Origin of the sequence: Arthrobacter sp. GAS37 (assembly GCF_044908325.1) — a bacterium.
Taxonomy (GTDB): domain Bacteria; phylum Actinomycetota; class Actinomycetes; order Actinomycetales; family Micrococcaceae; genus Arthrobacter; species Arthrobacter ramosus.
The window spans coordinates 113,271-168,187 of record NZ_JBIYDB010000008.1; the positions used below are offsets into that span (position 1 = coordinate 113,271).

The following is a 54,917-nucleotide window of genomic DNA, read 5'->3' on the forward strand; positions in this document are numbered from 1 at the left end:
GGCATGTTTGCTCATTGATTCGGACTCGGAATGCATTGAGACTTGAACCGGATATTTACACGGAACCGCCTCGGATGCGCAGATGCTCGGGCGGTCGGAAAACAAAGGTGTTCCATGGTCGCAAACATCGCTCTTCCCCGAGTCATGAAGGTCGGAAGAGGTGCCGTTAATCAGCTCGGTCCCCTGCTTGAGGAACTGGGCGCAACCCGGCCGCTCATCGTTACGGATTCGTTCATGCTGACTACAGGCAGCGTTGATTCCATCATGAACTCGATCCAGCGGAGCGGTTTTGAGGCTGCGGTCTTCTCAGGCGTTGTCCCCGACCCTACGACTGCTTCCCTGACTGAGGGCGTCGCAGCTGTGCAGGACCACGAGGCTGACATCATCATCGGTCTTGGTGGTGGAAGCGCGATTGACACCGCCAAGGCCCTGGGGCTGCTCAGCCGCCAAGGCGGCCAGATGCGGGATTTCAAAGCGCCCCGGAACAACAACGGACCTTCTGTTCGAGTCGTTGCGATTCCCACAACCGCGGGCAGTGGCTCGGAAGCGACTCAGTTCTCGATCATCAGCGACTCTGAGACCCACGAGAAGATGCTCTGCGCAGGGATCTCGTTCCTTCCAGTGGCGGCAGTTATTGACTATGAGCTCACTCTCTCAATGCCGCCGCGGCTGACCGCAGATACCGGGATCGACGCCTTGACCCACGCGATAGAAGCCTACGTCAGCCGGAAAGCCAACTCCTTTTCCGATGCCTTCGCATTGTCTGCCATTCGGGCTATCGGCCCAAACCTGCGGCGAGTCTACGCTGACGGATCGAACGCGAAAGCCAGGGAAGCCATGATGCTGGCTTCCACACAGGCAGGAATCGCCTTTTCCAACTCCAGCGTGGCCCTTGTTCATGGAATGAGTCGGCCGATCGGTGCCCACTTCCACGTGGCCCACGGTCTGGCCAACGCAATGTTGTTTCCGTCTGTCACGGAATTCTCGGTCTCTGCTGCCGCGCCAAGATACGCAGACTGTGCCAGAGCGCTTGGAATTGTGAGTTCAAGCAGTTCGGACCAATATGCCGCGGAGTCTCTGGTGGCCGAATTGCACGCCCTCAACCGCGACCTTGAGGTCCCAACACCCAAAGCCTTCGGCATCGACCGCGCAGCCTGGGAGGAAAAGATACCGCTAATGGCCGAGCAGGCGCTCGCCTCCGGTTCCCCGGGCAACAATCCTCTCGTTCCGGACGCTGAGCAGATCCAAGCCATCTACAAGGAAATCTACGCGTAACTCCTCCGAAAAGACCGGACCAACGAACGACTGTCTGCCGGCGTGAACCCGGTACGGCCTCTCCTCACCTGAAGACTCTGAAAAGGATCCACCATGACCACCATCAAGCATTTCATCAACGGTGTTGAAACCGCCGGCTCCGGCGACCGCAGCCAGCCGGTCTACAACCCGGCCACGGGCGCCGTGTCCGCAACGCTGCGGCTCGCGAACCGGGCCGATCTGGACGCCACCGTCGCCGCGGCGAAGGCCGCGGCGGAAAAGTGGGGCGATTTCTCCCTGGCCAGGCGCACCGCTGTCCTGTTCAAGTTCCGTGAACTGGTCGCCGCGCACGTGGACGAACTCGCGGCCCTGGTCACCGCCGAGCACGGCAAGGTCATTTCCGACGCCAAGGGCGAGATCGGCCGCGGCCTGGAAGTCATCGAGTTCGCCTGCGGCATCCCGACCCTGCTCAAGGGCGACTATTCGGACCAGGTCTCCACCGGCATCGACGTGTTCTCCTTCCGGGAACCGCTCGGCGTCGTCGCCGGCATCACCCCGTTCAACTTCCCCGTCATGGTGCCGCTGTGGATGGCTCCGATGGCGATCGCCACCGGCAACGCGTTCATCCTCAAGCCCTCCGAACGCGACCCTTCCGCCTCGATGCTGCTGGCCAGGCTGTGGAAGCAGGCCGGCCTGCCCGACGGCGTGTTCCAGGTCCTGCACGGCGACAAGGAAACCGTCGACGGGCTCCTGACCCACCCGGATGTGGACGGCATCTCCTTCGTCGGCTCCACCCCGATCGCGCGGTACGTCCACGAGACCGCGACGGCGCACGGCAAGCGGGTCCAGGCCCTGGGCGGGGCGAAGAACCACGCGATCATCATGCCCGACGCCGACCTGGACAACGCCGCCGACCACCTGGCCGCCGCCGCGTTCGGTTCCGCCGGGGAGCGCTGCATGGCGATCTCGGTCGCGGTCGCGGTCGGGGAGGCCGCGGAGCTGCTGGTCAAGAAGGTCGAGGAACGCGCCCTCGCGGTGAAGGTCAAGAACGGCACCGAGCCCGACGCCGAAATGGGACCGGTCATCACCCCGGCCTCCAAGGAACGCATCGTGCGGATCGTCACCGAAGCCGAAGCCGCCGGTGCGGCGATGGTCGTGGACGGCCGCGACCTCGTGGTCCCCGGCCACGAGGACGGCTTCTGGGTCGGGCCCACCGTGATCGACCACGTCAAGACCGGAATGAGCGCCTACACCGAGGAAATCTTCGGACCCGTCCTCGTCGTCGTCCGCGTCGAGGACCTGGACGAAGGCATCAGGCTGATCAACGCCAACCCCTACGGCAACGGCACCGCGATCTTCACCTCCTCCGGCGCGAACGCCCGCAAGTTCCAGCGCTCCGTCACCGTCGGCATGGTGGGCATCAACGTGCCCCTGCCGGTCCCGGTGGCCTACCACTCCTTCGGCGGCTGGAAGGCCTCGCTCTTCGGCGACAAGCACATCTACGGCCCCGAAGGCGTCTCCTTCTACACCCGCGGCAAGGTCGTCACCTCCCGCTGGCCCGAACCCACCCACGCCTCCGGCGCCTCCTACAACTTCCCCTCCAACTAAGTCCCCGCCACCCAACTAGCTCGCAGTAGTTGTCGTTATGAGCCCTCATAACGACAACAAATGCGAGTCAGTTGGGCCAGCCGGGCGGCCGAGACCGGCAATCCCGGCCCTTGGGCACGATAAGCAGGCAGGATAATGACCAAACGACTGATCTGGGGGCTTGTGGGTGCCAGTGACATAGCTGCCACTCGAATGATCCCTGCAATTCGCCGTGTCGGCGATGTGGTGGCCAGCGTCGTCAGCGGCGATACCAACCATGCCAAGGCATACGCGGAACGCAACCGCATCGGAAGGCATCATGAGAGCCTTGACGCGCTCCTGGCGGATGCTTCCATCGATGCCGTCTACATTTCCAGCCGAAACCAGCATCACTACCGGCAAACAATCGCCGCGGCCAGCGCAGGAAAGCATGTCCTTTGTGAGAAACCCGTCGCAACGACCCTCGAAGAGGCACAAGCCATGGTGGAGGCCTGCCGCGTCCACAACGTGGTGCTGGCCGTCAATCACCATCTCCCAGCTGCCGGAACCCATCAAACTATTCGTGCGCTGGTCCTCTCAGGCGGCATTGGGCGACCGTTGAGCGTTAATGTCCGGCATTCGACCCTCCTCCCCGAACGCCTTCGCGGGTGGCGGCTTGAAAAGTCTCCGGGCGCCGGCGTCGTCATGGATTTGTCCTGTCACAATGCGTCAGTCGTCAATCCGCTACTAGGCACTCGCCCGCTCGATGTCGTTGCTTCAACCCTGTCGCAAAGTGATTGGTCTTCGGGTGTGGATGACGCTTCCAGCGCGTCCATCCGATACCACGCTGACACTTTGGTCGACTTCCAAGATTCATTCACCATGCCCTTCACGCCGTCCTTCATCCAGATCAACGGTGACCAAGGCAGCGTCCTTGGACATGACGTCATGACTCCCGAGCCGAAAGGCTCGATCGTACTCACGGATCACTCCGGCACGAGAGAGATTCCAGTTACCGAGCGTCGCCATACGTACGACATCACGCTCGAACGCTTCCGATCAGCAGTACGCGAGGGGGCACAGCCAGTTGTCGACGGCGTGGACGCCGCAAACGCATTGTCTGTCAGCCTCTCGATCCTGGAAGCAGGTAGAACGGGCGAGAGGCAACTGATTGAATTCATCACCCGATAGTTAGGGACCGTGTGCGGTGAAACTGGACATCCACGCCAGACCGACGGCAGCGATGACGGCAAACAACGCCGGCACGAGGAACACGAGGGGGAGCCCGATGGTGGCGACTCCGAGCCCACCGGCGAGCCCGCCCATCGCCGAGCTTACGGCGGCGGAGCTCATGAAGATCGCCGAAGCTGTGGCTACCGCTGTGGGCAGCAGCCGCTGCGCGACGACGATGCCCAATGCCGCGAACACTCCCCAAACCCCGCCCATGAGGATCTGGCCGGCGAACAGTCCGAGGGCGGTGCCCGTGGTGGCGAAGCAGATGTTCGCCGCGACGCCGAATCCTGCTGCCAGGATCATCAGCCGCATCATCCCTGTTCTCCTGGCAACAAAGACAGCCAACGGCATTAGAGCGAGTTCCACGAGTGGCTGGACGCCGATAATCGCCCCGCCGAGCGCAGGAGTCAGTCGGAGCTGTTCGTTCATGTAGATCGGAAGGTAGGCGTACTTGATCGATTCGCCGGCGTACACGCACATGTAGAGCGCAGTGAACATGAGCAAGGGGGTCATCTGCCGGAGCCCGGGCTTTGCGGCATGTACAGGTAGGCTCTCCGCCCCGATGTCGACGCGAGTGCCGCGAGGTGCCGATCCCCTCAATGTCAGGAGCGGCACAATTTGGGCGAGAGTGCATAAAGCGGTCGCGAAAAGCATCACGCGAGGGCCGGCATTTGCGGCCAGGAATGACCCCGCTGCCGGCCCGATCACCCAGCCGCCGGTCAACGCCATACGTACTATGGCGACCACGCCATCATTGCCCGCCTTTGGGCGCGCACTGATCTCGTCGTGAAGGGCGGCGAACACCTGCGACGTGGCGGCGCCTGCAAATCCGAGGACAATGGCACTTACGACGAACGGCATCCACAGCTGGGTCGAGAATGCGATTCCTGTCCAGCCCAGGAAACCGGCGACGGCGCACACGCGAAACAGGCCTAGGCGACGGCCCGTCCGGTCAGAGCGCGCGCCAACCAGGTATCCCGCTATCGGTGCCGTGAGGCTAGTCAGGTAGTAGAGCCCGGCAACAGTGAGTGATGCGTGGAGCTCATGGACCAGGAACGAGGCGATCTGGGGTGCCGCCGCAGAGAACCCGAGGCCTGACAGGAACATCGCAACTGTTGCCCCCCGGTAAAGGGGAGTTTCGAGGACGAGCCGGAGCGGAGTCCTCCGCTCCGCCGCCGAGCCAGCAAGGACAGGGTCGGAGTCTTCGACAGCCTTCGGTGCGGTCATTCGGGGATCACAGTGCTTTCTAAGCGGCCGGGTGCGCGGGTCCGTCGATCGATCAACCCGAATTCTTCCACTGTAAGAATATAGGACGCGGGCGCACAGGGAAACCCCGAACGGGCATGGGAATGCTCGGACATGGGGGGTGCAGATCGGGCGCATCGAGGCCCGTTTGCCGCGAGCTAACGCATCAGGGCTGGCCCAGCAGGCGGCAACAGCCGTTCCAGGATTGCCAACGAACGGTGCACGTCCACGTCGACCGGGCTGAGCAGCCATTGCAGTTGCAAACCATCGGAAGCGGCGGCAACCAGCGCTGCAGCATCGTCGGCATCGATGTCCGCCGCGATGGATCCGGATCGCTGACCGGCCCTGACCCTTTCGGCTAGATCGGCCCGAACGCGGCGGAAACGCTCCTGGATGAAGTCCCGCGTGATCGGGTGATGGTGCTCCTGTAGCGCGTCAGTGGTCAGCGTCGCGTACAGCTCAACCAGGCCAGGAATTGCGCGGTTACGTTCGGCACTCTTTTCCATCACGGACACGGCCGAGACGTCGGCCGCATCGGACGGCTCATGAACCATGCCTTCGTGTTCTCGGTAGACCGCGACCAGGAGCTCATCGCGCGACGCAAAGTAGTATCGCAGCGCGGCGTGCGAAACGCCGATCGCAGCTCCAATCGCGCGCAACGAAGAGCCAACTCCTTGTTCGGCGAACAGTTCGATAGCGCGTAAGAGAATCTGGGCTCGTCGTTCGGGGGCTTTCCGGTATGACCGCCCACGCTCCTCGGCTTGATCGTTGGCCATCCCACCATCGTACGTGAGGTGGCAGAAGCCATCCGCTTGGAGCACGGGTTAGAAGCTTGGCCGCCAGGTCTCGACGGCGTCATCGCTGACTGCGACGACCTCGCGCCAGCGGTCGAACAGCGAGCAGGGGTGGGAGATGCCCAGGTCCACGATGTCGCCGACCTGCAGGCCTTCGGCGTCGTCCACGATGGCGTGGTGGTCGAAGAGGCGGGTCAGTGTGGCGCCTGCGCCGGCAGGCAGGAGGGCCCCGTTACGGTACCGGGAGACGATCACCGGCAGGCCGGCGTCGTACGCCAGCTCGCGTTTGCCCGCGTTCAGGACCACGCGCCCGGCTTCCGGGGCGGAGATGACCAGTGCCCGCACCACGGCCGCGGCGGTGAGGCCGGGGACCGGGGATACCCGCTGGTAGGTGCCGTGATCGTGCACGACGTAGCAGCCTGAACGGAGCACGTTGATGGAGGCGTTGTGCGGCAGGAACGCGGCCGCGCGGTCCTGGAACGCGGAGCCGCCGTTGCTGAAGACGGGCAGCTCCACCTCGAAGGCGGGGTGCAGTTCATCGTAAATGTCGCGGGCGAGGCGGCAGTGTGAATCGATCCCGGCCAGGTTTTCATCCGTGCGGGTGTTCGGTGCCACACCCTCGTAGGCACTGACGCCGGCCAGCAGCAGGCCGCCGGCGGCACGGATCTGCTCGGCCAGGGGCCCGGCCTCGGCCTCGCTGCGGATCCCGGTGCGGCCGCCGGGGGTTCCGACGTCGATCAGTACGTTCAGCGGCCGGGGCGAGTCTTCGAATACCTCGGCCATGGCCCGGACGCCCGTCGCTGAATCGGCCAGGCAGTAGATCTCCAGTTCCGGTGCGGCCGCCAGCCAGGCACGCAGCTGCTCGAGGTGTCCGCGGAACAGCATCTCGTTCGCGATGAGGATCCGGGTGGCACCCCACTCGATGGCGTGGGCGGCCTGCGCGGTGGTCGCCACGGTCACGCCCCAAGAGCCTGGCAACTGCCGGCGGACGATCTCGCCTGTCATGGTGGTCTTGATGTGCGGGGCCAGCACCATGCCGTGCTCCCGTGTCCAGGCCTCTTTGATGCCGATATTGCGCTCGACGGCGGCAACGTCCAGGAGCATCTGCGGCAAGGTGTGGAGCGGGAGGGCGGCGTCAAGGTGCGGCATGCGGTGCGATTCTCTCGGGATTGTTCGGGAAGCTGGGTACTCGGAGATCCTATCCGGGTTCAGTAACTAGAGAACCCTGGACAGATCGCGGCGAATGACAAGTAGCCGCCACTCGGGCGGTTGCGACGCGGAGTGAGTATGGTCTTTCACGTGTCAGACCGTTCAGGCGCATCGTCGTGTGGTCGGCTGCCACGAGCCGAGCTCAGGCCATAGGAGGTCAAATCATGTCCGTCATCATTGCAACCAAGGTTTCCGGTGACACGAGCGTTTTCGCCAAGTCGCTCAGGGAACGCGCGGACGAGTACCGCCAGTGGGGCGAGCGCGGCCGGGCGGCGGGCGCGATCCACCATCAGTTCGCGGTCGGGGACGGGTTTGTCCTCGTGGTCGATGAATGGGAATCGACAGAGGCATTCCAGAAATTCTTCGGTGATCCAGAGATCCAGGCGTTCATCGGCTCGGTCGGCGGCGATCCCAAGGTGGCCCCTGAAGTCACCGTGGGGGAATCCGTCGACTCTGCGGACAAGTACTAGCTGACGATCCGGGCCGATCCTAGCATGACGGTCCCTGTCAACGTACAGACTGTTCGTCCGCGCATGCTGGCCGCCGTCCGGCGTGAGATCGCGCCGGACGAAATTGGCTCGGCCTGGGGGCCTGCGGTGGGCAAGGTCTGGGACTTCATTCGCAGTCAGCCGGGTCTGTGGACGGACGGCCACAACATCTTCGTTTACCACCACCCGAACAAGCCTGACGCGCCCCTTCAGTGCGACTTCGGCGTCGAAGTCACGCGCACTTTTGAAACGGTGGGCGAGGTATACGCGACTGAAACGCCCGCGGGCCAGGCTGCCGTAGCAGTCCATCATGGGCCATACCACCGCATGGACGAGGCATACACCGCGATCGAGGAGTGGATAGCGGCGAATCACAGGGAGTCTGCCGGGCACTCCTGGGAGATCTACGGAGATCCGACACCCGATTCGGCCGACACGGAAACGACGATCGTGCACCTTTTGAAGTAGGGCACCGCTTCACCGGGACCACAGTTCGTCGAGCAGCCGTAGCACTTGATCGGGCTGCTCGACGTGGGCAAAGTGGCCGCAGCGCGGAATTGTCGCCAGCCGGGTGTGGGGGACCATAACTGCCAACCGGGCCAGATCAGACTCGGGCGTGAACACATCGCTGTCGCCGCGGATTGCCAGCACCGGGCAGAGGATACCGCGCCACTGGCCGAAATCGTAGTGGGCGGCGGCCCTGGTGGCAGCGGAGAAGCTGGCCGGCCGGGCATCGTCGCCGAGCTCGCGGAACACCGCCGGTGGAACGGCTGCCGTATCTGCGAAGAACGGGGACATCAACGGTCGCATGAGGGGTGTGGCGGCGATCGTGCGTACCAGGGCCGTTCCTGCCGGACCGAGGACCGCCATGGAGCGCATGGCCAGCAGCATGCCGGTGAACGCCGCGAATCCGCGAAGACCGCGCAACGGCGTCCGGGATGCCTCGGACACGCCGAAGGTGGTGGCTGAAATGGCGGCTATGCTGGCGGTCTGTTCCGGCCAAGCCGCGGCCATGTGCAAGGCCAGGAAGCCGCCCATGGAGTGGCCCACCAGGTTCCACCGCCGGTAGCCGAGCGCGTTCAGCACCCCGGCGACGGCGAGTGCCATCGCCTCGATGCTGAACTCTTCGAACCGGGCACCCTTTGTGGATTCGCCCCAGCCCGGCAGGTCAATCAGGACCCGGTCTTGGGCAGGTGCCCCGGAAAGCAGAGCCTGGAAAGTGGTCCAGGATCCCGCGGCGCCGTGGATGTAGACCTCCGGGGTGCCGGACGCGCCACTCGGTCCCCGGCTACCCTCCTGGATACGCACCATGCAGGGACCCAGCTCCGTGGGAAGGACTTGCCGCCGCAACGCGGGGGCGCTTTTCTGCTGAACATTCATGGTCGCCTTCGCTCCTGCTCTCTAAGACGGGTTCGTAGCCGCAGAGGTGACGGACGGGAGCAACGACGACGGGCGGGTCCACGACGCGCATATGCCGGAACCTCGCGGTCAGGGGGTGAGGGGGCCTTGCAGAACGCGGACCGCGAGGTCTTTATCGCCTTCGATGATCGCCGTTTCCACGAGACTTGACCGGCCCCAGAGACCCAGGTACATCCCGTGTAGCGGGGCGGTAATCGAGGCCTCGGCGGACCCTTGGCCGACCTTCCATCTGCGGTCCCCGGGTACCTGGAAGGTCACTGCCCCTTCCGGTTGGGGCATCCGTCCCAGCCGAAGTTGTCGCGGCGTGAACATTGTCAGGATTTCGTCGATTCCGTCGAGCATGAAATCTTCTGCGAAAGAGGGGACCGCCAACCCTGATGCTTGGTACGCGTCGATGAGGTGGACGGCGTGTTCATGTGCCTGGCGCCGACGCCAGAACCCGGCTTTGCGCGGGGGTGGGCCAAAGTTCCAGCACGGTTTTTCGGGATCTAGCGCCGCCATTGTCCCGAGAAAGGCGTCCGTGCCTTCGAGGAACCACGTTACGGCTCCGGTAGCCGGTGGTGCCGATTCCTCGACGAACTTCCCCGAAAGGACTATTTCGGCTGCCCAACGTTCGATTGACCCCAGGTGCCCGAAGAGATCCTTGAGCGTCCAGTCAGGACAGGCCGGCACCGGACGAGTCAGAAGGTCCTCGGGCTGGCGTGCCAAGACGCCTAGGCGGTCCAGGCTGCTGGCCAGCTCAGTAAGATAGCGATCCGGTGACATATGCCGAGCATAATCTGCCAGCTGGTTTCCTTGAATTCCAGCAGCGGATCTTGGCTCGAAGACGGGGCGGACGGCCACACCAACCGTGCCTCGGGTCCACCCATTCCACACAGACAAGCTGCAGATATGAAGCAGGCTTACTATGGTGGGAGTATGCCGGACTTAAACGACTGGACAACTCCACGGTTGCTCTCGACTGCAGCGCGACTGGTCGAGCATGCCTGGAATGGAGAGCTTGCCGTCCTGGGCCTGACCCATGCGGGGGTCATTGCGCTGGAAGTGCTCGATACGGAAGGGTCCATGGTGCAGGCCCGGCTTTCAGCCAAAGTCCGGGTGCAGGCGCAGACCATGGGACAGACACTTTCGAGGCTGGAAGCGCACGGGCATATTACCCGGGAACGTAGCCGCCTGGATGGGCGCTCGCAGCGGGTGGCTGTTTCCGGGTTGGGCGGTCTTCTAGCGCCGGATCGACGCCCGACTACCCGATTGCATGCTGCCGTCGCCTCACTACCGTGGCAACCGCCAGGATCACGACGACGGCGCCCAGTCCCCATCGCGCCGCCAACTGGCCGTAGGGTTCGGCCCCGGTGAAATACATCAGGGCCAGCACGGGAGCGATGGCAGTGAACTCGTAGCGACGGCTCAGCACGACGAAGGGCAGAAGCAGCAGTGCGTACCAGGGGTAGCTGGGCGAGACGATCAGCAGCATTCCTCCGACCATCAAGACCTGCCCGTCCCAAGGCCGGACGGCGTCAGTGGACCGCCACACGTAAAAGCCCAGACCGAGCAGCAGCACCAGTGCGGCCGGCCCAGCCCAACTGGCCGGGAGCACCAGCTTCAACAGGGTGAAGCGCGGGCTGTCCTGCCCGTCGTATCCCTCCGATCGAAGGTATTCGGGCAGATAGCCCAGTACTGCCGAACCGCTGGCGAGGACATACGGTACGTACGCCATGGCAAATGTGGCAATGGCCGCGGCGACGAAGCGGACCGGCCGACGGTACAGCAGGGCCGGGGCGCTGACGGCTGGAATGAGCTTGGTGGCCACCGCCGCACCAAAGGCCACACCGGAACCCAGCGTGCGCCCGCCCACCAGAAGCAGCGCTGCCGCCAAGGCCAGAGCGGCGCCCGACGCATCCACGTGCGCACCGTTGATGGCTTCAAAGGCCACCAGCGGAGACCATGCCCACCACACGGCTTGGTGTGCGGGCCTTCCGGTGCGGCGCAGGAACGCCAGCAGCGCCACCGTGATGGCGAGGCTGAGCAGCAGCCCGGCCAGCTGGAAGGCGATGAAACCCACCTCGGAACCAGGGATGAGCCGCACTGCTAGAAAATACAACTCCGCCACCGCCGGATAGACGGTGGGCACGGCAGGCCTGTTGATGGCCGTGCACAGGGTGCTGCCGCCGGGAATGTTGGTGGTGGTCTCGGTACCAGTGGGGAAGGGATTGCTATGGCATGTTCCGTCCGGTCCGGCGTCCTGGAACAGCCAGGCCGGACGCAGCGGCCGCAACGCCTCGTCCGCCGGAACGTGGGCATAAGGGGAGATTCCGGCTTTCTGGACGATGCCGTCCCACGCATAGCGCGCGGAGTCGTTGCTCGTGGCCGGCGGTGCGGCGATAGCCGCGGCTCCCACCAGAAGGGAGCCCAGGAGCACGACGGCGGCCGCAAAGCGCGCCGGGATCCGGCGCGCCACCAGTGCCGCCGGGACGAAGACGGTCCAGGCCGCCAGCGTGCCAAGGGGGGACACCCACTCCGCGGACGGATCGGTAGTAACCGTCCACCAGACGACGACGGCGAGCAAAGCCACCAGGGCCAGCGCCACCACCGCAGCCGAAGTGCCGGCGTGCGAGGGCCGCTTTTCCGGCGAGCGGCTTCCGACCGGCCCGGATGCGTCGCTTCCGGACGCGCGCCGGGGTGTTGATTCGCTCACCCTTTGATCCTGCATCACTTGCAGGCCGGTGGGCCATGAATCCAAAGGACCGTTTGCCTTTCGTAAGGTCTGGACCGGGACGACGGGCGGGTCCAGGTGGTCTGATCAGGGTATGGACAGATTGACCACTTTCCTCCAACAGCGGATGGAAGCGGTGAGCGGACGGTTTTCCTCGCCCTTGCGCAGCAGGCGGCTGACGGTGGTGCTGGGCCGTTGGCTCGGCCTCGCCTTCACTGTGTGCTTCTTGACCGGGCTGTTCAGCCACCTTCTGCAGGATCCGCCAACCTGGATGCTTTTCCTTACCCGTCCCGTGTGGCTTTACGTGGCTACGCAGGGCATCCACATCACCACCGGGATAGCTTCCATCCCGCTCCTGGCGGCCAAGCTATGGTCCGTGTTCCCCGAACTCCTGCGCTGGCCGCCGCTAAAATCAGTGGTGCACGCACTCGAACGGGCCTCGATTGCGCTCTTTGTGGCCGCTTCGCTGGTGGAAGTCACCATCGGATTGCTCAACACTTTCCAGTGGTACCCCTGGCCGTTTTCCTTCAGGGATGTCCACTATTGGCTGGCCTGGGTCATCATCGGCTCTTTGGCGCTTCACATCGCTGTCAAGATGCCCCTCATCCTGGCCCATTGGAGCCGTCGATCGGACGCGGCTGCTATCGCTTCGGACACTGAAGGGGAAGGGCCGGCCGGCAAAACGGTTCCGGCTGCGGTGAAGCCTGGAACCGGTCACGGTTTGAGCCGCAGGGGGTTCCTGGCGGCAATCACCGCTGGCACCGGCGTCGTCGTTTTAACGACGGCGGGCCAGTCTTTTGCCTGGCTGTCGGGCCTGAACCTCTTCGCGCCGCGCCGAATGGATACCGGCCCGCAGGGAGTACCCATCAACAGGACCGCGGCCCAAGCCGGTGTGGCGGAGGCTGCGCTGGCCCCCGACTGGGTGCTGACCGTGTCCTCGGGATCGGTGCAGAAGACGTTCACTCTGGCACAGCTGGCGGCCTTGCCGCAGTACAGCTACGGATTGCCCATCGCCTGCGTGGAGGGCTGGAGCCAAGGGGCCCAATGGCGTGGTGTCCGGATCCGGGACCTCATGGCAACGGTGGGCGCCCCGGCGGATGCCGAGTTGCAGATTTCCAGCATGGAGAAGGGCGGCGTCTACGGGCGCTCCTTCATGCCCGCCGCATATAGCCAGGACGAGCAGACATTGCTGGCGCTCGAGCTCAACGGTGAACCCCTGGACCTCGACCACGGCTATCCGGCACGGATCATCGCACCCGGCCGGCCGGGAGTGCTGCAGACGAAATGGGTGCATAAAGTGGAGGTGATCTGATGCGACTTCCCTTGGTGCGTTCGTCGGCGCCGGCGGGACACAGGACCGTCTGGTGGGTGAGGGCGGCCTTGGGCGCCCTGGGCCTGGTGGCCCTCGGTTATGCGATCTTCGGTTTCCTGGCCAATGTGCCGCCCGCCCAGCTGATCGGTGTGGCGGCCTGGCTTGCCGTGGCGTTGTTGGTGCACGACGGCGTGCTGGTTCCGTTGACAACGTTGGCCGGCGGCGGATTGTCGCGGCTGACGTATGGCCTGAGCCCTGTCCAACAGGGGATAGTGCGCGGCGCCCTGCTGGTGGGGGCGGTGGTGACCTTGCTCGCAGCCCCACTGATCCGTGCCCAGCAGGTGCTTCAGCCAAGGGGGCCGGGCAGCGGCGCCAACGGCACCGTCCTGCAGGGGGACTATGCGCTGGCCTTGGGCGTTTTCTGGGTGGTCCTGGTGGTCGCCGCGGCTGCGGTTGTGGCCGCCGCCGGACTCTACGGCCGCCGTTCCAAGGTCAGAAACACCCGGTCCTGAACCGTCCGGGTACCAGCGGTATCCAGCCCCGCCCGGGCCGCGTGGAAGGCGAGCGCTTTCGCGCCGGCGCGGGCCCAGGGAAAGGCGGCGCTGGCGCGTCCGTCGGAATCCTCCAGCACCGCCAGATAGGCCACGTCGAGGGAATCCGGGGCTTCGGCCTCTGCCAGCACCTGCCCGCCCGGCGCCAGTACTGAGGCAACGCGCTCCAATAGCATGCGGATGTTTCCACCGATGCCGATGTTGCCATCCAGCAACAGGGCAGAACCCCAACCTCGCTCGTGCGGGACGGGGTCAAAGATGGAGCCAAGGATGGCCGCGCCCCCGCGGTCGGTTGCCAGCCGCACCGCGGCCGGGCTCGAATCGACACCCAGGGAGGCCAGCCCCAGTTCCCGGGCGGCCTCCAGCATCCGGCCTGGGCCGCAGCCCACATCGAGAACGGGCCCACGGAGGGTACGCAGCAGTTCGCGTTCGCTTGCCGTGGCTGAGGCGGACCAATCGAGCATGTTGAAGTGGACCGGCCCGATGGTTCCGCGCCAGGCAGATTCCGGACGCAGCGTCAGACGCCCCAGGCCGAGGGGCAGGCTACGGGCATACGGTTCGTGGCCACCCTGTCCAAATAGAGCTTGTCCAAATAGGGCAAGAGGGCCGGTGTCCGCTGCAAAAGCGTCGGCGTCGCGGGCGTCGGTACCTCTGGGGGCTGCCTGGATGCTCATCGCGGGGCAGTCCTTCGGGAGGGCGCGACCGCGGACGGCACTTCAACCTGCATACCCGCCGCCGGCAGCCCCGTGGCCAACCGCTCGACTGCGCGCGCAAAGGGGGTGCCGCTGCATTGTTGCGCGGCAGCCAGGGCGTCTGCGAAGTAGTCCACATCCGTCAAGACGGGCAACAGTCCCACGTCCAGGCCGGCGCCGGCCAACCGATCCAATTGGTGGGCCCCGGTCTGCGGGGTGGACATTTCCACGCCGCGGAGCAGACCGCCGTCGGGCCGGTACAGGCCCAACGCCCAGAAACCGCCGTCCGACGCCGGGCCGAGCCACGCGCGGCGAAGCGCTACCGGAGCGGGGGTTGCCCAGTCCGCCAGCAGCGGGGCCAACTGGTCCCGGCATAACTGGGGCGTGTCCATGCCCAGGATCAGCAGCGGTCCGGCCGCGAGTGAACAGATGGCCGCCAGCCGTTCGTTCAGGCCGCCGGTGCCCTGGGTGAATACTTCAAAACCCGCAGCGTCCCCATGCTGCGGCGTGCCGTCAAACACCAGCAATCGCCTGGCTGCGGGAAGGGACCGCACTGTTTCCAGTGTCTGGCTCAGGCTGGTCTGGGCCAAGGCTGCGGCCTGCTCCGGGGTGAGCGGGGGAGTGAGCCGCGTTTTGACCCTGCCGGGGATGCATTCTTTGGCAATGACGGCGATGGTGACGTTCACGGCGTCGCTCCCTGGGCATCGGCTTCTGGTCGATCGGCTCGTCTTCGGCTCTTCGTCCCCGGAGAATGCAGCGAAGCGGCGGCCAATTGCGTCGCCATGTCTTTGAGGGCCGTGACGGTTCCGCGGAGTGTCCCCGTGACCTTGGACTTCCCCAAGCGGGGCGCATAGTCGACCGGGATCTCGACTACACGCCAGCCGCCGCGGTGGGCCTTGAGGAACATCTCCAGCGGGTAGCCGCTGCGCCGGTCCCTGAGGTCCAGTCCCAGGAGAGCGCTGCGCCGGGCAAGGCGGAGGGGGCCAAGATCCGTGACAGGGATCCCCGTGAGCCGGCGCAACCGCCGGCTCAAGGCTATGTTGGCCAAGCGGGCGTGGATCGGCCAGGCACCGCCGGCAGGACGCCGGGCACCCAACACCAGATCGGCACGACCGGTGCGGACGAGCTCCAGCATCGGGGCAAGTTGGGCGGGATCCAGCGAACCATCGCAATCGCAAAAGGCCACAAACTCCGCCGTGGCCGCCAGCAGTCCGGCATGCGCCGCCCCGCCAAAGCCGCGCTTCGGTTCGTCGACGACGGTGGCCCCCAGGCTGGCGGCCAGGGCACCGGAGCCGTCGGTTGACCCGTTGTCTACGACAATCGCGCGGTATCCGGGTGGCAAGGCCCCGAGCACTTTGGGAAGCGCCGTACGCTCGTTGAGGCACGGCAATACCACGTCTACCAGCGCGGCGGGCGGACCGCCGTCGTCGTCAACTGGTCCGCCCTGGATGCCGGCCATGCCGATTCCATCGGGTGAACCGCTCTGCTCTTTCTCCACCCTTTGACCGTAGAATCCACAGGCCCGGCGCGACAGGCGAAAATCCTTACGGAACCGGGACGTTTGCCCTCCGACGGGCCCGAACAGGCGCCTGCTGCGGCCTCCCTGAACCCGGGCCGCCGCTGAAGCCGGGGCCGGCCTTCTAGCGTTGATCCCCGCGCAACGGTGCGGTGGCGAACTCGTGCATGCCGTCCTCAAAACCGTGCTTGGGGATCCAACCCAGCTCGGCCCGGGCCCGGGCCGAGCTGGCGGTGATATGCCGGACGTCGCCTAGCCGGAATTCGCCTGTGACCACAGGGTCAGCCGCCCCGCTGGCAGAACTCAGGATCGCGGCCATCTCTCCAACGGTGTGGACCTCCGAGGCGCCGATGTTGTATGCCCTCAGGCTGCCCTGCGCAATCCGTCCTGCCACCAACGCGTCAATGGACAACAGATTTGCCTCGGCAACATCCCTGACATGGACGAAACTGCGCCGCTGTCCGCCATCCTCGAACACCCGCACGCCCTCCCGGCGGGCCAGTGCCGAGCGGAACAGGCTGGCCACGCCCGCGTAGGGGGTGTTTTTGGGCATCCGAGGCCCGTAGACGTTGTGGTACCGGAGTGCGACGGCGGTGCCTCCGGTTGAGCGCGCCCACGCGGAAGCCAGGTTCTCCTGGGCCAGTTTGGAGGCAGCATAGACGTTCCTCGGATCCAAGACCGCCTCTTCGCTGACCAGCGCCGGCAACAGCAGCTCGCCGGTGGCAGGGTCGCGGGGGTCGAAGATTCCGTGCTCCAGATCCTCCACCCGGCGCGGATCCGGGCGCACCGGCCTGCCCGCTGAGTCGGTGTAGGCGCCCTCGCCATAGACCACCATGGAGGAAGCCAGGACAAGCTTGTCGATGCCTGAGGCGGCCATGCCTGCAAGGAGCACAGCCGTGGCCAGATCATTGTTGCGGATGTAGTCCGGAGCATCGAAGAAGTCCACGCCGAGGCCGACTTTGGCGCTCTGGTGGACGACGACGTCGACTCCCGCCAGCGCCGCGGCCACGGCGGCTGGGTCTCCGACGTCGCCCACCAACAGGGGCACGCCGGGAATTCCCGGCGGTCGATCCGGGTGCACTGCCGGATCCAATGAGTCCAGGATCCGGACCTCCCAGCCACGTACGACAGCAGCATCGACGATGTGGCTGCCTACGAAACCGGCTCCGCCGGTGACCAATATCCTCACGGCACTGTCCGTCCCGTGCCGGGGCGGACAGGGCCGGCGGTGCCCATCACGGTGGACACCGCTGTAGCCGGGATGAGCGCCATCCGCCACATCCCGCCGTCGTCCGCTGGCTCAGCGCCGGCCAGGCGGGCGGACACAGTCATCACGGCGTCGGACAACACCGCGAGGATCCGCGGCTGCGCGGCCGCCAGGCGGCTCAACACCAGTTCCGCCGTGACGGGTTCGGAGCCGTCGTGCCCTGTGTCGGCATCCGTAATGAATGCGAGCGCGGCGAAGTGCATGTTCAACTCCGCCGCGAGCATCGGTTCCGGGTACTGGGTCATGCTGATCAGATGCGCGCCGGACTGAACCAGGGCCGCGGACTCGGCCTTGGTGGAGAAGCGCGGACCGTTAATGACGGCCACGGTGGCCGCCGCGGCGAAGTCTTCCCTCTGGCGCTCCAGTGCGGCGATGAGTGCCGCGCGCAATGGGGCGCTGTAGGGCTCGGCGGCGGGCAGGTGCTGCACCCCGGTGGGCAGCGAGCCGTCGTAGAAGGTGTCCGCACGGCCCCAGGTCTTGTCCAGGACCTGATCAGGTACGGCAAAAGTGCCGGTTCCGTGGCTGGAAACCAGTCCGCCAACGGCCGCGGAGGAGATAACTGCTTCTACGCCCAGGCTCTTGAGGGCCCAGAAGTTGGCGCGGTAGTTGATCTGTTGGGGGGCAACGCTGTGCCCACGGCCGTGCCGGCTCAGGAATGCGACCACCGGGCCGCCGTCGCGGCCGGGGCCATCGTCGCCCTCGCGGCCGGGGCCGTCCGGTGCGGCGAGCCGGGCGATCGTGACCGGACTGGAGGGAGGCCCGAACGGGGTCGGGATGTCCAGCGTGTCGAGCACCACGGCCCCGGAAAGCTTGTAGAGGCCGGTGCCGCCAATGATTCCAATCCGTGCGCGGGGTGCCAAGCGGGGTTCTGCGAGGGGTTCCAGGAGCGATGACATGACCCCATCATCCCAACGCCGGCGCCCGCCGTCGCGGGTGGAATCCTTACGGGTCCGGAACGCGGGCGCCGGGACAGGCGGATCGGATTACTTTAGCCCTCGCGGTCGATTTGCAGATAGCTGAGTCCGCTGACATCGAGCCAGTACCGCGTGGGCGTCTCCACGAGGCGCAGCAGCACGCCCTCGCAGGAAGCGCACCGCACAACGATTCCCGGCGCGTCGACGTACACCATCGTCTCCCCGAAGACGCGGACCGCGCCGCAGTGCTTGCACCGTCCGATCGCGGCGACAATATCGAAGCGGAACAGTTCCCACAGGGGTCCGGCCACCGCGTTTCCGTCCAGATGCGGTATCGCATTGCCGGCGATTCCAGCGATGTCCTGATCCTCGAGGCCCCGATCCTTAGCGCCTGGAGAATCGGAGCCGTTGTTGCCACTCACCTGGTTCCTCCTGTTCCACCGAAGCGCTCGGTCTTGATCGAAGCGGCGGGATATCCCGCCTGCACAAGCCATTCCGCGACCGTTTCCACAAAGACAGTCTGGCCACAGATGAAGATCTCCGGGGTGGGGTCCGTCGGCAACACGTTGGCCAGCAGGGTTTCCGCCGTGAGCCGTTGCGGGGGAGTCGGCCAACCCTCCGGCGCCTTGCGTGTGTAGACGTAGTCGATGATCAGCTTGCGGGATTCCTCGCCCAAGGTTTGGAGTTCTTCCGCATAGAACCCCGCTTCGGGCGACTTGAGCGAATAGAGCAGCCGGAACGGTGCCGGATTTTCCGATGCGTGGTGGGCGCGGATCATCGACATGAGCGGCACGATGCCGGATCCTCCGGCAATCAGCTGAACGGGGTTCGTGTCCGTCGGTTTCCAGACGAACCAGCCACCCACCGGCCCTCGGATCTCCAGCTGGTCCCCGACCGCCAGTTCCCGGACCAAATAGGGGGAGACTTCCCCGTTGGCCAATTCGTCAACGGTGATCTCCAAGGTCTCGTCCACGCCTGCCCTCGCCACGGAGTATGAACGCACGGCCGTGTAACCGTCGTCTGCAGTGAGGCGGATGTCGATGTGCTGTCCGGCGAGGTTACCGTTCAGGCCGTTCACCCGCAGCCCTATGGTTCTGGCGGTTTCCGTTTCGGGCATGCTGCTGACGACGTCGGCCACGCGCCATAGCGTGCTCATCCGGCGCACCTCATGAGTAGCGCTCTTCCCGCCACGGGTCGCCGTGGAGGTGGTAGCCGTTGGATTCCCAGAAACCAGGAATGTCATCCTGCGTCAACTCGATGCCGTTGATCCACTTTGCGCTCTTCCAAAAGTACAAATGCGGCACGAGGAGTCGGGCAGGTCCGCCGTGGGCGCGTTCAAGCGGCTCGCCGTCGAATTCCCAGGCCACCCACGCCCGGTCGCCAAGAAGGTCCGGGAGCGGGACGTTGGTCGTGTATCCGCCGTAAGAGTGGGCCATGGTGAACCTGCAGTTTGTTTCCACGTTCTCAAACAGAGTATCCAGGGACACTCCGCGCCACGTGGTGCCCAGCTTGGACCAGCTGGTCACGCAGTGGATATCCGTATGGATGTCCATTTGCGGCAATGCCATGAATGCGTCCCAGGACCACGCATGACGCTGCCCTGCCTCGGTGGTGATGAAGAATTCCCAGTCGTCAGTGGGGATCCGGGGAGCGGGGCCGGCGGTAAGGACCGGGAAGCTGCCGGTTTCGTATTGTCCCGGTGGCAACGCTGGATTGCCGCTCTGCCGTCTTCCGTGAAATCCAGACGAGATGATGCCCACCATGTACCTCCGATGCGGAGACTCAAGCCGACTGTGCTCGGTTCCCCAACGATAGGGCAACGGCCGGGCGCGGTCTAGACACTAGCGATTGGGGGCCAAATGAACACCCCTCCACGCTGGTAAGGAAGGGAATGGCGGCGTCACCAGCCGCCGCGCGTGGGCGTATGTCCCTTTCGGGCATCGTCGGGCATTGCCATGTCGGCCCGCAGGCCCAGGAGCCGGATCGGACGGCCTGCCTCGATTCCGGCTGCGAGGTCCAAGGCCCGCGCGAGGATTTCGTTCCGGTCGAAGGTCTCCGGAATCTTCTTCCCCTGGGTCGTGGTCAAGAACGGCGCGTAGCGGACCTTCAGGGTCAGCCCGACGACGGGCCTTCCCTCGGCCACAACATCCTCAAGGACATGCGCCGTCAGATCCCTCACTGCGTCCTCCACCTGGGCCGGATCGGTCAGGTCCTGCTGGAAGGTGGTCTCTCGGCTATGCCCGCGGGCAACCCACGGGGTGTCGTCCACAACGCTGGTGCCGTCGCCTCGTCCAAGCTGCGCGTACCAGGGACCCATCCTGGGGCCGAACTCCGGGACCAGCTCCTGCGGGTCGGAGGCGGCGAGTTCGGCGACTGTGTTGATGCCAAGTTTGGCCAGCCGGGCCGACACCCTGCTTCCGACGCCCCACAGGTCCTTGGTGGGCCGGCTGCCCATGACATCGAGCCAGTTCCCGGCGGTGAGGCGGAAGACGCCCGCCGGCTTGCCGAACCCGGTGGCGACTTTGGCCCGGACCAGGGTGTCGCCGATGCCCACGCTGCAATGCAGCCGCGTTCGCGCGAGGACAGCCGCCTGCATCTGGCGGGCGTAGGCTTCCGGATCCTCCGTCTCAACGCCCACAAAGGCTTCATCCCAACCCAGCACCTGCACCGTGGCGCCGGGCTGCGCGCGCAGGGTAGCCATCACCGTTTCAGACGCCGCGAGGTAAGCCTCCTGATCGACGGGCAGGATCACGGCGTCGGGCACTTTCCGGGCCGCAATGCGTAAGGGCATTCCGGAACCCACACCGAACGCCCTGGCCTCGTAGGACGCGGTCGACACCACAGCCCGTTCCGTGGGGTCCCCCCGACCCCCGACAATGATCGGCTTGCCCGCGAGCTCCGGCCGTCGGAGCACCTCGACCGCCGCGATGAACTGGTCGAGATCAACGTGCAGCACCCACGGGATTCCACTCACGACACCAGCTGTCATGTCTCCGCACGCTCCGCCTCAATATCGACGCCCGTGACCACATCGCCCGCGCGCTCGTAGACGAGCCAGATTGCGCCCTTCGGGAAGGCCCGAGGCGGCTGGGTGACCGCGAAGGCGGCTGGAACGGTACCGTCCCGGAAGATCCGCTTGCCTGTGCCGCGGATCGCCCGGACCTCGGATGCGACATCGGTCAGCACTGTCGTCCCGGCCCAATCAGGGTCGGTCAGCGTGTGTGATGCGACATATTTCGGCACGGAGTTGAACCGGGCCGCAATCGGGTCGTCGGCAGGTGCGGTGGGCCAGAAACCAGCGAAGATGTCGTACGTCTTCCGCCCGAGGAGAAGCGCGTCGAGGCGATCGATGCCCGCCCCGATTGCCTCGCCGGACTCCTTGTCGAGGTACGGTGCCTGCCAGCCGCCGAACTCGAAACCGCCCTCGCGATCTTCGTCGGGCCCGCCAGGCGCCTGGTAGACCCCGTCAAGGGTGCTGAACAGGTCGACGACGATGATTCCCATGGTGCGCTCCCTTGCATAAACGGCGAGCCGAAACCGCGTCCGCTTTGACGTCGAGGGGGATATCGCGGAATCGACATCCACACGCCCCATTTTTCGGCGCGCGCTGCGGGAAGGCAAGAGCTTGCGCCGAGGCTACGAATTCAATGACTTAGCTCTGCTTGGCCCCTCGAGTTGGAAACGTTGCTCAGTCCAGCTCGTCGAACAGGCGCGTCAGGCAGTCGGTGTAATTGGTCATGGTGTCCGCGAAATTGAGCAATTGGAGACCGCCGTTGGTGGCGGCCCTTGCCCTTTCGGTGCTGGCTTCGTCGGCGTGGCAGAGGAGTGGCTCGCAACTGGTTCCCTTCGCGGTGAGCGTTGCGATTCCCCATGGATGGCTGGGGTCGGTGACTGCGATGCCCGCTGAGTCGAAGGTGTCGCGGAGGACGTATCTTGTGACCGTCCTCCATGACTGGAGGAACTGTGGCTGCAGCTGTTCAATGAGTTCATCGTCTTTGCTGTCGTAGGCACGTCCCAGGTCAGTGGATAGTTCGTCCCACTCCTGGGCGTCGCGGACCATCAGGTGTCCGGCCCGGAGACGGGCAATTGTTTCGTTCAACGTCATGGTCTGTCCCCAAACTTCCTGTCGTGTCTATCCCGCTTACGAAAGCAGGTCATCAACGGAGAGAACGGACGGGAACCCGGCATGATTCCCGTGCCAGCAGCAATTCCACGGTCATGAGGCCACGTCGATCGGTACTTCCAAGACTCTGTCGCCCCCGATCCACGTGCTCCGGGTGCCGAACTGCCTGCTCAGCCGTTGCATCCGCTCGGCGATGTTCACGGCGCTCCGGCTCGCCAGCCGGGTTTGTAGGCGGCCGATGTTCGTCGGATACAGGCGCAACATGCAAGGCACGTTTCCTTCTGTCTCCAGGAGGAAGACGAACGACTGATCGTTGCGTTGATCCGGGTCAACCGCGTAATCATCCACAAAGTCGCCGGCGCTGTAGACAATGGGCCGGTTCCTGTAAATTTCGACGCCGCGGAAAATGTGGGCCGAATGCCCGAACACGACGTCGGACCCTGCGTCTATCAATGCCCGGGCCAGACTCTGATGCGCGGGCGGGACCTTGGACCCCCAATTGGCGCCCCAGTGTGCCGAAACGACCAGTAGCTGGTTTTGGTCTTTCGTCCAACGGACCAAGTCCAGCAATTCCTTCACCCGGCGGTCACCGGTGTCCACAGGGACATAGTAGATTCCGGGAGCTCGGGCGGTTGCCTCCCAGCCCGGTTCATTGTCGGTGAAAGCAATAAAGCCGACCGCAGTTGACCCGACCCGCCGGACCGCCGGTCGGCGGGCAGATTCCAGGTCTATCCCTGCCCCCGCGCTCAGGATCCCGTGCTCATCGAGTGTCGGCAGCATTTCCAACAGAGCATCGACTCCGTAGTCGAGCACATGGTTGTTGGCGAGTGAGACCACGTCAATCGCCGCGGAGAGCAGGCTCTCCACGTTCTTGGCATCCGAGCGGAAGTGATACATCTTGCCTGCCGCAGCCGTTCCGTCGTCCGCGAGTACGCATTCCAAATTGGCGAATCTGACGTCGGCCTGCCGAAGGACCGGGAGGGTGTCGCCCCAGGGATAGTCGGGAGCAGCCACCTTGAGCTCGTCGTTAACCAGCCGGCCGAGCATGACATCCCCGAGGAGCGCAATCCGCACTTTTCCACCTCCAACTCGCAGGTTTTGCTATCAGGATGGGCCGGTTCGTCGCCTGGTGCCAGTCAACTGTCAGACGCGATATCCGCCGTCGGACCGGAAGGGGTGCCGATTCAGCGGTTCTTCGCGCAAAGGCCTCGCATGGTCCGGATTCGTGGGGAATAGTTGGATCAGGAGGCCGCCCCGCGTGTATTTCTTGCTGCGTTCCAGTCCGGACGTGGCGCGGCAGCTGGATGGGAACGTCGCGGCGATGGGAATTTTTCAGGACAGGGCTGACGCAGGGCGGCAGTTGGGGCAGAGGCTGGCGCATCTGCGCGGCCAAGAGGCAGTCATCCTAGGGGTGCCACGCGGCGGCGTTCCGGTGGCTTTTGAGGTTGCAGTGGCCTTGGACGCGCCGCTGGATGTGATCGTCGTGCGGAAGCTAGGAGTCCCGTCCCAGCCCGAACTCGCGATGGGAGCTATCGGGGAGGATGGCGCATATGCGCTCGAACGAAGCGTTCTCTCAGCCACGAGGGTCAAACGGGAAGAACTGCAGTCTGTTGAGGGACGGGAGCGGGCTATCCTCAAGGACCGGGTGGCGCGTTTCCGTACTGGCCGAGACCGCGTCGATCTGGGGGGCCGCATCGCCGTCGTCGTCGATGACGGGATCGCTACGGGCTCAACCGCCAGGGTGGCATGCCGCATTGCACGGAACCTGGGGGCAGCCAGAGTGATTCTGGCTGTTCCTGTCGCCGCGGCCGACATCCTCGCGAGATTGACGGAGCCGGACGAGGTGGTGTGCCTTGCCACGCCCCCGCGACTCACGGCTGTCGGTTACCACTACCGTGACTTCTCACCGACGGGCGACGACGAGGTGGTGTGGCTGCTTGACGCTGCTGCCGAGCGCCTGCGAAACGCGTCTTCGACCGCAGATGACCGTGGCCTCGATGAGGAGGTCCGAATCCCCATTGACGGGTTGTGGCTTCAAGGACACCTCCACCTTCCCCGATCGACTGCCGGAGTGGTGGTGTTTGCCCATGGAAGCGGTAGCGGCCGCCGCAGCCCGAGAAATAGATTCGTCGCCACAACGCTTCAGCGGGCGGGCCTGGGGACCTTGCTGCTTGACCTGCTCAGCCCGGGGGAGGAGCTCAATCGTGCCAATGTGTTCAACATCCAACTGCTTGCGCGGAGGCTGATCGCGGCAACCGGATGGCTCGGCAGAAGGCCGGACACGGCCTCATGCAGCGTGGGATACTTCGGAGCGAGTACCGGCGCCGGCGCCGCGTTGTGGGCGGCGGCCGACCTGGGAGAGAAGATCGGCGCAGTCGTCTCAAGGGGAGGACGTCCGGATCTGGCGGGTGCGAGGCTTGCCCTTGTCCGCGCCCCGACACTCCTGATTGTCGGCAGCGCGGATCACAGGGTGCTCGAACTCAACCGCCGGGCGCAAGCCGTGATGGGCTGCCCCAACCGGCTGGACCTTGTCCCGGGGGCCACCCACCTGTTCGAAGAACCTGGAACATTGGAGGCGGCGGCGATTCTCGCCGTGGACTGGTTCGTTGAGTACCTGCCGCGAGGGTAGGTCGGGCAGGGAACCGAGGCTTCGGACCTTGGCGTGCTGTTTTGAACCAGAGGCCGGATGCCGGCCCCCCTGTTGCCTCACGTCAATAGGTCCGGGAAGACTGCCCCTTGAACGTCTGATCGCTCCAGGGCTAGCATTGCCGCCACGGGACCCGGCTGTCCTTGGCCGAGGGCCAGGCGGTCACTGACGTCGATCAAATTCGAGGAGACGGTCATGGGTGAGACAGCGGCAGAGGCGTCATCAGCGCACCTGATGGTCGACCTGATCATATCCTTGGACGGGTATGCCTCGGCCGTGGGATGGCCCGGCTGGTGGGGTCTGGAGGGGCCGGAATACCTGGCTTGGCTTCAGCGGGAGGGGGAGAAGGGCTACACCTTCCTCCTTGGCGCGAACACCTACCGGCTGATGTCCGGGATGTCAGAGGAGGCCGCGGCCGAAGGCGCGGGATTCTCCGAGGACGAGGGGGCCACCCTGACCGGCCTTGCTGCGGTGCCGAAGGTCGTCTTCTCCTCCACACTGCGGGCGCCCCTGACGTGGCCGAACTCGGAACTGGTCACCGGGGACGCGGTCAAGGCCGTGGCCGAGATGAAACGGACCGGGACCGGGCCCTTGAGCACTCTCGGGAGCCTGAGCCTGTGCCGGTCGCTGCTGACCGCTGGACTCGTGGACAGGTTCCGGGTGGTCGTTTTCCCGGTGATCACGGGCAGCACCGGGCGGGAACGGATCTACGACGGCTATCCGGACGTCTCGCTCAAGATGGTCGAGAGCAGGACCTTCGACGGTCGGCTCCAGCTGCTCGAGTACATCCCCACCGTGCTCCGCGGTCCGCCGGGCAACGGTCCGGCATGAGCCAATCCGAAGGGAAATGGTCATGAACCCGACGATTTTGGTGACGGGCGGTACCGGCACCCTCGGGAGGCTCGTGGCCTCGCGCCTGCGGGACGGGGGCCACTCAGTGCGAGTGGCGGGCCGTCATGCCCCTCCACCCGAGCAAGGCATCGAATTCGCGCAGTGCGACCTAGACACTGGCGACGGAGTCGAGGCCGCCTTGAGCGGTGTCAGGACGGTGGTGCATTGCGCCGGAGCGCAGAAGGGCGACGGCGACAAGGCCCGCCGCCTCGTCGCCGCGGCTTCCCGCACGGGTGTGGCGCATCTTGTGTTCATCTCAGTCGTGGGGGCGGACACGATCCCGGTCATGAGCGGCTTCGACCGTGCGGCTTTCGGCTACTTCGCGTCCAAACGGGACGCGGAGCAGGTCGTGGCCGAGTCGGGGATTCCGTTCAGTACCCTCCGCGCCACCCAGTTCTTCGAGCTGACCCTGCTCACCTCGCGGGCCATGGCCAAGCTTCGGGTCGTTCCAGTGCCGAAGGGCTTCCGGTTCCAACCGGTGGACGCCGGCTAGGTCGCGGACCGGCTCGTCGAGCTCGCTCTCGGTCAGCCCGCCGGCCTCGTGCCCGATCTCGCGGGCCCGGCCTGCTACCCGATGGGTGACCTTATCCGCTCCTATCTCGCCGCAGCCGGTCAGCGACGACTTCTCGTCCCCGTTCACATGCCGGGGAAGGCCGCCAAGGCAATCCGGGAAGGCGCCAACCTGTCCGAGGACAGAGCCGTCGGGCGCAGGACCTGGGAGGAATTCCTCACCGAGAGCGTGCCCGGAGCTGTCCGGAGGTGACGCCCCCGGTTCCGGATCAAGTTCCCAAGTCGTCAACGACCGGCGGGTGCAGAGCGGCATGCCGGGCCCGCGCCGCCGGCTCAATGGAGTCCACAGCATAGGGTTTGGTGGCCGAGCGCCGCAGCGGAAGACGCAAGCGCACTTGATAAGCGCCGTTCCGGAACTTGGCGCGGGGATCCATCTGGATAACCAGGAGTGGCTCTTGGCGGGATGCGTCCACCCGCAGCAGCATGCCGTGCCGACGACCATCGACGAGCAGCGGAGTCGCCGGCTCGACCGCGGTCTGCTTGAGGAGTTCCTGATATTTCGGCCCCGCCCCCAAGAACAGGATTCCGTGGGAGAACCCGACGACTCGCAACGGGATTACCGTGTCAGGCTGCCGGGTGGGCCTGGGGTGTCTTTCGTGTTCCCTCGTTAAGGATTCCGTGACTGATCTCAAGGATCGATCACATTCCCGGCACCTGGCCCGCGTCCCGACGTCGGCCAAAAGGGTCACAAGCAGCCCTCTAGGGGCGCTGTTCCATTTGTCGGCCACAATGCGGCACCACGCGGGATGGTACTCCTTTCCGTTCTTCATCACGTAGACCTGGTCTGCGCCGAGGAGGGGCTTACCCTCCCGCCGGGCGGCCGGCTCGACAGGTCTGAGAGTGCCGAGGCCTTTGGCGTCTGCGCGGCCCGCGTCGCTGCCCTTGAGGTACGTGCGGATCCATGGAGTGAGGGGTCGTTTTGAGCTGGGAATTGCGGGGCCTTCCTGTGCGGAGGGAGTGCGTTCCTTCCCTCGTTCCCCCCACCTAGCTTGATGGCTTTTCGCGCAAGCCGCCAGTCCGACGGCCGTACCCCATCACCAGATTCTCCCCCCTTGACTTTTCCCTTAGGGGAAGGTGCCAAGGTGGAACGCATTCAAGAAGAGGAAAAAGCATGGCAAGAACCAAAGAAGTCACTGACGCGTCCTTCGACGCCAAAGTGCTGAAGTCAGCCAAACCCGTCGTCGTGGAATTCTGGGCGGATTGGTCTGGATCCTGCACCAGGCTTACCCCGGTCCTGGAACAGCTCGCGGTCGAATACGCCGACAAAATCGACGTTGTGAAAGTCAATGTCGATGAGAATCCGGAAACCGCGGCTGCCTTCGGGATTAGCTCTGTTCCGTCGGTGTTCTTGTTCAAGGATGGCGAACGAATAATCTCCGTGATCGGCGTCGGGGCGAAGCAGTACTTCGAAATGGAATTCGCTGAATACTTGCGCTAGCCCTGCTTCACCCCATGAGCGCCTTCCCCTACAGTGGGAGGTCAATGGGGGAAGACGAGGTGCATGGTGCGAATCGGTGAAGCCGCCCAAGCGGCGGGTATGACGAGCAAGGCCTTGAGGTTCTACGAAGAGCACGGGCTGCTGCCGGCTGCGAGACGCTCCGCCAACGGATATCGCGATTACACAGGCGAAACCGTTAACAGGCTCGACTTCATTCGCCGCGGACGCTCGGCAGGACTGGCGCTGGCGCAGATCCGCGAAATCCTGCTTCTGCGTGACGCGGGCCGTGCCCCTTGCACCCATGTGCGCGACCTTCTGGCGGGTCAGTTGGCCGACCTCGACGCGCAGATCGCCGAACTCGTCGCGCTGCGCGCCACCGTCGCTGACTACCACGCCGTCGCGGCCGCCGCGGACCCGGATGCGTGCGACGCCGAGCGGATCTGCAGCTACCTCTGAATGACTGCGCCGGAATCAGCAGTCCTACGAGCGTTTCGCGAAAGTTCGCGTTCTGGATCCCAGGTTCTTGACCGCGCAGTTGTCGCCAGGGAGGCTTTGCGTATGGCAACACGATACAGCCAAGGTATCGCCGTCGGGGCAGCCGCGCTGGCGGTGTTGGGCGGATGTGCGCTGCCGGCAGCGCGGCAAAGCAACGTCCCTGCCAGTCCGACAACATCCGCTGCCTCTGGCGTCCCTTTTGCTCTTTTCACGCACTGTGGCATCTACGAAGTACAGGTGGAGGGCTCCTTCTTTGTTGCCGAGCAGCCGCTGGACGACGGCCACGGCAATCCGCCAGCAGGCTGGGGCAACCCCTACCAGCCGGGCACCATCACCGTGGAGGGCCAGAGAGCGGTATTCCATGACGACAGCGGCCACACCGTGACCTTCCACGAACGTGCTGGTGCCACGGGCTTCCTGAGAACCTGTTCCTGAGGCTTGGCTTGAGCGAAAGCCGGCAAGGCTGGGTGGGCCACCCAACCGCGGTCATTATCTGACGCGCCTATCATTGTGTCAGGGGGCGCGGCCACTGCTTTGCGGAGGGAAGAAATGAGCCCTGAGCCACAGTCGAATTGGCGCAACCACGGAGTCAAAATCATTCCAGGTTCGCAACTCGATCCGAATACGCCGCAAACGCCTGGCATGGCAAGGGCGGCGGCAATCACATATGCCCGGGCGGGGGCCAGCAAACTATGGGCGGGCACCGTCACCATCGATGCCAATGCCAGAACCGGGCCCCACCATCACGGAGAACTGGAAAGCGTCATATACGTTGTCAACGGCCGGGCACGTATGCGATGGGGAGACAACCTCGAGTTTGTCGCAGAGGCCGGGCCGGGCGACTTCATTTTTGTTCCGCCGTTTGTGCCCCACCAAGAGATCAACGCGAGCAAGACCGAGCTTCTCAGTTGCGTGCTTGTCCGCAGCGGTCAGGATCCAATAGTCATTAATCTGGATATCGAGTCCGCTGAACCCCCGGAAATAGTCCCCTGGATCGATCCCATTCATCCTGCTCCCTGAATCGACACGTGTTGGTGAGTGAAGTGAAGCGATTCGTCATGGTCCTGCTGGCCGCGGTCCTGTGGTCGTGCGGATGCGCCGGTCCAGGCGGTCCAGACACCGAACACAGCGGGGTTGTCACCGGTGTTGTCCTGACAGCCCCTGTGTGTCCCGTCGAACGTGTCGGTCAGGAGTGTCCGCCGCGCCCCGTCCCAGGGGCCGCGGTTGTCGCCTTGGACGGGGAAGCTGTCCGGGGCTCGACACTGAGCGATGGAACCGGGGCCTTCCGTCTCACGCTGCCTGACGGTCGTTACGTGATCAAGGCGAGCAACGTCGGGGGTTACGTTTCGACGGCCACCGAGCCCGTGGTCATCTCGAAGACCCCCGTTCACATCACGCTGGTTGTTGACAGCGGGATTCGATAAGCGAGCTACTCAGCGGAAGGTCGTTTTCGTTGCTGTTTCGTCGCCGCTCGCTGTTCCTTTGCGACCCGGTGCCGACGCTTGGAGCTTCGGGTCGGTTTGCTCGCCCGGCGGGCAGCAGCTTCGGGAGCAAGACCCTCTGCCACGAGGCGGGAGAGCTTGGCCATGGCGATCTCGCGATTGCGCAACTGGGACCGCTGCTCGGAGGCGGTCACCGTGATCACCCCGGCGATGAGACGTGCTCCAAGACGGGTGACAAGCAGCAGCCGTTGGTCATCGGAAAGCGCTGCGGAGCCGGCGACATTCCATGACAGTTCGACGCGGCTGTCCGAGGTGTTGACGTGTTGACCGCCTGGCCCTGACGAGCGGGAGAACCGCCAGCCGAGTTCCGACGTCGGAATCGTGAGCGCGGGCGACACTTCGAGATCCATGCTGCAAGCGTTTCACGATATGGGAGGGAACAGAGCCCCGTCCCGTGCTTCTCAGCTCCCGGATGCCTTCGCAGCTTTGATGGCTGCCTTGGCAGCCTGCTTGTTGGCGCGTACTTTTCTCAGCGACTCCGGATCCACGATGTCGGCGACAGAAAGAAATGCGCTCTCCTGGCCGTAGGCGCCGGCAGCCTCACGCCAACCCTGCGCCTGGAGTCCGCGCTGCTTGCCGAGCAGCGCCAGGAAGATCTTTGCCTTTTGCTCTCCGAAGCCGGGCAATTCCTTCAACCTGCGGAGCACCTCCTCGCCGTCGGGCTCGTCCTGGGTCCAGATGGCGGTTGCGTCTCCATTCCAATCGCGCTGAACGGTCGCGGCGAGATCCTGGACGCGGCCGGCCATGGAGCCGGGGAAACGGTGGACGGACGGACGCTCCTTGAAGACCTCAACGAAACCTGCAGGGTCATATTCGGCGATTGCGGCAGGGGACATGGACCCGATGCGCGTCCGGATCTTTTCGGGTCCGGCAAACGCAGACTCCATGGTCACCTGTTGGTCTAGCAGCATGCCGATGAGAAGTGCGAACGCGTCATCGCTGAGCAGTTGGTCGGCGGCGGGGTCGCCAGTAATGTGCAGTTCCATGCGCCCATCCTCCCACTTGCTTTGATTCGCGTCATGGTGGTCAACTCAGCAGCCTGGTTCGGTCTCCGTCTGTGAGCTCGCCGGCAATTCGCGCCGTTCGAGTGTCTCCCCATAGGGAACGTCGCGGCTGATGGCGACGGTGTACCTGGTGAATCCGTGCTGTGTAACGAGGATGCCGTGACGGCGCTCGTTGACGGCGTGTTCGCGGGCGATTTCGACGGCGGTGTTCAGGTCGTTTTCTATCGTGTCAGGGTCGTGGGCGGTGATTTCCAGGACGACGTCCGAGTGGCGTTTGATCATCGTGGTCTCTTTCTCGGCGGGAAGTGCCGGGACTCTCAGCGGTCACGGGCTTCCGGGGCCGGGCGCACCCGGGGAGGCGGAAAGCGGTGGTTCGAGAGGGGTTGCCCGGCATTCTGTGATGGGGCGGTTGCTGGCCGTAGAGTCCGGCGGGCTTGATCGGCGGAACATTTTCCTGCGGATCTGTAGCCAGTGTGGACGATCGGCGGCTCGGGCACAAGTTGAATTGCCGAAAAAGTTGGCCGTGTCGGCGAAATACATCCGCGGACGCAATTACGCGGGAGCGGGTGTCTGGCTGTCCTAGGACCGGGAGGGCCACGCGCCGGAGCAGGTTTGTGCCCTAGTGTCGATTGAGACCGCCGAGCTATAGCGAGGGAGTACCGATGAGAATTGCAGTGACGGGTGGAAGCGGAAAGCTGGGCCGGCACGTGGTGCGCCGGCTCAGCGGGGACGGGCACCAGGTGTTGAACCTGGACCGAGCGGGCGAGCGGAGTCCAGGTCTGGCGATCGTCGACTTGCGTGACTACGGCCAGGTGCTGGATGTGTTCCTGGGGCTGGACGACCGGCACAGTGGCTTCGACGCCGTTGTGCATCTGGGGGCCATTCCAGCACCCGGCATCGTCCCGGATGTTGCGACGTTCGAGAACAACATGCTTTCGACGTACAACGTGTTCCAGGCGGCCCGCCGGGCCGGCATCAAGAAGGTTGTCTACGCCTCAAGTGAGACGGTGCTGGGCCTGCCGTTCGACGTCGACCCTCCCTATATCCCGGTGGATGAGGAATACCCGGCCCGGCCGGAGAGCACCTATTCGCTGGTGAAGCATCTGGAAGAGCAGATGGCGATCGAGTTGACGCGCTGGGACCCCGAGCTGAGCATCGTGGGGCTGCGGTTCTCCAATGTCATGGACGTGGAAGACTACGAACGGTTTCCGTCCTTCGACTCCGATGCCAGGCTGCGTAAGTGGAACCTGTGGGGATACATCGATGGCCGGGACGGGGCGCAGGCTGTGGCCCGGGCCCTCGAAAACGGCAAGCCCGGGTTCGAAGCATTCATCATCGCGAACGCGGACACAGTCATGAGCCGGTCCAGTGCCAGCCTCGCTGCGGAGGTGTTCCCGGACGTCAAGGTGATCAAGAAGCTGGAAGAGCACGAGACGATGCTCTCCATCGACAAGGCCAGGCGACTGCTTGGGTTCGAGCCCGAACACACTTGGCGCACTTACCATTCGAACCGCACTACCCCTGTCGAGGATTGAGGAGCATCATGCAGTACCGCACTTTGGGCAACAGCGGCGCCGTGGTTTCGAACTACGCGCTGGGAACCATGACCTTCGGAGCCGAGGCCACCGAGCAAACGTCCCGCGACATCCTGGACAGCTACGTCGCGGCCGGCGGCAACTTCATTGACACCGCCGATGTTTACAGCGCCGGTGTATCGGAGGAGATCATCGGCCGCTGGCTGTCCGAACGGCCCGATGAGCGGGACCAAGTGGTGTTGGCCACCAAGGGCCGTTTCCCCATGGGGACGGCGCCGAACGACGTCGGCACCTCTCGACGCCACCTCACGCGGGCGTTGGACGACTCGCTTCGCCGCCTGGGCGTGGAGCAAATCGACCTCTACCAAATGCACGCGTGGGATCCCATTACTCCTCTGGAGGAGACGCTGCGCTTCCTGCACGACTCCGTCAGCAGTGGCAAGATCGCCTACTACGGCTTTTCCAACTTCCTGGGGTGGCAATTGACCAAGGCCGTCCATCTGGCTAAAGCCTTTGGATGGAGCGCACCGGTGACCCTGCAGCCGCAGTACAGCCTGCTGGTCCGTGAGATCGAATCGGAGATCGTTCCGGCTTCGCTGGATGCGGGCATCGGGCTGCTGCCGTGGTCTCCTTTGGGCGGCGGTTGGCTTTCCGGTAAGTACAAGCGCGACGAGCCGCCCACCGGCGCCACGCGCCTGGGTGAAAACCCGGAACGCGGCATGGAGGCGTGGCAGGCCCGCAACGATGACCCCCGCACGTGGGACGTCATCGGAGCAGTGGAAAAGATCGCAGCGGACCATGGCGTCAGTGCCTCCCAGGTTGCACTGGCATGGTTGGCGGACCGGCCTGCCGTGACCTCCGTGATCCTCGGGGCCCGCACGACGGAACAGCTGGCGGACAACCTGGCCGCGGCAGACCTGGAACTCAGCCCCGAGGAAACCGGCCGGCTCACCCAGGCCAGCCAACCGCGCGTCGGCGTCTATCCGTACGGCCCGATGGCCGAGAACCAACGCAGCAGGAAGATCGAGGGCGGCCGGTAACGCAAGGCGCCCGGTTCGACGCCGGGCGCCGCGCCTTCGCCGATATTGCAAGCGCCGAGGTCCATTGCCCGCGAGGCAGGACAGGCGTTGAATGTGGCTTATGGTCGACTGGGTTCTACTCTCCAACCTTGGCACCGCGCTTGGTACGACTGTTCTCGCCGTCGCGACGTTCATTTCCACGAGATCGGCCAACCGATCGGCGCGGCTGGCCGAGCGCGCCCTGCTGAATGGATTGCGCCCTATCCTGCTGCCCTCCAATTGGTCTGACGCCCCGCAGAAGGTGCGGTTCATGGAAGGCAAGTGGATGGTCGTGCGGGGTGGACATGCCACTCTCGAGATCAGCGATAACGCTGTGTACCTGTTGATGTCTGTGCGCAACGCGGGTGCAGGAGTGGCGGTCCTGCACGGCTGGCATCTGCCGCCGGATGCCAGGGCTCCGCTGTCGCCGGTGGAGGAGTTCCACAGGCTGACCCGGGACATCTACGTGCCGGCCAACGACGCCGGATTCTGCCAGGTCGCGATCCGGGACCCGGAGTCGGCCGACTTCCGCAACGCAACCGCGGGAGCGGCCGGCGACGGCTTTACGGTCGATGTCCTCTACGGCGACGCCGAAGGCTCGCAGCGCGTTGTCTCCCGTTTCTTCATCACGCCGGGACCCGCGGGCGGCGGCCATGACGACGTCGACTGGCTGCTGATGGTCTCGCGCCACTGGAACCTGGACTTGCCGGCGCCGCGCAGTTGAGCCCGGCGTCCGTGCGGGTACTCGTGCTGCGACGTTGCCGGACTCGTTCCCGGTGGTCCTAGCCGGCTTCGCTTTGGATGCGGTCCTTGACGCTTTGGGGCATGGTCGAGCATGCGTCGTTGTCGGCGCGCTGGTTGGCATGGCTGTCGGCAGTGTCGGTGATGCCGATCGTCGCGACGGCCGCCTGCCATCCGCCCAGGCCAACGAGCTGACGGGGGACCCAGACGTTTGCCGCTCCGTTCACAAGGTTCCACACAGCGGGGTTGACGCCTGTGCCCAGGTAGATGCCCCCGTTGGGGTCCCGCCTGACCAGATCCGGCAGCGGTAGGACGCCCATCAGCTGCGCGGACTGGTAATCGGACATATTCCACGGCGGTGTTCCGAAGTAGTACCAGCTGGCCGCGCAGACCCCGTACAGATGGGGACCGAACTGGGCATAGTTCAGGTAGAGCTCCAAGGTGCGCCGGGGGCTTAACGTGTAGCTGAACTGGGTTGCCAGGACGGCTTCAATCCCCTTGCGGACGGCGTTTTGGTCGTCCCAGAGGAAAATGTTCTTGACGAGCTGCTGGGGGATGGTGGAACCGCTGGGGTCGGGCTTTCCCTGGAAATACGCCTGTGCCCTCGACTGGAGGTCTCCGACGTCGAAGGCCCCGCTGCGTGTGCCGAGCTGTTCGTCTTCATGGGCGATGGTCGCGGCCAGCAAGTGCCGGCTCATGTGGTTGATCGAGACGAACTGGTAGACGTTGGGCTCACCCGCCTCCAGCATGTAGGCGGTGCGTCCCGGGGTCATGCCCATGCTGAACATGAAGGCGATGATTTGGACCAGAACCAGCGGGGCGATGAGCGCCAGGAGGAGCTTGCGGCGCCACTTCCGTCTGGATCGATTGGCCTTCTTGCCGCCTTTGGGAACCGGCTCTTGGGCCCGATCCGGCTCCGTCACGGACCGCTTCATCCGGTCTTGCGCGGGCCCCTGTGGCTCCAAGGGGTCTGGCACCGGGTAGCTGATGACTTTGGCCCGCACCGGATCGGGGCGGCCGGCTGAAGGGGGGCTCCCTGGCTGCGGACGCCGAGGCGAAGTCGGTGGTGTTGGAGTGTCCATCGGTCTGCCTTCGCTTCTCGTCGCGCGCGGTTACCCCTGGAAGGGGTAGAGGTGGCACGAAAGTCTACCGGGCCTTGCTGGTTGTTCCGTTCAGCTAAGTAGCCTGTGTCCCAATCCCTTAGGGTGCGGCCGAAGATTGTAAGTACACTTACTGAAGTCATCACGAGCAAATATCGGAGCGGCAATGACTTCTGCACGGACCTTTGAATCGATCGTCATCATTTTCAATCCCAACAGCACCGGGGACGCACGCAGACTGGCCGAGGGTCTCCACGGCGAGTTGGAGGATCTCCTCAGCTACCCTGCGGACATCAGGCTCCAGCCGACCAGCCACGCCGGACATGCTGTCGAGCTGGCACGCGATGCTGTACGCGGTCGCGGGGACGTGTTGGTGGTTTCCGTCAGTGGTGACGGCGGCTACAACGAGGTCGTCAACGGTGTGATGCAAGGCGGCAATCCCAGGGCCGTGTGCGCGGTGCTGGGGGCGGGCAATGCCAATGATCACCGGCGGAGCACAGGGACCCAGCCGCTGGGGGAAGCGATCGCCGCGGGCAGGGTGCGGAGCATCGACTTACTGCGCGTCCACACGGGCAAAGGATCGGACTCGCCCGGGGAGTACGCGCACTCCTATGTCGGCTTCGGGCTGACGCCGGTGGTGGCGATGGACTTGGAAAAGGGCGGCAAGGGAGCACTGAAGGAAATGGTCTCCGTGATGCGGACCTTCTCGAAGTTTGAGCCCTTCGAAATACGCCAGGCCGACGGCGCGCGCCGCAGCCTGGACAGCCTCGTGCTCGCCAACATTCCGGAGATGGCGAAGTACGCCACGCTCAGCGACGCGGACCACAAGCTCGCTGACGGAAAATTCGAAGTGATCGTCTTTGCCCACATGCCAAAGTGGCGGGTCCTCTTGACGGCGCTGCGGGCAGCTACCAAGGGCCTGGGAGATCAGCCCAGCGCGAGCAGCTACTCGTTCACCACCCTCAAGCCCCTGAGCTACCAGATCGACGGCGAAGTGAAATCCGTTGACGCGAACATGCCGGTCAGGATCGAGTGCGCCCCGGCGGCCCTCTCCACCTTGGGATAAACAAAGCCCGCCCGGTGAAATGAATCTCATGGTGGAGCGATCCGGGATATAGTCAGCAAGCTTAGTACTTGCCGGGATGGACAACATAAGAGGAGCACGAATGGAAATTTGGCCCGGATCGGCGTATCCCCTTGGCGCCACCTTCGACGGAACCGGAACCAACTTCGCCTTGTTCAGCGAGAGGGCTGAAAAAGTCGAGCTTTGCCTGTTTCAGGAGGACGGCTCCGAAACCAAAGTCGATGTCGTGGAAGTCGATGGTTATGTTTGGCACTGTTACCTGCCGCAGGTCCAGCCGGGCCAAAAGTATGGCTACCGCGTGCACGGCCCCTACGAGCCTGCGTCCGGCAACCGTTTCAATCCCAACAAGCTCCTCCTGGACCCTTACGCGAAGGCAGTGCACGGCCAGATCGACTGGGATCCCGCTCTGTTTTCTTACGACATGGGAGATCCGGACTCCCGCAATGACAAGGACTCCGCGCCCCACATGATGATGGGCGTGGTCATCAACCCGTTCTTCGACTGGGACGGCGACCACCTCCCGCGGATCCCGTACCACCGGTCCGTGATCTACGAGGCGCACGTCAAGGGCCTGACCCGGCTCCACCCTGAGGTTCCGGAGGAGCAGCGCGGCACGTATGCCGGCGTGGCCCACCCGGCCGTGATTTCCCACTTGCAGAAGCTCGGCATCACGGCCATCGAACTCATGCCGGTGCACCAGTTCACGAACGATGGCATCCTGCAGGACAAGGGGCTGAACAACTACTGGGGCTACAACACGATCGGGTTCTTTGCCCCGCACAACAGCTACAGCTCCAAGGGCGATACCGGCCAGCAGGTCCAGGACTTCAAGGCCATGGTCAGGGCGTTGCACACGGCAGGCATCGAGGTCATTCTCGACGTCGTGTACAACCACACTGCCGAAGGCAACCACCTCGGCCCCACGCTGTCCTTCAAGGGCATCGACAACGCTGCCTATTACCGCCTGATGGATGGTGACGAGAAGCACTACATGGACTACACGGGCACCGGCAACTCCCTGAACGTGCGCAGCCCGCACTCGTTGCAGCTGCTGATGGATTCCCTGCGCTACTGGGTCACCGAAATGCACGTGGACGGTTTCCGCTTCGACCTCGCCTCCACCCTGGCCCGCGAGTTCTATGACGTGGACAAGCTGTCGACCTTCTTCGAACTCATCCAGCAGGATCCGGTGGTCTCCCAGGTCAAGCTGATAGCCGAGCCGTGGGACGTCGGCCCGGGCGGCTACCAGGTGGGCAACTTCCCGCCGCAGTGGACGGAATGGAACGGCCAGTACCGGGACACGGTCCGCGATTTCTGGCGCGGCGAGCCGTCCACCCTGGGTGAGTTCGCCTCCCGGTTGACCGGATCGGCGGACCTTTACGAGCATTCCGGCCGCCGCCCGGTGGCTTCCATCAACTTCGTCACGGCCCACGACGGCTTCACCCTGGCCGACCTGGTGTCCTACAACGAGAAGCACAACGAGGCGAACGGCGAGGGCAATAACGACGGCGAATCCCACAACCGTTCCTGGAACTGCGGTGTCGAGGGGCCCACGGAGGATCCGAAGGTCCTGGGCCTTCGTGCCCGCCAGCAGCGGAACTTCATCGCCTCCATGCTCCTGTCCCAGGGTGTCCCGATGCTGCTGCACGGTGACGAGCTCGGGCGGACACAGCGGGGCAACAACAACGGCTATTGCCAGGACTCCGAGCTGACGTGGATCAACTGGGACAGCGTGGACCAGCCGCTGGTCGAGTTCACGGCCGCGGTCAGTGCCTTGCGCGCCAAGCATCCCACCTTCCGGCGCAGCCGCTTCTTCGACGGACGCCCGGTACTACGGGGCGAAGGCGAGAGGCTTCCGGACATCGTATGGCTTGACGTCGACGGAACCACCATGACGCCGTCGGACTGGGACAGCGGCTTCGGCCGCTCGGTGGGTGTTTTCCTCAACGGCGACGGCATCCAAGGAAAGGACAACCAAGGCCGGCGCATCACGGACGTCAACTTCCTGCTCTACTTCAACGCCCACGACGACGAAGTCAAGTTCAGGCTGCCCTCGGACGAATACGCACCTGCCTGGGACATCCTGATCGACACAGCGGGGGTGGGTGCCGACTCCGCGCCCGTCGAAGCAGACGGCATGGTGTCCCTCGTGGCGAAGTCACTCGTAGTGCTTCGTGCGCACAGCGCACCCGAGGAGGTGCCCGACCACTCGGTGGCCGCGTCGCTCGCAGCGCTGACGCATACGGCTACCGCCGAAACCGCGGCGCTCACGTCACCCACCGTTCCCGAGCCGAAGAAGACGAAAAAGCCGGCGGCCGGGCGGCGGCCAAGCAAGCGGAACACTCCGTGAAGGGTCGGCTATTTCTTGATCGGGGCCTTGCCTGTCAGTAAGCATACTGATTGACTCAGAGGCGAAGCGCCGGAGTGGCGCTGGTCTTCGTTGCAAAGGAGATGCACCATGGGATTTCTCGCTTTTCTTCTGCTCGGCCTGATCGCGGGCGCCATCGCAAAGGCCATTCTTCCTGGAAGGCAAGGCGGCGGCTTGCTGCTTACCCTTCTTCTGGGAGTTGTCGGGGCGTTTCTTGGTGGTTGGATCGGTTCCCTCGCCTTCGGTGGTGGACTGGGAGACTTCTTCGATCTGAGGACCTGGCTGCTGTCCATCCTGGGAGCCATCATCGTGCTTCTGATCTTCGGCGCAGTCAGAGGACGTCGAAGCAGGGTCTAGTCGCGGAGGCAGGGACCCGTGGAGTACGCGCTTCTATCGTCCATACCTGCGATGCTGGTCAGGCCTTCGCCGCCACGGGATCGTTCGGGTGTGGATTCAGCGGCGTGATCTCCACAGTCATCCACACATGCAACGGGAGCGAGGCCAGGATCTCCTTGAGATCGGCCTCCGTGTCGGCGCTCCAGAGGCCGAGAGTGCGCCACTCGCCCGGCTCCGTGGGCGGCCTCCACAATCGCAGGAGGTGGCCCATCTGCGCCAGTTCGGCAGCGCGGATAGCCTCGCGATCCTTTGTAGCGTCGACCGTCGATTCCGGCGTTCCATGCGGGACGTTCGTGGTGAGGGTGGTGAGGAATTCCATGGCACTGCTTTCTTTCTTGTTGTTAGATGCGGCCTGTTGTCAGATGCGGCCTGGGAGGCGATCAGTGACTTCCTGGACGATCCACAGATTCCCGTCGGGGTCTTCGAAGGAGCAGAAGGACCCGTAACTGGTGCGTTCGGGGTCGACGCCGGGCTGCCGCGCATCAACGGGGAAGGGCGGACCGTGCCAGATGTCAGTCACCTCGATGCCACGCCCGGCGAGTTCGTGGTGGGCAGCTTCAATGTCGGACACGACGAGTGTGTTCACGGCTGAGCCCGGCTTGGCCGAGTTGAGACCTATGCCGAAGTCGACCGAGGTTCCCGAGCCCGGAGGGGTGAACTGGACAATGCGCAACCCCTCCATCGGGGCGGCGTCCTCGTCGAGGCGCCAATCCAGTTGTTCGTAAAACTTCTTGGATCGGTCCGGGTCCGATACCGCGATGACCTGGACCTCGAGGTTCATCGGGATGCTTGCACTCATGGCTATCTGTCCTTTCGGTGTTTGTTGGTTGAGGGGCGGGTGCCCTTTCATTGAGTCAACCCGAGTGCCCGTCTGCGGTCCACGACTTGTATCCGAACACTGGTAGGCCCCGCCTCTCACCGGTCATCCCGGCGTACAATCAACCCGTGGAACTCCGGCAGCTCACCTACTTCGTCGCTGTCGCCGAGGAGCTGCATTTCGGTCGAGCCGCAGAGCGGCTTCACATTGCGGGGCCGTCGCTCTCCCAACAGATCATCAACCTCGAGCGCGAGCTCGGGACGCGGCTCCTCATCCGTGATCGCAGGCACGTCGAGTTGACCCCCGCCGGCAACGAGTTCCTGACTGATGCCCGGGAGGTCTTGGCCGCTGCCGCACGAGCGTTCGATCGGGCTCGCAACGGCGACCGACAGCTGCCGCTGCGGCTGGGCTATGTCAGTTGGCTTCCCCCAGGGATCGCGACTATGCCCAACCTTCGGATCCGGCTCGACGAGTGGGTCCTGCCATCCCACACCCAGGCAGCGCGGGTGGCCGAAGGCAGCCTCGATCTCGCCATCGCGTGGACTGAGGAGGCCGACGTTGTGCGGCAGGGCCTGGCCGCCGAGCTTTTAATGTACGAGCGACTGCAAGCGGTCATGCCAGGCACGCACCACGCGGCTCGTCACGACAGTGTGCCAGCAGCCGGACTCACGGTCCTCGTCGATGTCGACGAAGCGTCCTGGGACTCGTGGAACCGCTATGCGTTGGCCTTCGCGCAGGCCAGTGGGGCGTCCGTCACACACATCGACGACGGTGGCATTACCGGACCCGCGTTCTTCGAGCACGTAGCCCGTTTGAGGCGGCCAGTGCTCCAGTCGCCCAAGCGTCATGCCGCGCCAATGCCACCCACGTTGACCCGTCGGCCTGTCACGTCCCCGGTACCGCTGTGGGCTTGGGATCTGCTGCACCGCGCGGATGACATGCGGCCTATGGTCACGAGCGCGATCCGAACATTGATCGACGGTGCCTCGGCGGCTGGGTGGCGAATACCGCCGACCGAAACCCACTGGCCCCCAACCGGTGGAAAGCAAGGGTGATGGGTTTCGCACGCCTAGGACTGGATTTGGTCGTTGCCGAAAAGACCTGGCAGCCCGCCTGTATGGAGAAACACTGCGGTGCCTTCCGGTAGACGATCGTGGCGTGCTGCGCTGATTAAGCCGGCCATAGCGCGCCCGGTATATGTCGGATCGAGGATAATGCCTTCCATCCGAGCGGTCAGATGTATCGCTTCTCGTGCCGCCTCCGTGAGGTATTCGTATCCGGCGCCGACCTGCTCTTCATCAATGCGAAGCGCACCGCTGGCAAAGCCCATCTCGTCGATGAGGCGTGCGACGGCGGCTCGCGCATCTTTGAGCGCTCCGGAGTCAACGCCGAGTACGCGCTCCGCTCCGATGGCTGCGACCAGGCCGGCCATCGTCCCGCCGGAGCCTACTGCGACGGTAACGCTCCCCAGATCAGGTACCTGCTCGAGTAGCTCCATTCCCGCTTGCCGATACGCCTCCGCGCTGAGGGCGTTCGTTCCGCCGAAGGGTATCCGAAACGCGTCGCCTTCGCTCGCTAATTCTGCGGCGATGGTTTCAGTGTCCGAGGTCCCTGCGAATACAAGCTCAGCGCCCAGGATTTGATCGAGCAGGAGGTTGCCAGTGAGTTTTTCCGGGCGTTCTCCCGCAAGTACGAGTATCACGTGCATTCCAAGGCGAGCTCCTGCGGCAGCCGTGAGCCGCGCGTGATTGCTTTGCTGAGCGCCAGTGGTGACGAGGACGCGCGTATGGTGCTTTACAGCGTCCGCCATCATGATTTCGAGCTTACGCACCTTGTTGCCACCGCCCGCAAGGCCCATCAGGTCATCGCGTTTGAAGACCAAACGGTCTCGGGGGATGCCGAGGGCCGCAGCTAGCCGGGGTACCGCTTCTACCGGGGTCGGCCGTATAAAGAATTGCATCTTCTTTTCCATCCTTAGCTTCGTGTCAAAGGTCACGGGAACGGGCGGAGGGCGGACGGCGGAAGCTAGTAGGCGACCAGCCGGCGCCGAAGAGACACCGTCCCTAAAACGAGCCCGCCCGCGGCCGTAGCCAGCAGGACCGCGAGGTCCCGGCCCAGGTTATCGGTCGACTGGTAGAAGATTGCGGCCTCGAGCGCGTCCACGCCGTAGAAGGTCGGCGTAAAGTGCGCTATGGCCTGGATCCATCCGGGCAGGAAAGCTGCGACGCCGATTCCTCCGCTCAGGAAGAACAGGTAGATCGCCAGGTTGATGCCCGACGCCGACACTGCTGAGAATCGGCGCAAGGCGCCTCCCAGCGCTGTCCCAAGGCCGGCCGCGGCCAGGGCGATGAGCGCGGTGACTGCCAGTGCCGGGAGCCAGTACCACCCGGCTGGTCGCAGGAAGCCGGAGATCGCCGAGAGGATCAGCACCACCGCCGCCACCAGCATCGTGGTCACCCAGCACGCCAGGATCTTGCCTGCAATCAGGGTCCCGCGGCTGATTGGAGAGAGAAGCAACGCCTTGATTGTCAGGTCCTCGAACTCCCGGGCGGTGGCCAGACCGCCGTTGACGACGCCCATGAGCGTTAGAAGCAGCACGAGGATGGGGACCAGCTCAAACTGCACCAGGCCGACGTCGTGGGGTCTCAGATCCGACTCGGCGACGCCGACCATGATCGGATTGTCCGGCTGGCCGGCGTAGAAGCGGGTAATCGCCGCTGGCAGCGATCGGCGCAGGTCGTTGGTGAAGTCGAGGTTGAGGTTGTTGATCCGGATCTGCACCGGGTCCGGCCGATGCATTCGGTAGTCGTCGTCGAAGGATGCGGGGATGGTGATGGCGGCCGCGACCTGGAGCGTGTCCAGCAGGTGCGTGGCCTCGTCCGGGGTTGCAGGCTGGACGCGGAACGCGTCGGACTCTTCCAGGATGGACACGAGGCGCTGGGCCTGCGGCCCGTTGTCCTCGACCACTACCGCCACAGGGTTGCGGCCGGTTGCCCCGGCGACGATGAAGATGATCAGCAAGAAGGCGATCGGCGGCAGGAGGCTGACCGCGATGGCCGCCGGTGTGCGCGCCCAGGTCACGATGTCTTTCGCCGCAATCGCGAGCGCTGCCCGGACCGCTCCCATTAGTGCGCGACTCCCCGGCGTCGGAACACCAATGCGGTGAGCACGACCGTTACCAACGTGAACACAGCCAGCACGATCGTGTCGACGGCGAGGTCCTGGGTGGCTGTCTGGTAACCGTGGAAGGCATGCTGGAAAGCTGCGATCGCATAGGTGAGCGGCGATACGGCGGCGATTGCGCCGGGAATGGCGCCCAACCAGTTCGCCGGTCCGAAAGGCCCGCTCAAAAAGAAGAGCGGGAGGATGCAGGCGATGGAGAGCGGGATTGCCTGCTGCCGCCGTCGAACCAGCGTTCCGGCGAGCACGCCGAGGGCAAGGAAGGCGGCGATCATCAGCAATCCGAACCCAAGCACTTCCAGGGGATGGAGCGGGTGCACGCCGATCACCAGGATGACGACGCCCAGCACCAGCAGTGCCGACGCCACGGTGAGCGCGGCCGAGCCAAGCATCTTGCCGAGCCCGATCGCCAGCCGGCCAACCGGCGCCAGTACCAGCTCTTTGACGGTCCCCAGCTCGTAGTCCCGTGCGGTGTTGACACTGCCTTGCAGGATTGCGGCGAGCATCAGGCCGGCCACGACGATGCTGACGGCTAGGTAGGGAATGTAGCCGGTGTCCTGGGCCTGCACATCGGACTCGAGCGCACTCACCACCACTTGGTCAGGGAACGCGTCGGCGTAGAAGGAAGTTATCGAGAGGGGCACCGCCCGGCGGATGTCGTTGGTGAAGTCGACGTTGAGGTTGTTGACCTCGACCGGTACGTCCACCCGCGCTCCGGCGCCCAGCGCGGCATCGAAATCCTGCGGTACCGTCACGACGGCGACGATGCTTCCTGCCCGGATCTCACTTTCCGCTTCGGCTGAGGTTGCGGTGTGGATGATGAACGAATGCGCTCCGTCCATGGCCTGAACGAAGCGTTCCGCCAACGGTCCGTGGTCATTCATCACCACGGCGATCGGTGCCTGTCCACCGCTGATCGCAAAGAGCAAGAAGAGAAGCAAAAAGTTGATCGGGATGAGGACGCCGATGATCGCGAACAACGGCTCCCGAAGGGTGAGGCGGATGTCCGTCGCCGCTACTGCCCGGATCACACGCAGGTCATGACGGAGACTCATTCCCGGAGCTCCTTGCCTGTCAGGCTCAGGAATACCTCGTCAAGGCTCGGTTCGCGGCTCTGGATCTCCTCCAGGTTCGTGGAACCGACGACGGCGGTCACCACCCTGCCGGTGACATCGGCGCCGCCCTCCACTGTGACCTTGAGCGAACTGTCGGACCTGCTCGCGGACACCACGCCGGGCAGCGAACGGACCTTCCGGAGGATTTCCTCCCCGGGAGCGGGCCGGGTGCGCATTTCGACGACCGTGTCACCGAAGCTGCGCCTTAGCTTGGACGGCGAGTCGAGCGCCACCAGCCGCCCGCGATCGATGATGGCCAGGCGATCGCAGAGGACGTTGGCCTCCTCGAGGTAGTTGGTGGTGATGAGCACCGTGGTACCGCGCTCCTTGAGCTCGAGGATCCGGTCCCAGAGCGCACGCCGGCTCTGTACATCGACCCCCAAGGCGGGCTCGTCGAAGTAGAGCAGCTCGGGCTCGTGGAGAAGTGCCCGGACCAAGGCAAGGCGTCGTTTCATGCCGCCGGAGAAGGTGGAAACGCGGCTCTTCCGGCGTTCCTCCAACTGCGCCAGCTCAAGCAGCGAGGTGATCCGTTTGTCGAGTCCCTGCCGGGGAACGTCGAAGAGATCGGCGTGGAACCGGAGGTTGGCTTCCGCTGTGAGCTCCTCGTAGAGGGCGTTCTCCTGCGGTACTGTCCCGAGCGAACGTCGGATCCCGCGTGGATCCTTCAGCAGGTCGATGCCCAGGACCCTGACCGCGCCGGAGCTTGGGCGGCTGAGGCCGCTGATCATGTTGATGATGGTCGTTTTGCCCGAGCCGTTGGGCCCGAGAAGACCGAAAATCTCCCCTCGTTCAACCTGCAGGCTGAGGTCGTCGACGGCGGTGAGCGAGCCGAATCGCTTTGTCACGCCTATGAGCTCAATGGCCGTTTCAGTCATGCCTTTTCCTCCCCGAACAGCGGGAGCAGGAACGCGGTCGCGATCCGATGCGCAGACTCATTTGGCGGCGTCACGGCTCCATGATGGGGCGGTGCCGAACAAAATACAAGCGGTCCCGCTGACTCATCAGAGTTTCGACGATGTGCGGAACCCGAACGTGGTTCTCCACCCGGCGGCTGCGAAGAAGTTGGAGAAAATTGTATACAGTAGTCTAAAGACGGAGTAAGGTGATGCGTATCACGCAGCATGGCTGGCCGCCCCGCTGCCCGAACACATTGAAGGAACCACAATGACGCGCACCACCCGATTCAGGGCACTGACACTCTCCCTGGCCGCCATGACGCTCGTGGCACTGGCAGGCTGTTCCGAGGGCGGCAGTGCGGCCACGTCCGGAACGCAGAATCCTGCCATCGATACCACCGCGGTGAAGGCCCTCATCGACCAGGCGAAGGCGGCACCGTCGTTTTCCGCACCGGGTCCGGCTTTCGATGCTTCCAAGGCCAAGGGGAAAGTCGTGGCCAATATCAGTTTGAACAGCACTGTTCCGTTCAACCAGATTGTTGACGCAGCGATGGGAGACGCGGGCAAGGCTGTCGGAGTGAAGGTGGTTCAGTTCACCAACCAGGGACAGGTATCGCAGTGGATCCAGGGAATGGACAGCGCCATCGCCCAAAAGGTCGATGCGATCGTGCTCGAGGGCTCACCTGACCCGAAGCTCCTCGGACCACAGATTGCCGCGGCTAAGGCGGCAGGGATTCCCGTCATCAGCACCCACCTTTACGACGAGTCCTACATCGGTTCAGCAAAAAAGGATCTTCCTGATGTGACGGCCTTCGTAGACGCCCACCACTACCGCGCGGGGACGCTGATGGCCGACTATGCGATTGCGCAATCCGGCGGTCATGTGAACGCCTACTTTGTGGCCTCCAATGAAGTCCAGCCCAGCGCGGGGATCGCGTCCGCATTTAGCGACGAATTGAAAGCCCGTTGCCCCGACAGCTGCAAGGCCAAGGTCGTGAACATCCCGATTTCGAACTGGGCGACCGACGTCCCCACCCAGGTCCAGGCTGCCCTGCTCAGCGATCCGACGATCAACTATGTTGTCCCGGTGTTCGACGGAATGACTCCGTTGCTTGGCACCGGCATCACCCAGGCGGGTAAGACAGACAGCGTCAAGATTGTTGCCTACAACGGAACAGCTTCGGTACTGAGCATGATCCAGGCGAAGAACCTTGTCGCAGCTGAAATCGGCGAACCCCTCGAATGGCTGGGATGGGCCAACATGGACCAGGTCCTTCGTGTCCTCACCGGCACGGCCACGCTTCCCAGTGAAAAAACTCCGTTGAGGCTCTTCGACTCAAGCAATGTCAATGAGACGGGAACACCCGCGAATCAGAAGGATGGCTACGGAGATCCGGCGAAATTCCAGGACGGATACAAGACCCTCTGGGGCGTGAAGTAATGTCAGCCGTTCTGCAGATCAACAACCTCGCCAAGACCTTCGGCGGAGTCAAGGCGCTGCAAGGGGTTGACCTCACTGTCAACGCCGGTGAGATCCACGGGCTTCTGGGCCAGAACGGTTCCGGCAAGTCCACGCTCATCAAGGTGCTCGCCGGATTCCACGAACCGGATGCCGGTGGCCGGTTGCTGGTGAACGGAAACGAAGTCAGGCTTCCGCTGGCCCCCGGAGACTACAAGGCGCTGGGGATGAGGTTTGTCCACCAGGATCTAGGTCTCATCTCCAGTCTGAGCGTCCTGGAGAATCTGTTTCTCGATGAGATTTCCACTGGACGCTCCGCGGGCATCCAGTGGAGGTCCTGGCGCCGGATCGCCAACGAGCTGTTTAGGAAGTACAAGGTCGAGCTGGATCCGTCCGCTGCGGTCAGCACGCTTCGGCCTGTCGAACGGGCGCTCCTGGCAATTGTCCGGGCCGTCTCCGGTGCGCCTCGAAACGGTCTCCTGGTCCTTGATGAACCAACAGTGTTCCTGCCGCAGGACGACACTGAGATGCTCTTCGATCTGACCCGCAACGTCGCCGCGGGCGGGGCCGGGGTGTTGTTTGTCTCCCACGACCTTGAGGAAGTGAAACGCCTTACGAACCGATTCACCGTATTCCGGGACGGCCGCGTTGTCGGCAACGGCGCGACGGAGCAAACCAGCCGCGAGGAATTGGTCAAGCTGATCGTAGGCCACGAGCTCAAGGCTGTGTCTCACCGCAGCGCCGCGCAAATCGCGGCCACCAAGCCAGTCGCAGTCATTGACGGGCTTAAGGGTGGCCTTGTCGCCGAAGCATCCTTCGCTGTTCATGAGGGAGAGATCCTCGGGGTGACAGGTTTGTCCGGGTCCGGTTTCGAGGATCTTCCCTACATTCTGTTCGGCGCGGCCAAAGCCGAGACCGGCACCCTGGCCTTGAATGGATCAGTCGTGCGTTTGCGGGGCCAAAACCCGACCAGCGCCTTCCGGTCAGGCATGGCGCTTGTTCCGGCCGACCGGCCTCGCGACGGGGCGATTCTCTCCCTCTCGGTCCTGGACAACGTCAGCATGCAGACCATGGACCAATTCCAGAAGGGCCCCATCCTTCGCCGCTCCCGCATGCGCGAGGAGGCCAAGAAGGTTCTTTCCGCCTTCCAGGTGCGGCCCAATGATCCGACCCTGCCGTGTTCAAGCCTGTCCGGCGGCAACCAGCAAAAGGTTCTCATGGCCAAATGGCTGCAGACCAGACCGTCACTGCTGATGGTCCATGAACCGACACAGGGCGTCGACGTCGGCGCCCGCGAAGAAATTTTCAGCGTATTGCGGTCAGCGACCGCAGAAGGGATGGCTGTGCTATGCGCGAGCAGCGACCACGAACAACTGGCATTGATCTGCGACCGCGTCCTGGTATTCAGACAGGGGCGGATCGTGGCGGAATTGACCGGAACCCACGTGAACAAGGAAGAGATCTCGGAGCAGTCGTACGCAGTGGACCAGGACGCCCAACCGGCGGAGGCCTCATGACCCTACTCAAAGGCGGAGGCCGGCTCAGCCTGGTTCAGCGCATCGCACTGCCCGGGGCGTGGCTACTGCTGATCATAGGTTTCGGCATCGCCAATCCCCACGTCTTCCTGACCCCGGCGACGTTCCAGACGATGTTCGGCTCCCAAGCCGTCCTCCTCGTCCTGACACTGGCCCTGATCGTTCCCCTCACCGCCGGCGACTACGATCTTTCGGTCGGTGCGGTGCTCACCCTGTCGGCCATGATGATCGCTATCCTGAACGTCCAATACGGATGGCCCATCTGGGCCGCGATCATGGCCGCCCTCGCGATGGGCCTGCTGGTCGGTTTCCTCAACGGCATCATCATGGTCTTCTTCGGGATTGAATCGCTGATCGTCACCCTCGGCATGGGTACCTTGCTCGGCGGAATTACCCTCTGGGTCAGCAACTCCGCAACCATTTCGGGAATCTCGCACACCCTGGTGGACTGGGTCATCGTAAAACGCTTTGGCGGTATATCCTTGGCGTTCTTTTACGCCGTCGGCTTGTGCGCCCTGCTGTGGTGGATCATGGAATACACCTCCGTTGGACGCCGCCTGCTCTTCGTTGGGCGTGGCCGGAATGTCTCCAAGCTCAGCGGTGTCCGCGTCGGACGCGTACGGGTCGGCGCGCTGATGGGGTCCTCGACCCTTGCTGCAGTCGCGGGAGTCCTTTACGCCGGGACCTCAGGCGGCGCCGATCCCACCTCGGGCACGAACCTCTTGCTTCCCGCTTTCGCAGCGGCGTTCCTCGGAGCGACGAGCATCATGCCCGGCAGATTCAATCCGTGGGGGACTGCCATCGCCGTGTACTTCCTGGTCACGGGAATCACCGGGCTACAACTGATGGGAATCCAGTCCTACGTCCAGCAGCTCTTCTACGGCGGTGCCCTGCTCGTAGCGGTCGCCTTGTCCCAGCTATCCCGACGCCGGGTTCCATTGGACAACGGATGATGCGCGTCATTGAAGCTGCGAAGGATCTGCTCGCCGTCCTCGAAGCAGAGCCTTCAGCGGACACCGTGAAGGACATGATCGCAGTCCAGACACTGGCGCTGGGGAACAAGACCGCCGTCGTGGTCACGCTCACCCGCCCGGCCCAGCACAACGCCCTGACCCTCGCCGGCTGGCAGCGCCTGGGCGCGGTCTTCACCGACCTACGCGATGACCCCGCTGTGCGTGTCGTCATCGTGAGGGGCGCCGGGGGACGGGCCTTCGGTGCAGGCGCCGACATCTCGGAGTTCCCGGCAAAGCGCCTAGGGACCACCGCGGCAGACCGCTACAACGCAGCGATCGCCGTGGCCCTGCAGGGGATCCAGTCCGTACCCTTCCCGGTGATCGCCATGATCGCCGGCCTGGCCGTCGGCGGCGGATGCGAACTCGCAACAGCCTGCGACATCCGCTTGGCCAGCACCGGCTCGCGTTTCGGCATTCCGATCGGCAGGCTCGGGGTGACGTTGGGGCTCACCGAGACACGCGCCGTCACCGGCCTCATCGGGGCCGCCAACCTCAAATACCTCGTCTACAGCGGCGCCCTCGCCACAGCGGACCAGGCCTTGGCCTGGGGCCTTGTCCAAAAGGTCGTCGAGGCCGGGGAACTCAGTGCCGAGACGGCCCGCTTGGCATGGAACATTGTCGAAAGCTCGGAAGTCACCGTGAGGGCTACCAAACAGGTAACGGCGCTCGCCGCCGACCCCACGGTCACGGATGGGCACGAACTGATCCGTGAACTGCACGCCCAGGCCTACGAGGGAAACGATCTCCGCGAAGGAATCGACGCATTTCTCACCGGCCGGACCCCGAATTTCACTGACGGAAGGATCCCCGCTCATGGCCGCGCTTGACGGTTTGAAAGTCATTGACCTTACCCGCTATCTTTCGGGTCCGACGTTGACGATGCTTTTGGCAGACCTAGGGGCCGACGTCATTAAGATCGAGACCCTCCCGACCGGGGATCCGGCCCGCCAGTCCGGCCCGTTCCACGGAGATGAAAGCGTCTACTATCTCGCATCGAACCGCAATAAGCGTTCGTTTGCCGTGGACCTCCGACAGGCGGAAGGCCGGGACCTGCTGCTGGGGCTCATCGATGACGCAGATGTCTTCGTCCAGAACTTCCGTCCGGGAACGGCCGAACAGATGGGTCTGGGCGCCGAACTGCTCCGGGCCCGCAATCCGCGGCTGATCTACGTCAATATCAGTGGATTCGGCACCAAGCCGCCAGGCGACGCGCTTCCCGGATTCGATCAGACGGCACAGGCGATGTCCGGCCTCATGAGTGTGACCGGGACACAGGAGACCGGACCGCTGCGCGTCGGGATTGCCATCAGCGACTCAGCGACGGGCGTCTTCGCGGCCGTCGGCGTCCTGGCGGCACTGCACGAGCGCGACCGGACGGGCTCGGGTTCGGTAGTTGAATCCTCGCTGATGGAGTCCACCCTGACGCTGATGTCGTACCAGGCGCAGAAGTACCTCAGCTTGGGTCTCGTCCCGGGACGAGACGGGAACGATCACCCGATCATGTTCCCGCAGGGGACGTTCAAGACCCGGGACGCGTCGGTGACCCTCGCGTCGGGGAACGAGAAGATGTGGCGGCGTCTCTGCACCGTGTTGAACCTGGATGGTTTGGCCGAGGACCCCAGATTCGCCGACAACGCTGGCCGCATGACCAACCGCGTCGAGCTCCGCCGTCTCATCGAGGATGCCCTGGCAACGCGGGGCGCGGACGAGTGGATCCCGCTCATCAACGACGCCGGCATTCCCTGCGGACGTGTGCTGGACCTGGAGCAAGCCCTTAATCACCCGATTACGGCGGCTTTGGGCATGGTGCAAACCGTTGAGCACCCGGAACTGGGTACCATGAAAGTGCTTGGCCAGGCGGTCAAGGTCCAGGGCAGCGAAGACGGCTGGCTGCGCCGCCCCGCACCCATGTTGGGCGAACACACGCTGGAAATCGCGGCGGAACTTGGCGTCCCGTCGTCGGAGATCGCCCGCCTGATGGAGGCCGGCATCATCACGGGTCCGGTCCACGTCCACCCGGACCTTGACAGAGTCAGCAATGGCGGACTATGAACCCGACCCACGATCAGGAGACACCATGAGTGCTGAAGCAACGGCCCACGGCACCAGCAAAGTCGTCGTCCCGACCATGGCCGACGCCGTCGTCCAGCGGCTGAGGGGCCTGATCGTGTCCGGGGAATTCCGGCCCGGGGAACGGCTGGTTGAGGAGCGGCTGTCGGAGATGTTCGGCGTCAGCCGGCCGCCGCTGCGAGAGGCCTTGCGGATACTTCAACGGGACGGGCTGGTCCAAAGCCTTCCGCGTCGGGGCTTCATCGTCATCCCCATCACGGCCGAAGACGTCCGGGAGATCTATTCCCTCCGTTTCGCCTTGGAGCGGATGGCCGTGGAACTGGGCATGCCGGTCCTGGACCCGAGCCGGCTTCAGCCCATGCGCGATGCCCTCGAAGACATGCGCGTCGCCGCCGAAGAAATGAACGATGAAGCAGCGGTCGAGGCCAACAGCCGCTTCCACCTGGCGTTGATCTCGCTGCCGGGTCACAAACGGCTCATCAACACCTACGAAGGACTCCGCCTTCAGCTCGAACTCTGCATGGGATACAACCTGAAGTTCCGCGAACAGATGTTCGGTGACCGCAAAGACATGCACCCCCGCCATGCCCAATTGCTGGAAAGCATCGAAACGGGTGACAAGGAAGCCGTCTTGTATGAGATCGCCCATCACGGCAACGCGTCTCTCCTTGAAAATCTCGATGATCTGATTGGCGCTGGAGGGTGACCGCCACCCCGGTGACCTTGCGGGAGTTCGCGGCGCAGGTGCGGTCCGGACGGTTGGCCGGTGACGCCCTTGTGAAGCATGCGGGGGACCAGATTGAACACCGCAACGGCACACTCAATGCCTTGGTCTGCAGCCGGAGCACCAATGCCCAGCAAGAAGCCGCTACATCGGACTGGACAGACCGCCCGCTTGCCGGCATTCCGTTCACCGTGAAAGACATGCTCGCGACGGCAGACCTGCCGACCACCTGCGGATCCCGGACCCTTGAAAACTGGAGCGCCGGAGTCGACGCAACTGCCGTGGCCAGAATGCGTGCCGCCGGCGCCGTCCTCATGGGCAAGTCCAACTGTCCGGAGTTTGCCCTGGGCGTGGACACGAACAACGAGTTGTTCGGCAGGACGTTCAATCCGCTCGGAGAGTGGACGCCAGGGGGATCGAGCGGCGGTGAAGCCGCCGCGATTGCCGCCGGAATGTCATTGGTGGGCCTCGGGAGCGACTATGGTGGCTCGATCCGCTGGCCGGCCCAGTGCACAGGCCTCGTCGGTCTGCGTCCAACCGTGGGACGCGTCCCCAGATCGGGGGAGCAGCCGACCCTTCCCGGCGCCGATCCGCTGGGAGTGGAGGCAGTCTCGTTCCAGGACGCCGTCCAGGTCATCGGCCCGATCGGCCGGAGCATCGATGACATGCACACAGTGCTTTCTGTGATCAGCGGCCCGGACGGCATCGACCCGGTCGCGGTCGACGAGCCGCTGGGGCACTACCGCGAAGTGGACCCGCGTGACATCGAAGTCCGCTGGGGTACCCACATCGGGAACGTCCCGGTGGACCCCGAGGTTGTGCGAACCGTCCTTTTCGCAGTCGAAGCACTCAGGTCATCCGGAACGCGTGTCCAGGAGGGCCTGCCCGACGCCGTCAACGACGGGCTTCACGTCTATGACCTGCTCCGTGCCGCCGACGCCATGAGCACCATCGCCGCCCTCAATACTGCACGCCCGGGACTCATTGGCGCCCCCGTCCGGGCCATGCTCGGAAACCGGACGGAACCCGGCCGAGCCGAACGCGCCGCGCTGTGGGAACACCGGAACCAGATTGTCGCCAAGCTTCGTCAGTGGCTCACGGGGGAGCGGGCCCTCATCCTGCCTGTGAGCGTTGACATCCCCCGGGACCTGCACGGGGATGTAGCGAACTTCCCCTTGCTGGCACCTAGCCGGGCCATCAGCCTTTTCGGCTTCCCGTCCTTGTCCGTGCCCGTCGCCACTACCCACTCGGGAGCGCCCATCTCCGTCCAAGTCGTCGCGCCCCCTTTCAGGGAAGATATCGCGCTCGCGCTCGGCGCGGCGCTGGAACAGGCGTCCGAAGGGGTGCCCACCACAACACTGAAGAACAGGATCCCGGATGCGAACTGACGTGCATGTATGCCAGATGCGAACCCCTGCCGATGTCTCGGAGATCGCCAAGCTCTTCGACGCCGGAACTATCGATCCCGCCGACGTCGTCGCCGTCGTGGGCAAAAGCGAGGGGACCGGCCTGGGCCGGGACGTCGGCCGGGAGACCGCCGATCTGGCCATCCGGACACTCCTCGCCGAGCGTACCGGATCCAGCCCGGCAGAGGTCGCCGACCGGGTCTGCATCGTGCTCTCCGGCGGCAGCCCCGGGGTGATCACGCCCCACGTTGCCCTCTTCACGCGGACGGCCGACCCCGCTCCGAAACCGGGCAGCGGCAGTCCGCGCCTCGTCGTCGGGTTGTCGCATTCCGAGGAAATCCTCCCCGAGGAAGTCGGGCGGATGGGCCAGATCTCCAAGGTCCGGTCGGCCGTCAGCGCTGCCATGGAGGATGCCGGGCTGACGGATCCGGCCGATGTCCACCTCGTCCTCGTCAAGGCGCCGTCCCTGACCGCCGAGTCGATCGCGGACGCGAACTCCCGTGGCCATGAAACTGTCACCAGGGACGTCTCCATCGGAGCCGAGGGCGCCATCTGCTACTCCAACGACGGATCCGCGCTCGGCGTCGCCCTCGCCTTGGGCGAGGCAGACGACTACCAAGTACACGATTCGATGGTACGCAGGGACTGGTCGGTGTTCTCGGACGTCGCCATGACTTCCTCCGGGGGCGAGAAAACCCATGCCGAAGTTCTGCTGCTCGGCAACTCCACTGACTCTTCCAGCCCATTGCGTATCGGCCACCGATCAATGCGGACCATCATCGACGCATCCGCCGTAAGCGGTGCTCTCGAATCCGCAGGCATCGGAGCCGGCTGCGACGTCAGTGAAACGTCAAAATCTGTTGTGTACGCCTTGGCCAAGATGATTATGCCCGAAACAGCCGAGCTGGACGGCCGACGCATCACCATGCTGGACGACCAGGTCGGTTACCACGTCGCCAAGGCAATGGGCGGCTTTCTCTTGGCCTCGCAGACCGGCCACACCACGGTCTTCGTCAGCGGTGGTGAGCGGAATTCGCATCAAGGCCCTCCCAACGGCAACCCGCTGGCAGTCATTGTCAGAGCGACGGAATAACGGACTCGCCGCTGTTGCAACCTTATCTAACCCTTGGGGCCTATTTTCGAAGGAACCGATATGAACTCGCCTGAAAGCGCTAATAGTCCCGAACCGACTTGCTACTTGCGAGAGCGAGCAAACGGCGGCCCTCTCACGCGAGCAGATGCGAGGCCCCGATATTCTTAAGGCCGACGCCGCGTGACTAAATGACGGCTTAGGCGCGGAATCCGAACGTGGAACGTGCAGGTGCATGTGAACTGACTCACAAGGCTGCAACCTGCTCGCAACCCTCCCGCCCCTAGGCTGAAGCCAACGCTCCATCGACCTGCTCGCAACGGGGCTCGCGATGGTTGTGTTTCGGCCCCAGACGCCCAAATTTCATGCTCCATTTGCTCCACGCTTGAACGACGCAAGGATTTCGCCAATGACGACGACAATGCAAGCAGCCGTAGTAACTGAATTCGGTAAAGACCTTCAGATCCAGTCCCTTCCCATTCCTGTT

Annotated in this window: 61 protein-coding genes; 32 read left to right on the plus strand and 29 right to left on the minus strand. The window is 64.2% G+C overall.

Annotated elements, in window-relative coordinates; genetic code table 11:
- The first annotated feature begins 114 nt into the window (after window positions 1-114).
- The 3 genes from ABH924_RS09450 to ABH924_RS09460 all read left to right on the plus strand — a co-directional run bounded on the left by ABH924_RS09450 (window position 115) and on the right by ABH924_RS09460 (window position 4,011).
- Window positions 115-1,275 carry an iron-containing alcohol dehydrogenase gene (locus tag ABH924_RS09450; protein ID WP_404498278.1) on the plus strand — a complete coding sequence of 387 codons (1,161 nt, stop codon included), beginning with the start codon at window positions 115-117 and terminating at the stop codon, window positions 1,273-1,275.
- Between the two features lie 93 nt (window positions 1,276-1,368).
- Complete coding sequence (locus tag ABH924_RS09455; protein WP_404498280.1) at window positions 1,369-2,862, plus strand: CoA-acylating methylmalonate-semialdehyde dehydrogenase; 1,494 nt, start codon at window positions 1,369-1,371, stop codon at window positions 2,860-2,862.
- Window positions 2,863-2,997: 135 nt separating this feature from the next.
- Window positions 2,998-4,011 (plus strand): Gfo/Idh/MocA family protein, encoded by a 1,014-nt coding sequence (locus tag ABH924_RS09460; protein WP_234754522.1) that lies wholly within the window; start codon window positions 2,998-3,000, stop codon window positions 4,009-4,011.
- On the opposite strand, the gene ABH924_RS09465 is transcribed toward ABH924_RS09460, so the two are convergent.
- From ABH924_RS09465 to ABH924_RS09475, 3 genes are all read right to left on the minus strand, one after another.
- Window positions 4,012-5,280 (minus strand): MFS transporter, encoded by a 1,269-nt coding sequence (locus ABH924_RS09465; RefSeq protein WP_404498282.1) that lies wholly within the window; start codon window positions 5,278-5,280, stop codon window positions 4,012-4,014. It lies immediately after the preceding gene.
- Between the two features lie 176 nt (window positions 5,281-5,456).
- A complete protein-coding gene (locus ABH924_RS09470) occupies window positions 5,457-6,074 on the minus strand; it encodes a TetR/AcrR family transcriptional regulator (RefSeq protein WP_404498284.1) in 618 nt (205 codons plus the stop codon).
- A 48-nt stretch (window positions 6,075-6,122) separates the two neighbouring features.
- Entirely contained in the window at window positions 6,123-7,241 is a 1,119-nt protein-coding gene (locus tag ABH924_RS09475; protein WP_404498286.1) for an alanine racemase, read from the minus strand.
- Window positions 7,242-7,465: 224 nt separating this feature from the next.
- Here ABH924_RS09475 and ABH924_RS09480 point away from each other — a divergent pair, with 224 nt between their 5' ends.
- A complete protein-coding gene (locus tag ABH924_RS09480) occupies window positions 7,466-7,771 on the plus strand; it encodes a hypothetical protein (protein WP_404498288.1) in 306 nt (101 codons plus the stop codon).
- Between the two features lie 24 nt (window positions 7,772-7,795).
- On the plus strand, window positions 7,796-8,257 hold the full coding sequence (locus ABH924_RS09485) for a GyrI-like domain-containing protein (RefSeq protein WP_404498290.1): 462 nt from the start codon (window positions 7,796-7,798) through the stop codon (window positions 8,255-8,257).
- Between the two features lie 9 nt (window positions 8,258-8,266).
- On the opposite strand, the gene ABH924_RS09490 is transcribed toward ABH924_RS09485, so the two are convergent.
- Window positions 8,267-9,169, minus strand: a complete 903-nt coding sequence (locus ABH924_RS09490) for an alpha/beta fold hydrolase (RefSeq protein WP_404498292.1) — start codon at window positions 9,167-9,169, stop codon at window positions 8,267-8,269.
- Between the two features lie 108 nt (window positions 9,170-9,277).
- Window positions 9,278-9,973 carry a maleylpyruvate isomerase family mycothiol-dependent enzyme gene (locus tag ABH924_RS09495; protein WP_404498294.1) on the minus strand — a complete coding sequence of 232 codons (696 nt, stop codon included), beginning with the start codon at window positions 9,971-9,973 and terminating at the stop codon, window positions 9,278-9,280.
- 153 nt (window positions 9,974-10,126) lie between these two features.
- Here ABH924_RS09495 and ABH924_RS09500 point away from each other — a divergent pair, with 153 nt between their 5' ends.
- Window positions 10,127-10,564: a MarR family winged helix-turn-helix transcriptional regulator gene (locus ABH924_RS09500; protein WP_404498296.1), complete on the plus strand. Its 438-nt coding sequence runs from the start codon at window positions 10,127-10,129 to the stop codon at window positions 10,562-10,564.
- On the opposite strand, the gene ABH924_RS09505 is transcribed toward ABH924_RS09500, so the two are convergent.
- Window positions 10,452-11,903 (minus strand): glycosyltransferase 87 family protein, encoded by a 1,452-nt coding sequence (locus ABH924_RS09505; RefSeq protein ID WP_404498298.1) that lies wholly within the window; start codon window positions 11,901-11,903, stop codon window positions 10,452-10,454. The two genes, ABH924_RS09500 and ABH924_RS09505, sit on opposite strands and share 113 nt — an antisense overlap.
- 112 nt (window positions 11,904-12,015) lie before the next feature.
- On the opposite strand from ABH924_RS09505, the gene ABH924_RS09510 reads away from it, so the two are divergent.
- On the plus strand, window positions 12,016-13,233 hold the full coding sequence (locus tag ABH924_RS09510) for a molybdopterin-dependent oxidoreductase (protein WP_404498300.1): 1,218 nt from the start codon (window positions 12,016-12,018) through the stop codon (window positions 13,231-13,233).
- Complete coding sequence (locus ABH924_RS09515; protein WP_404498302.1) at window positions 13,233-13,745, plus strand: hypothetical protein; 513 nt, start codon at window positions 13,233-13,235, stop codon at window positions 13,743-13,745. The genes ABH924_RS09510 and ABH924_RS09515 overlap by 1 nt, the downstream gene beginning before the upstream one ends.
- On the opposite strand, the gene ABH924_RS09520 is transcribed toward ABH924_RS09515, so the two are convergent.
- The 12 genes from ABH924_RS09520 to ABH924_RS09575 all read right to left on the minus strand — a co-directional run bounded on the left by ABH924_RS09520 (window position 13,706) and on the right by ABH924_RS09575 (window position 23,370).
- On the minus strand, window positions 13,706-14,458 hold the full coding sequence (locus ABH924_RS09520) for a methyltransferase domain-containing protein (protein ID WP_404498304.1): 753 nt from the start codon (window positions 14,456-14,458) through the stop codon (window positions 13,706-13,708). The genes ABH924_RS09515 and ABH924_RS09520 overlap by 40 nt on opposite strands.
- Window positions 14,455-15,162, minus strand: a complete 708-nt coding sequence (locus ABH924_RS09525; RefSeq protein WP_404498306.1) for a DUF2064 domain-containing protein — start codon at window positions 15,160-15,162, stop codon at window positions 14,455-14,457. Before ABH924_RS09525 ends, ABH924_RS09520 begins: the two co-directional genes overlap by 4 nt.
- Complete coding sequence (locus tag ABH924_RS09530; RefSeq protein WP_404498308.1) at window positions 15,159-15,974, minus strand: glycosyltransferase family 2 protein; 816 nt, start codon at window positions 15,972-15,974, stop codon at window positions 15,159-15,161. Before ABH924_RS09530 ends, ABH924_RS09525 begins: the two co-directional genes overlap by 4 nt.
- Window positions 15,975-16,116: 142 nt before the next feature.
- On the minus strand, window positions 16,117-17,181 hold the full coding sequence (locus ABH924_RS09535) for an NAD-dependent epimerase/dehydratase family protein (protein ID WP_404498310.1): 1,065 nt from the start codon (window positions 17,179-17,181) through the stop codon (window positions 16,117-16,119).
- Window positions 17,178-18,155 carry an MTAP family purine nucleoside phosphorylase gene (locus tag ABH924_RS09540; RefSeq protein ID WP_404498312.1) on the minus strand — a complete coding sequence of 326 codons (978 nt, stop codon included), beginning with the start codon at window positions 18,153-18,155 and terminating at the stop codon, window positions 17,178-17,180. Before ABH924_RS09540 ends, ABH924_RS09535 begins: the two co-directional genes overlap by 4 nt.
- Window positions 18,156-18,247: 92 nt before the next feature.
- Window positions 18,248-18,595, minus strand: a complete 348-nt coding sequence (locus ABH924_RS09545; protein WP_234754548.1) for a DUF6510 family protein — start codon at window positions 18,593-18,595, stop codon at window positions 18,248-18,250.
- Window positions 18,592-19,329, minus strand: coding sequence for a ferredoxin reductase (locus ABH924_RS09550; protein WP_234754550.1), 738 nt, complete (start codon window positions 19,327-19,329; stop codon window positions 18,592-18,594). Before ABH924_RS09550 ends, ABH924_RS09545 begins: the two co-directional genes overlap by 4 nt.
- A gap of 10 nt (window positions 19,330-19,339) precedes the next feature.
- Window positions 19,340-19,933, minus strand: a complete 594-nt coding sequence (locus ABH924_RS09555; RefSeq protein ID WP_404498381.1) for a sulfite oxidase-like oxidoreductase — start codon at window positions 19,931-19,933, stop codon at window positions 19,340-19,342.
- Between the two features lie 140 nt (window positions 19,934-20,073).
- A complete protein-coding gene (locus ABH924_RS09560; RefSeq protein WP_404498314.1) occupies window positions 20,074-21,162 on the minus strand; it encodes a DNA polymerase IV in 1,089 nt (362 codons plus the stop codon).
- The gene (locus ABH924_RS09565) at window positions 21,159-21,677 is read right to left on the minus strand and encodes a dihydrofolate reductase family protein (RefSeq protein ID WP_404498316.1); all 519 of its coding nucleotides are present in this window, start codon (window positions 21,675-21,677) and stop codon (window positions 21,159-21,161) included. Before ABH924_RS09565 ends, ABH924_RS09560 begins: the two co-directional genes overlap by 4 nt.
- Window positions 21,678-21,861: 184 nt before the next feature.
- Complete coding sequence (locus ABH924_RS09570; RefSeq protein WP_404498318.1) at window positions 21,862-22,278, minus strand: hypothetical protein; 417 nt, start codon at window positions 22,276-22,278, stop codon at window positions 21,862-21,864.
- Between the two features lie 111 nt (window positions 22,279-22,389).
- A complete protein-coding gene (locus ABH924_RS09575; RefSeq protein WP_404498320.1) occupies window positions 22,390-23,370 on the minus strand; it encodes a CapA family protein in 981 nt (326 codons plus the stop codon).
- A 184-nt stretch (window positions 23,371-23,554) separates the two neighbouring features.
- Here ABH924_RS09575 and ABH924_RS09580 point away from each other — a divergent pair, with 184 nt between their 5' ends.
- The 4 genes from ABH924_RS09580 (at window position 23,555) to ABH924_RS09595 (ending at window position 26,597) form a co-directional block, all read left to right on the plus strand.
- Complete coding sequence (locus tag ABH924_RS09580; RefSeq protein WP_404498322.1) at window positions 23,555-24,925, plus strand: phosphoribosyltransferase family protein; 1,371 nt, start codon at window positions 23,555-23,557, stop codon at window positions 24,923-24,925.
- 213 nt (window positions 24,926-25,138) lie between these two features.
- Complete coding sequence (locus tag ABH924_RS09585; RefSeq protein ID WP_404498324.1) at window positions 25,139-25,774, plus strand: dihydrofolate reductase family protein; 636 nt, start codon at window positions 25,139-25,141, stop codon at window positions 25,772-25,774.
- A 22-nt stretch (window positions 25,775-25,796) separates the two neighbouring features.
- Window positions 25,797-26,327, plus strand: coding sequence for an SDR family oxidoreductase (locus ABH924_RS09590; RefSeq protein WP_404498326.1), 531 nt, complete (start codon window positions 25,797-25,799; stop codon window positions 26,325-26,327).
- A gap of 48 nt (window positions 26,328-26,375) precedes the next feature.
- Window positions 26,376-26,597, plus strand: a complete 222-nt coding sequence (locus tag ABH924_RS09595; RefSeq protein ID WP_404498328.1) for a hypothetical protein — start codon at window positions 26,376-26,378, stop codon at window positions 26,595-26,597.
- Between the two features lie 16 nt (window positions 26,598-26,613).
- On the opposite strand, the gene ABH924_RS09600 is transcribed toward ABH924_RS09595, so the two are convergent.
- Complete coding sequence (locus tag ABH924_RS09600; protein WP_234754563.1) at window positions 26,614-26,955, minus strand: hypothetical protein; 342 nt, start codon at window positions 26,953-26,955, stop codon at window positions 26,614-26,616.
- 560 nt (window positions 26,956-27,515) lie between these two features.
- Between ABH924_RS09600 and trxA the strand changes: the two genes are divergently transcribed.
- The 5 genes from trxA (at window position 27,516) to ABH924_RS09625 (ending at window position 29,761) form a co-directional block, all read left to right on the plus strand.
- Entirely contained in the window at window positions 27,516-27,842 is a 327-nt protein-coding gene (trxA, locus tag ABH924_RS09605; protein WP_404498330.1) for a thioredoxin, read from the plus strand.
- A gap of 66 nt (window positions 27,843-27,908) precedes the next feature.
- Window positions 27,909-28,298, plus strand: coding sequence for a heavy metal-responsive transcriptional regulator (locus ABH924_RS09610; RefSeq protein WP_404498383.1), 390 nt, complete (start codon window positions 27,909-27,911; stop codon window positions 28,296-28,298).
- A gap of 102 nt (window positions 28,299-28,400) precedes the next feature.
- Entirely contained in the window at window positions 28,401-28,772 is a 372-nt protein-coding gene (locus ABH924_RS09615; RefSeq protein WP_404498332.1) for a hypothetical protein, read from the plus strand.
- Between the two features lie 114 nt (window positions 28,773-28,886).
- Complete coding sequence (locus ABH924_RS09620; protein ID WP_404498334.1) at window positions 28,887-29,357, plus strand: cupin domain-containing protein; 471 nt, start codon at window positions 28,887-28,889, stop codon at window positions 29,355-29,357.
- 23 nt (window positions 29,358-29,380) lie between these two features.
- The gene (locus ABH924_RS09625) at window positions 29,381-29,761 is read left to right on the plus strand and encodes a carboxypeptidase-like regulatory domain-containing protein (RefSeq protein ID WP_404498336.1); all 381 of its coding nucleotides are present in this window, start codon (window positions 29,381-29,383) and stop codon (window positions 29,759-29,761) included.
- 5 nt (window positions 29,762-29,766) lie between these two features.
- Here the strand turns inward: ABH924_RS09625 and arfB are convergent, their stop codons facing one another.
- Genes arfB through ABH924_RS09640 form a run of 3 tightly spaced genes read right to left on the minus strand, consistent with a single transcriptional unit; the run spans window position 29,767 to window position 31,125 of the window.
- Entirely contained in the window at window positions 29,767-30,189 is a 423-nt protein-coding gene (gene arfB / locus ABH924_RS09630; RefSeq protein ID WP_404498338.1) for an alternative ribosome rescue aminoacyl-tRNA hydrolase ArfB, read from the minus strand.
- A 51-nt stretch (window positions 30,190-30,240) separates the two neighbouring features.
- Window positions 30,241-30,825 carry an HhH-GPD-type base excision DNA repair protein gene (locus ABH924_RS09635; protein ID WP_234754586.1) on the minus strand — a complete coding sequence of 195 codons (585 nt, stop codon included), beginning with the start codon at window positions 30,823-30,825 and terminating at the stop codon, window positions 30,241-30,243.
- Between the two features lie 45 nt (window positions 30,826-30,870).
- Window positions 30,871-31,125 carry a hypothetical protein gene (locus ABH924_RS09640; RefSeq protein ID WP_404498340.1) on the minus strand — a complete coding sequence of 85 codons (255 nt, stop codon included), beginning with the start codon at window positions 31,123-31,125 and terminating at the stop codon, window positions 30,871-30,873.
- A gap of 380 nt (window positions 31,126-31,505) precedes the next feature.
- On the opposite strand from ABH924_RS09640, the gene ABH924_RS09645 reads away from it, so the two are divergent.
- The 3 genes from ABH924_RS09645 to ABH924_RS09655 all read left to right on the plus strand — a co-directional run bounded on the left by ABH924_RS09645 (window position 31,506) and on the right by ABH924_RS09655 (window position 34,160).
- Complete coding sequence (locus ABH924_RS09645) at window positions 31,506-32,378, plus strand: NAD(P)-dependent oxidoreductase (RefSeq protein WP_234754591.1); 873 nt, start codon at window positions 31,506-31,508, stop codon at window positions 32,376-32,378.
- An 8-nt stretch (window positions 32,379-32,386) separates the two neighbouring features.
- Window positions 32,387-33,418, plus strand: a complete 1,032-nt coding sequence (locus ABH924_RS09650) for an aldo/keto reductase (protein ID WP_404498342.1) — start codon at window positions 32,387-32,389, stop codon at window positions 33,416-33,418.
- Window positions 33,419-33,518: 100 nt separating this feature from the next.
- Window positions 33,519-34,160, plus strand: coding sequence for a hypothetical protein (locus ABH924_RS09655; protein ID WP_234754595.1), 642 nt, complete (start codon window positions 33,519-33,521; stop codon window positions 34,158-34,160).
- A 58-nt stretch (window positions 34,161-34,218) separates the two neighbouring features.
- Here ABH924_RS09655 and ABH924_RS09660 read toward each other — a convergent pair whose 3' ends face one another.
- Window positions 34,219-35,100: a transglycosylase domain-containing protein gene (locus ABH924_RS09660; RefSeq protein ID WP_404498345.1), complete on the minus strand. Its 882-nt coding sequence runs from the start codon at window positions 35,098-35,100 to the stop codon at window positions 34,219-34,221.
- 343 nt (window positions 35,101-35,443) lie between these two features.
- Here ABH924_RS09660 and ABH924_RS09665 point away from each other — a divergent pair, with 343 nt between their 5' ends.
- The 3 genes from ABH924_RS09665 to ABH924_RS09675 all read left to right on the plus strand — a co-directional run bounded on the left by ABH924_RS09665 (window position 35,444) and on the right by ABH924_RS09675 (window position 39,086).
- Window positions 35,444-36,343 carry a diacylglycerol kinase family protein gene (locus tag ABH924_RS09665; protein ID WP_234754614.1) on the plus strand — a complete coding sequence of 300 codons (900 nt, stop codon included), beginning with the start codon at window positions 35,444-35,446 and terminating at the stop codon, window positions 36,341-36,343.
- Window positions 36,344-36,443: 100 nt separating this feature from the next.
- The gene (gene glgX / locus ABH924_RS09670) at window positions 36,444-38,711 is read left to right on the plus strand and encodes a glycogen debranching protein GlgX (protein WP_404498347.1); all 2,268 of its coding nucleotides are present in this window, start codon (window positions 36,444-36,446) and stop codon (window positions 38,709-38,711) included.
- A gap of 108 nt (window positions 38,712-38,819) precedes the next feature.
- The gene (locus tag ABH924_RS09675) at window positions 38,820-39,086 is read left to right on the plus strand and encodes a GlsB/YeaQ/YmgE family stress response membrane protein (RefSeq protein WP_234754617.1); all 267 of its coding nucleotides are present in this window, start codon (window positions 38,820-38,822) and stop codon (window positions 39,084-39,086) included.
- A gap of 58 nt (window positions 39,087-39,144) precedes the next feature.
- Here the strand turns inward: ABH924_RS09675 and ABH924_RS09680 are convergent, their stop codons facing one another.
- Together ABH924_RS09680 and ABH924_RS09685 are read right to left on the minus strand one after the other, a co-directional pair.
- Window positions 39,145-39,444 carry a muconolactone Delta-isomerase family protein gene (locus tag ABH924_RS09680; RefSeq protein WP_234754619.1) on the minus strand — a complete coding sequence of 100 codons (300 nt, stop codon included), beginning with the start codon at window positions 39,442-39,444 and terminating at the stop codon, window positions 39,145-39,147.
- Between the two features lie 39 nt (window positions 39,445-39,483).
- Window positions 39,484-39,924, minus strand: coding sequence for a VOC family protein (locus ABH924_RS09685; RefSeq protein WP_404498350.1), 441 nt, complete (start codon window positions 39,922-39,924; stop codon window positions 39,484-39,486).
- A 146-nt stretch (window positions 39,925-40,070) separates the two neighbouring features.
- Between ABH924_RS09685 and ABH924_RS09690 the strand changes: the two genes are divergently transcribed.
- A complete protein-coding gene (locus tag ABH924_RS09690) occupies window positions 40,071-40,997 on the plus strand; it encodes a LysR family transcriptional regulator (RefSeq protein WP_404498352.1) in 927 nt (308 codons plus the stop codon).
- Window positions 40,998-41,011: 14 nt separating this feature from the next.
- Here the strand turns inward: ABH924_RS09690 and ABH924_RS09695 are convergent, their stop codons facing one another.
- From ABH924_RS09695 to ABH924_RS09710, 4 genes are read right to left on the minus strand one after another with little or no spacing between them, the layout of a single operon-like run.
- Window positions 41,012-41,914: a pyridoxal-phosphate dependent enzyme gene (locus ABH924_RS09695; protein WP_404498354.1), complete on the minus strand. Its 903-nt coding sequence runs from the start codon at window positions 41,912-41,914 to the stop codon at window positions 41,012-41,014.
- A gap of 53 nt (window positions 41,915-41,967) precedes the next feature.
- A complete protein-coding gene (locus ABH924_RS09700) occupies window positions 41,968-43,068 on the minus strand; it encodes an ABC transporter permease (protein WP_404498356.1) in 1,101 nt (366 codons plus the stop codon).
- The gene (locus ABH924_RS09705) at window positions 43,068-44,177 is read right to left on the minus strand and encodes an ABC transporter permease (protein WP_404498358.1); all 1,110 of its coding nucleotides are present in this window, start codon (window positions 44,175-44,177) and stop codon (window positions 43,068-43,070) included. The genes ABH924_RS09700 and ABH924_RS09705 overlap by 1 nt, the downstream gene beginning before the upstream one ends.
- Window positions 44,174-45,112, minus strand: coding sequence for an ATP-binding cassette domain-containing protein (locus ABH924_RS09710; RefSeq protein WP_404498360.1), 939 nt, complete (start codon window positions 45,110-45,112; stop codon window positions 44,174-44,176). The genes ABH924_RS09705 and ABH924_RS09710 overlap by 4 nt, the downstream gene beginning before the upstream one ends.
- 289 nt (window positions 45,113-45,401) lie before the next feature.
- Here ABH924_RS09710 and ABH924_RS09715 point away from each other — a divergent pair, with 289 nt between their 5' ends.
- The 8 genes from ABH924_RS09715 to ABH924_RS09750 are packed head-to-tail and all read left to right on the plus strand — an operon-like array spanning window position 45,402 to window position 54,433.
- Window positions 45,402-46,574: a sugar ABC transporter substrate-binding protein gene (locus ABH924_RS09715; RefSeq protein ID WP_404498362.1), complete on the plus strand. Its 1,173-nt coding sequence runs from the start codon at window positions 45,402-45,404 to the stop codon at window positions 46,572-46,574.
- Window positions 46,574-48,109: a sugar ABC transporter ATP-binding protein gene (locus ABH924_RS09720; protein WP_404498364.1), complete on the plus strand. Its 1,536-nt coding sequence runs from the start codon at window positions 46,574-46,576 to the stop codon at window positions 48,107-48,109. The genes ABH924_RS09715 and ABH924_RS09720 overlap by 1 nt, the downstream gene beginning before the upstream one ends.
- Window positions 48,106-49,080 (plus strand): ABC transporter permease, encoded by a 975-nt coding sequence (locus ABH924_RS09725; RefSeq protein WP_234754641.1) that lies wholly within the window; start codon window positions 48,106-48,108, stop codon window positions 49,078-49,080. Before ABH924_RS09720 ends, ABH924_RS09725 begins: the two co-directional genes overlap by 4 nt.
- Complete coding sequence (locus tag ABH924_RS09730) at window positions 49,077-49,967, plus strand: enoyl-CoA hydratase/isomerase family protein (protein ID WP_404498366.1); 891 nt, start codon at window positions 49,077-49,079, stop codon at window positions 49,965-49,967. The genes ABH924_RS09725 and ABH924_RS09730 overlap by 4 nt, the downstream gene beginning before the upstream one ends.
- Window positions 49,954-51,192 (plus strand): CaiB/BaiF CoA-transferase family protein, encoded by a 1,239-nt coding sequence (locus tag ABH924_RS09735; RefSeq protein WP_234754645.1) that lies wholly within the window; start codon window positions 49,954-49,956, stop codon window positions 51,190-51,192. The genes ABH924_RS09730 and ABH924_RS09735 overlap by 14 nt, the downstream gene beginning before the upstream one ends.
- 25 nt (window positions 51,193-51,217) lie before the next feature.
- Window positions 51,218-51,916: a GntR family transcriptional regulator gene (locus ABH924_RS09740; protein ID WP_234754647.1), complete on the plus strand. Its 699-nt coding sequence runs from the start codon at window positions 51,218-51,220 to the stop codon at window positions 51,914-51,916.
- Complete coding sequence (locus ABH924_RS09745; RefSeq protein ID WP_404498369.1) at window positions 51,913-53,322, plus strand: amidase; 1,410 nt, start codon at window positions 51,913-51,915, stop codon at window positions 53,320-53,322. The genes ABH924_RS09740 and ABH924_RS09745 overlap by 4 nt, the downstream gene beginning before the upstream one ends.
- Complete coding sequence (locus tag ABH924_RS09750; RefSeq protein WP_404498371.1) at window positions 53,312-54,433, plus strand: ring-opening amidohydrolase; 1,122 nt, start codon at window positions 53,312-53,314, stop codon at window positions 54,431-54,433. Before ABH924_RS09745 ends, ABH924_RS09750 begins: the two co-directional genes overlap by 11 nt.
- Window positions 54,434-54,917: the final 484 nt, after the last annotated feature.

Coding starts and splice junctions, on each gene's coding strand:
- ABH924_RS09450 (WP_404498278.1), top strand. CDS start 115: ATGGTCGCAAACATCGCTCTTCCCCGAGTCATGAAGGTCGGAAGAGGT.
- ABH924_RS09455 (WP_404498280.1), top strand. CDS start 1,369: ATGACCACCATCAAGCATTTCATCAACGGTGTTGAAACCGCCGGCTCC.
- ABH924_RS09460 (WP_234754522.1), top strand. CDS start 2,998: ATGACCAAACGACTGATCTGGGGGCTTGTGGGTGCCAGTGACATAGCT.
- ABH924_RS09465 (WP_404498282.1), bottom strand. CDS start 5,280: ATGACCGCACCGAAGGCTGTCGAAGACTCCGACCCTGTCCTTGCTGGC.
- ABH924_RS09470 (WP_404498284.1), bottom strand. CDS start 6,074: ATGGCCAACGATCAAGCCGAGGAGCGTGGGCGGTCATACCGGAAAGCC.
- ABH924_RS09475 (WP_404498286.1), bottom strand. CDS start 7,241: ATGCCGCACCTTGACGCCGCCCTCCCGCTCCACACCTTGCCGCAGATG.
- ABH924_RS09480 (WP_404498288.1), top strand. CDS start 7,466: ATGTCCGTCATCATTGCAACCAAGGTTTCCGGTGACACGAGCGTTTTC.
- ABH924_RS09485 (WP_404498290.1), top strand. CDS start 7,796: ATGACGGTCCCTGTCAACGTACAGACTGTTCGTCCGCGCATGCTGGCC.
- ABH924_RS09490 (WP_404498292.1), bottom strand. CDS start 9,169: ATGAATGTTCAGCAGAAAAGCGCCCCCGCGTTGCGGCGGCAAGTCCTT.
- ABH924_RS09495 (WP_404498294.1), bottom strand. CDS start 9,973: ATGTCACCGGATCGCTATCTTACTGAGCTGGCCAGCAGCCTGGACCGC.
- ABH924_RS09500 (WP_404498296.1), top strand. CDS start 10,127: ATGCCGGACTTAAACGACTGGACAACTCCACGGTTGCTCTCGACTGCA.
- ABH924_RS09510 (WP_404498300.1), top strand. CDS start 12,016: ATGGACAGATTGACCACTTTCCTCCAACAGCGGATGGAAGCGGTGAGC.
- ABH924_RS09515 (WP_404498302.1), top strand. CDS start 13,233: ATGCGACTTCCCTTGGTGCGTTCGTCGGCGCCGGCGGGACACAGGACC.
- ABH924_RS09520 (WP_404498304.1), bottom strand. CDS start 14,458: ATGAGCATCCAGGCAGCCCCCAGAGGTACCGACGCCCGCGACGCCGAC.
- ABH924_RS09540 (WP_404498312.1), bottom strand. CDS start 18,155: ATGTCATCGCTCCTGGAACCCCTCGCAGAACCCCGCTTGGCACCCCGC.
- ABH924_RS09550 (WP_234754550.1), bottom strand. CDS start 19,329: ATGAGCACGCTATGGCGCGTGGCCGACGTCGTCAGCAGCATGCCCGAA.
- ABH924_RS09560 (WP_404498314.1), bottom strand. CDS start 21,162: ATGACAGCTGGTGTCGTGAGTGGAATCCCGTGGGTGCTGCACGTTGAT.
- ABH924_RS09565 (WP_404498316.1), bottom strand. CDS start 21,677: ATGGGAATCATCGTCGTCGACCTGTTCAGCACCCTTGACGGGGTCTAC.
- ABH924_RS09570 (WP_404498318.1), bottom strand. CDS start 22,278: ATGACGTTGAACGAAACAATTGCCCGTCTCCGGGCCGGACACCTGATG.
- ABH924_RS09585 (WP_404498324.1), top strand. CDS start 25,139: ATGGGTGAGACAGCGGCAGAGGCGTCATCAGCGCACCTGATGGTCGAC.
- ABH924_RS09590 (WP_404498326.1), top strand. CDS start 25,797: ATGAACCCGACGATTTTGGTGACGGGCGGTACCGGCACCCTCGGGAGG.
- trxA (WP_404498330.1), top strand. CDS start 27,516: ATGGCAAGAACCAAAGAAGTCACTGACGCGTCCTTCGACGCCAAAGTG.
- ABH924_RS09615 (WP_404498332.1), top strand. CDS start 28,401: ATGGCAACACGATACAGCCAAGGTATCGCCGTCGGGGCAGCCGCGCTG.
- ABH924_RS09620 (WP_404498334.1), top strand. CDS start 28,887: ATGAGCCCTGAGCCACAGTCGAATTGGCGCAACCACGGAGTCAAAATC.
- arfB (WP_404498338.1), bottom strand. CDS start 30,189: ATGGATCTCGAAGTGTCGCCCGCGCTCACGATTCCGACGTCGGAACTC.
- ABH924_RS09635 (WP_234754586.1), bottom strand. CDS start 30,825: ATGGAACTGCACATTACTGGCGACCCCGCCGCCGACCAACTGCTCAGC.
- ABH924_RS09640 (WP_404498340.1), bottom strand. CDS start 31,125: ATGATCAAACGCCACTCGGACGTCGTCCTGGAAATCACCGCCCACGAC.
- ABH924_RS09645 (WP_234754591.1), top strand. CDS start 31,506: ATGAGAATTGCAGTGACGGGTGGAAGCGGAAAGCTGGGCCGGCACGTG.
- ABH924_RS09650 (WP_404498342.1), top strand. CDS start 32,387: ATGCAGTACCGCACTTTGGGCAACAGCGGCGCCGTGGTTTCGAACTAC.
- ABH924_RS09655 (WP_234754595.1), top strand. CDS start 33,519: ATGGTCGACTGGGTTCTACTCTCCAACCTTGGCACCGCGCTTGGTACG.
- ABH924_RS09665 (WP_234754614.1), top strand. CDS start 35,444: ATGACTTCTGCACGGACCTTTGAATCGATCGTCATCATTTTCAATCCC.
- glgX (WP_404498347.1), top strand. CDS start 36,444: ATGGAAATTTGGCCCGGATCGGCGTATCCCCTTGGCGCCACCTTCGAC.
- ABH924_RS09675 (WP_234754617.1), top strand. CDS start 38,820: ATGGGATTTCTCGCTTTTCTTCTGCTCGGCCTGATCGCGGGCGCCATC.
- ABH924_RS09680 (WP_234754619.1), bottom strand. CDS start 39,444: ATGGAATTCCTCACCACCCTCACCACGAACGTCCCGCATGGAACGCCG.
- ABH924_RS09685 (WP_404498350.1), bottom strand. CDS start 39,924: ATGAGTGCAAGCATCCCGATGAACCTCGAGGTCCAGGTCATCGCGGTA.
- ABH924_RS09695 (WP_404498354.1), bottom strand. CDS start 41,914: ATGGAAAAGAAGATGCAATTCTTTATACGGCCGACCCCGGTAGAAGCG.
- ABH924_RS09700 (WP_404498356.1), bottom strand. CDS start 43,068: ATGGGAGCGGTCCGGGCAGCGCTCGCGATTGCGGCGAAAGACATCGTG.
- ABH924_RS09705 (WP_404498358.1), bottom strand. CDS start 44,177: ATGAGTCTCCGTCATGACCTGCGTGTGATCCGGGCAGTAGCGGCGACG.
- ABH924_RS09710 (WP_404498360.1), bottom strand. CDS start 45,112: ATGACTGAAACGGCCATTGAGCTCATAGGCGTGACAAAGCGATTCGGC.
- ABH924_RS09715 (WP_404498362.1), top strand. CDS start 45,402: ATGACGCGCACCACCCGATTCAGGGCACTGACACTCTCCCTGGCCGCC.
- ABH924_RS09720 (WP_404498364.1), top strand. CDS start 46,574: ATGTCAGCCGTTCTGCAGATCAACAACCTCGCCAAGACCTTCGGCGGA.
- ABH924_RS09725 (WP_234754641.1), top strand. CDS start 48,106: ATGACCCTACTCAAAGGCGGAGGCCGGCTCAGCCTGGTTCAGCGCATC.
- ABH924_RS09730 (WP_404498366.1), top strand. CDS start 49,077: ATGATGCGCGTCATTGAAGCTGCGAAGGATCTGCTCGCCGTCCTCGAA.
- ABH924_RS09735 (WP_234754645.1), top strand. CDS start 49,954: ATGGCCGCGCTTGACGGTTTGAAAGTCATTGACCTTACCCGCTATCTT.
- ABH924_RS09740 (WP_234754647.1), top strand. CDS start 51,218: ATGAGTGCTGAAGCAACGGCCCACGGCACCAGCAAAGTCGTCGTCCCG.
- ABH924_RS09750 (WP_404498371.1), top strand. CDS start 53,312: ATGCGAACTGACGTGCATGTATGCCAGATGCGAACCCCTGCCGATGTC.